Annotated in this window: 62 protein-coding genes and 3 tRNA genes (1 of these 65 cut by a window edge); 62 read left to right on the plus strand and 3 right to left on the minus strand. The window is 69.6% G+C overall.

Annotated elements, in window-relative coordinates; all coding sequences use genetic code 11:
* From D7147_RS31255 to truA, 58 genes are all read left to right on the plus strand, one after another.
* On the plus strand, nt 1–350 hold a 350-nt coding region (locus D7147_RS31255; protein ID WP_147437479.1), incomplete at its 5' end, for a GyrI-like domain-containing protein.
* Nucleotides 351–914: 564 nt separating this feature from the next.
* Entirely contained in the window at nt 915–1061 is a 147-nt protein-coding gene (locus D7147_RS32545; protein WP_158609411.1) for a hypothetical protein, read from the plus strand.
* 64 nt (nt 1062–1125) lie between these two features.
* Entirely contained in the window at nt 1126–3651 is a 2526-nt protein-coding gene (locus D7147_RS31260; protein ID WP_233563605.1) for a putative bifunctional diguanylate cyclase/phosphodiesterase, read from the plus strand.
* A 94-nt stretch (nt 3652–3745) separates the two neighbouring features.
* A tRNA-Thr gene (locus D7147_RS31265) sits at nt 3746–3818 on the plus strand.
* Between the two features lie 22 nt (nt 3819–3840).
* A tRNA-Met gene (locus tag D7147_RS31270) sits at nt 3841–3913 on the plus strand.
* Nucleotides 3914–4045: 132 nt separating this feature from the next.
* Nucleotides 4046–4213 carry a 50S ribosomal protein L33 gene (rpmG, locus tag D7147_RS31275; RefSeq protein WP_007073056.1) on the plus strand — a complete coding sequence of 56 codons (168 nt, stop codon included), beginning with the start codon at nt 4046–4048 and terminating at the stop codon, nt 4211–4213.
* 124 nt (nt 4214–4337) lie between these two features.
* The gene (locus D7147_RS31280) at nt 4338–4784 is read left to right on the plus strand and encodes a MaoC family dehydratase N-terminal domain-containing protein (RefSeq protein ID WP_120684219.1); all 447 of its coding nucleotides are present in this window, start codon (nt 4338–4340) and stop codon (nt 4782–4784) included.
* Nucleotide 4785: 1 nt separating this feature from the next.
* The gene (locus D7147_RS31285; protein WP_120684221.1) at nt 4786–5199 is read left to right on the plus strand and encodes a MaoC family dehydratase; all 414 of its coding nucleotides are present in this window, start codon (nt 4786–4788) and stop codon (nt 5197–5199) included.
* A gap of 130 nt (nt 5200–5329) precedes the next feature.
* Nucleotides 5330–5402: transfer RNA gene (locus D7147_RS31290), tRNA-Trp, on the plus strand.
* A gap of 211 nt (nt 5403–5613) precedes the next feature.
* Nucleotides 5614–6006: a preprotein translocase subunit SecE gene (gene secE, locus D7147_RS31295; protein WP_120684223.1), complete on the plus strand. Its 393-nt coding sequence runs from the start codon at nt 5614–5616 to the stop codon at nt 6004–6006.
* A 38-nt stretch (nt 6007–6044) separates the two neighbouring features.
* On the plus strand, nt 6045–6767 hold the full coding sequence (gene nusG / locus D7147_RS31300) for a transcription termination/antitermination protein NusG (RefSeq protein WP_120684225.1): 723 nt from the start codon (nt 6045–6047) through the stop codon (nt 6765–6767).
* Nucleotides 6768–6952: 185 nt separating this feature from the next.
* A complete protein-coding gene (gene rplK / locus D7147_RS31305) occupies nt 6953–7384 on the plus strand; it encodes a 50S ribosomal protein L11 (protein WP_120684227.1) in 432 nt (143 codons plus the stop codon).
* A gap of 79 nt (nt 7385–7463) precedes the next feature.
* A complete protein-coding gene (gene rplA, locus D7147_RS31310; protein WP_120684230.1) occupies nt 7464–8180 on the plus strand; it encodes a 50S ribosomal protein L1 in 717 nt (238 codons plus the stop codon).
* A gap of 79 nt (nt 8181–8259) precedes the next feature.
* Nucleotides 8260–9141 carry an ABC transporter ATP-binding protein gene (locus D7147_RS31315; protein ID WP_120684232.1) on the plus strand — a complete coding sequence of 294 codons (882 nt, stop codon included), beginning with the start codon at nt 8260–8262 and terminating at the stop codon, nt 9139–9141.
* On the plus strand, nt 9138–9827 hold the full coding sequence (locus D7147_RS31320; RefSeq protein WP_120684234.1) for a hypothetical protein: 690 nt from the start codon (nt 9138–9140) through the stop codon (nt 9825–9827). Before D7147_RS31315 ends, D7147_RS31320 begins: the two co-directional genes overlap by 4 nt.
* Nucleotides 9828–10186: 359 nt before the next feature.
* The gene (gene rplJ, locus D7147_RS31325; protein WP_120684236.1) at nt 10187–10732 is read left to right on the plus strand and encodes a 50S ribosomal protein L10; all 546 of its coding nucleotides are present in this window, start codon (nt 10187–10189) and stop codon (nt 10730–10732) included.
* A gap of 57 nt (nt 10733–10789) precedes the next feature.
* Nucleotides 10790–11179, plus strand: a complete 390-nt coding sequence (rplL, locus tag D7147_RS31330) for a 50S ribosomal protein L7/L12 (RefSeq protein ID WP_120684238.1) — start codon at nt 10790–10792, stop codon at nt 11177–11179.
* A gap of 571 nt (nt 11180–11750) precedes the next feature.
* On the plus strand, nt 11751–15182 hold the full coding sequence (gene rpoB, locus D7147_RS31335) for a DNA-directed RNA polymerase subunit beta (RefSeq protein ID WP_120684240.1): 3432 nt from the start codon (nt 11751–11753) through the stop codon (nt 15180–15182).
* Between the two features lie 90 nt (nt 15183–15272).
* Nucleotides 15273–19160, plus strand: a complete 3888-nt coding sequence (locus tag D7147_RS31340; RefSeq protein ID WP_120684242.1) for a DNA-directed RNA polymerase subunit beta' — start codon at nt 15273–15275, stop codon at nt 19158–19160.
* 93 nt (nt 19161–19253) lie between these two features.
* Nucleotides 19254–19622: a hypothetical protein gene (locus D7147_RS31345; RefSeq protein WP_120684244.1), complete on the plus strand. Its 369-nt coding sequence runs from the start codon at nt 19254–19256 to the stop codon at nt 19620–19622.
* A 761-nt stretch (nt 19623–20383) separates the two neighbouring features.
* A complete protein-coding gene (locus D7147_RS31350; RefSeq protein WP_120684246.1) occupies nt 20384–20764 on the plus strand; it encodes a hypothetical protein in 381 nt (126 codons plus the stop codon).
* Nucleotides 20765–21446: 682 nt separating this feature from the next.
* Nucleotides 21447–21821, plus strand: coding sequence for a 30S ribosomal protein S12 (gene rpsL / locus D7147_RS31355; protein WP_007465318.1), 375 nt, complete (start codon nt 21447–21449; stop codon nt 21819–21821).
* A 1-nt stretch (nt 21822) separates the two neighbouring features.
* The gene (rpsG, locus tag D7147_RS31360) at nt 21823–22293 is read left to right on the plus strand and encodes a 30S ribosomal protein S7 (RefSeq protein WP_120684248.1); all 471 of its coding nucleotides are present in this window, start codon (nt 21823–21825) and stop codon (nt 22291–22293) included.
* A 75-nt stretch (nt 22294–22368) separates the two neighbouring features.
* Nucleotides 22369–24465 (plus strand): elongation factor G, encoded by a 2097-nt coding sequence (gene fusA, locus D7147_RS31365; RefSeq protein ID WP_120684250.1) that lies wholly within the window; start codon nt 22369–22371, stop codon nt 24463–24465.
* Nucleotides 24466–24682: 217 nt separating this feature from the next.
* Entirely contained in the window at nt 24683–25876 is a 1194-nt protein-coding gene (gene tuf / locus D7147_RS31370; protein ID WP_120684252.1) for an elongation factor Tu, read from the plus strand.
* A gap of 347 nt (nt 25877–26223) precedes the next feature.
* Complete coding sequence (rpsJ, locus tag D7147_RS31375) at nt 26224–26532, plus strand: 30S ribosomal protein S10 (protein WP_007073037.1); 309 nt, start codon at nt 26224–26226, stop codon at nt 26530–26532.
* 11 nt (nt 26533–26543) lie between these two features.
* Nucleotides 26544–27209 (plus strand): 50S ribosomal protein L3, encoded by a 666-nt coding sequence (gene rplC, locus D7147_RS31380; protein ID WP_120684254.1) that lies wholly within the window; start codon nt 26544–26546, stop codon nt 27207–27209.
* Nucleotides 27206–27856, plus strand: coding sequence for a 50S ribosomal protein L4 (gene rplD / locus D7147_RS31385; protein WP_120684256.1), 651 nt, complete (start codon nt 27206–27208; stop codon nt 27854–27856). Before rplC ends, rplD begins: the two co-directional genes overlap by 4 nt.
* Nucleotides 27853–28155, plus strand: a complete 303-nt coding sequence (gene rplW, locus D7147_RS31390; protein WP_120684258.1) for a 50S ribosomal protein L23 — start codon at nt 27853–27855, stop codon at nt 28153–28155. Before rplD ends, rplW begins: the two co-directional genes overlap by 4 nt.
* Nucleotides 28156–28167: 12 nt before the next feature.
* Entirely contained in the window at nt 28168–29007 is an 840-nt protein-coding gene (gene rplB / locus D7147_RS31395) for a 50S ribosomal protein L2 (RefSeq protein WP_120684260.1), read from the plus strand.
* Nucleotides 29008–29022: 15 nt separating this feature from the next.
* Complete coding sequence (gene rpsS / locus D7147_RS31400; protein ID WP_120684262.1) at nt 29023–29304, plus strand: 30S ribosomal protein S19; 282 nt, start codon at nt 29023–29025, stop codon at nt 29302–29304.
* 40 nt (nt 29305–29344) lie between these two features.
* The gene (gene rplV / locus D7147_RS31405; protein WP_120684264.1) at nt 29345–29800 is read left to right on the plus strand and encodes a 50S ribosomal protein L22; all 456 of its coding nucleotides are present in this window, start codon (nt 29345–29347) and stop codon (nt 29798–29800) included.
* Nucleotides 29800–30657, plus strand: a complete 858-nt coding sequence (rpsC, locus tag D7147_RS31410) for a 30S ribosomal protein S3 (protein ID WP_120684266.1) — start codon at nt 29800–29802, stop codon at nt 30655–30657. Before rplV ends, rpsC begins: the two co-directional genes overlap by 1 nt.
* 3 nt (nt 30658–30660) lie before the next feature.
* On the plus strand, nt 30661–31086 hold the full coding sequence (gene rplP, locus D7147_RS31415; RefSeq protein ID WP_120684268.1) for a 50S ribosomal protein L16: 426 nt from the start codon (nt 30661–30663) through the stop codon (nt 31084–31086).
* The gene (gene rpmC, locus D7147_RS31420; RefSeq protein ID WP_012015118.1) at nt 31086–31322 is read left to right on the plus strand and encodes a 50S ribosomal protein L29; all 237 of its coding nucleotides are present in this window, start codon (nt 31086–31088) and stop codon (nt 31320–31322) included. Before rplP ends, rpmC begins: the two co-directional genes overlap by 1 nt.
* Nucleotides 31319–31597, plus strand: a complete 279-nt coding sequence (rpsQ, locus tag D7147_RS31425; RefSeq protein WP_120684270.1) for a 30S ribosomal protein S17 — start codon at nt 31319–31321, stop codon at nt 31595–31597. The genes rpmC and rpsQ overlap by 4 nt, the downstream gene beginning before the upstream one ends.
* Nucleotides 31598–31695: 98 nt before the next feature.
* Nucleotides 31696–32064 (plus strand): 50S ribosomal protein L14, encoded by a 369-nt coding sequence (gene rplN / locus D7147_RS31430; protein WP_020520472.1) that lies wholly within the window; start codon nt 31696–31698, stop codon nt 32062–32064.
* The gene (gene rplX / locus D7147_RS31435) at nt 32061–32381 is read left to right on the plus strand and encodes a 50S ribosomal protein L24 (protein ID WP_187398703.1); all 321 of its coding nucleotides are present in this window, start codon (nt 32061–32063) and stop codon (nt 32379–32381) included. The genes rplN and rplX overlap by 4 nt, the downstream gene beginning before the upstream one ends.
* The gene (gene rplE / locus D7147_RS31440) at nt 32381–32950 is read left to right on the plus strand and encodes a 50S ribosomal protein L5 (RefSeq protein WP_120684272.1); all 570 of its coding nucleotides are present in this window, start codon (nt 32381–32383) and stop codon (nt 32948–32950) included. The genes rplX and rplE overlap by 1 nt, the downstream gene beginning before the upstream one ends.
* Before the next feature lies 1 nt (nt 32951).
* Nucleotides 32952–33137, plus strand: coding sequence for a type Z 30S ribosomal protein S14 (locus D7147_RS31445; protein WP_007073023.1), 186 nt, complete (start codon nt 32952–32954; stop codon nt 33135–33137).
* Nucleotides 33138–33233: 96 nt separating this feature from the next.
* On the plus strand, nt 33234–33641 hold the full coding sequence (rpsH, locus tag D7147_RS31450; RefSeq protein ID WP_120684274.1) for a 30S ribosomal protein S8: 408 nt from the start codon (nt 33234–33236) through the stop codon (nt 33639–33641).
* Between the two features lie 16 nt (nt 33642–33657).
* Nucleotides 33658–34200, plus strand: a complete 543-nt coding sequence (gene rplF, locus D7147_RS31455; protein ID WP_120684276.1) for a 50S ribosomal protein L6 — start codon at nt 33658–33660, stop codon at nt 34198–34200.
* Nucleotides 34197–34586 (plus strand): 50S ribosomal protein L18, encoded by a 390-nt coding sequence (gene rplR, locus D7147_RS31460; protein ID WP_120684278.1) that lies wholly within the window; start codon nt 34197–34199, stop codon nt 34584–34586. The genes rplF and rplR overlap by 4 nt, the downstream gene beginning before the upstream one ends.
* Nucleotides 34587–34619: 33 nt before the next feature.
* The gene (rpsE, locus tag D7147_RS31465) at nt 34620–35234 is read left to right on the plus strand and encodes a 30S ribosomal protein S5 (RefSeq protein ID WP_120684280.1); all 615 of its coding nucleotides are present in this window, start codon (nt 34620–34622) and stop codon (nt 35232–35234) included.
* Entirely contained in the window at nt 35234–35416 is a 183-nt protein-coding gene (rpmD, locus tag D7147_RS31470; protein ID WP_120684282.1) for a 50S ribosomal protein L30, read from the plus strand. The genes rpsE and rpmD overlap by 1 nt, the downstream gene beginning before the upstream one ends.
* On the plus strand, nt 35416–35859 hold the full coding sequence (rplO, locus tag D7147_RS31475; protein ID WP_120684284.1) for a 50S ribosomal protein L15: 444 nt from the start codon (nt 35416–35418) through the stop codon (nt 35857–35859). Before rpmD ends, rplO begins: the two co-directional genes overlap by 1 nt.
* Nucleotides 35860–36092: 233 nt before the next feature.
* On the plus strand, nt 36093–37421 hold the full coding sequence (gene secY / locus D7147_RS31480) for a preprotein translocase subunit SecY (protein WP_120684286.1): 1329 nt from the start codon (nt 36093–36095) through the stop codon (nt 37419–37421).
* Nucleotides 37422–38075: an adenylate kinase gene (locus tag D7147_RS31485; RefSeq protein ID WP_120684288.1), complete on the plus strand. Its 654-nt coding sequence runs from the start codon at nt 37422–37424 to the stop codon at nt 38073–38075.
* Nucleotides 38076–38163: 88 nt separating this feature from the next.
* Nucleotides 38164–39015, plus strand: coding sequence for a type I methionyl aminopeptidase (map, locus tag D7147_RS31490; protein WP_120684289.1), 852 nt, complete (start codon nt 38164–38166; stop codon nt 39013–39015).
* Between the two features lie 173 nt (nt 39016–39188).
* Entirely contained in the window at nt 39189–39689 is a 501-nt protein-coding gene (locus tag D7147_RS31495) for a DUF1707 SHOCT-like domain-containing protein (RefSeq protein ID WP_120684341.1), read from the plus strand.
* 251 nt (nt 39690–39940) lie between these two features.
* Nucleotides 39941–40162: a translation initiation factor IF-1 gene (gene infA, locus D7147_RS31500; protein ID WP_007073013.1), complete on the plus strand. Its 222-nt coding sequence runs from the start codon at nt 39941–39943 to the stop codon at nt 40160–40162.
* A gap of 92 nt (nt 40163–40254) precedes the next feature.
* Nucleotides 40255–40368, plus strand: a complete 114-nt coding sequence (gene rpmJ / locus D7147_RS31505; RefSeq protein ID WP_043965539.1) for a 50S ribosomal protein L36 — start codon at nt 40255–40257, stop codon at nt 40366–40368.
* A gap of 260 nt (nt 40369–40628) precedes the next feature.
* Nucleotides 40629–41009, plus strand: coding sequence for a 30S ribosomal protein S13 (gene rpsM, locus D7147_RS31510; RefSeq protein ID WP_076466650.1), 381 nt, complete (start codon nt 40629–40631; stop codon nt 41007–41009).
* Between the two features lie 88 nt (nt 41010–41097).
* Nucleotides 41098–41505 carry a 30S ribosomal protein S11 gene (gene rpsK / locus D7147_RS31515; RefSeq protein WP_076466649.1) on the plus strand — a complete coding sequence of 136 codons (408 nt, stop codon included), beginning with the start codon at nt 41098–41100 and terminating at the stop codon, nt 41503–41505.
* A 13-nt stretch (nt 41506–41518) separates the two neighbouring features.
* Nucleotides 41519–42145, plus strand: a complete 627-nt coding sequence (rpsD, locus tag D7147_RS31520) for a 30S ribosomal protein S4 (RefSeq protein WP_120684291.1) — start codon at nt 41519–41521, stop codon at nt 42143–42145.
* Between the two features lie 98 nt (nt 42146–42243).
* Nucleotides 42244–43266, plus strand: a complete 1023-nt coding sequence (locus D7147_RS31525; protein WP_120684293.1) for a DNA-directed RNA polymerase subunit alpha — start codon at nt 42244–42246, stop codon at nt 43264–43266.
* 34 nt (nt 43267–43300) lie between these two features.
* Complete coding sequence (gene rplQ, locus D7147_RS31530) at nt 43301–43879, plus strand: 50S ribosomal protein L17 (RefSeq protein ID WP_120684295.1); 579 nt, start codon at nt 43301–43303, stop codon at nt 43877–43879.
* Between the two features lie 69 nt (nt 43880–43948).
* Complete coding sequence (gene truA / locus D7147_RS31535; RefSeq protein WP_120684297.1) at nt 43949–44779, plus strand: tRNA pseudouridine(38-40) synthase TruA; 831 nt, start codon at nt 43949–43951, stop codon at nt 44777–44779.
* Nucleotides 44780–44794: 15 nt separating this feature from the next.
* Here the strand turns inward: truA and D7147_RS31540 are convergent, their stop codons facing one another.
* Complete coding sequence (locus D7147_RS31540) at nt 44795–45922, minus strand: hypothetical protein (RefSeq protein ID WP_120684299.1); 1128 nt, start codon at nt 45920–45922, stop codon at nt 44795–44797.
* Nucleotides 45923–46105: 183 nt separating this feature from the next.
* Between D7147_RS31540 and D7147_RS31545 the strand changes: the two genes are divergently transcribed.
* From D7147_RS31545 to D7147_RS31560, 4 genes are all read left to right on the plus strand, one after another.
* Nucleotides 46106–46711, plus strand: a complete 606-nt coding sequence (locus D7147_RS31545) for a class I SAM-dependent methyltransferase (protein WP_120684301.1) — start codon at nt 46106–46108, stop codon at nt 46709–46711.
* A 41-nt stretch (nt 46712–46752) separates the two neighbouring features.
* Nucleotides 46753–48432, plus strand: a complete 1680-nt coding sequence (locus tag D7147_RS31550) for an ABC-F family ATP-binding cassette domain-containing protein (RefSeq protein WP_120684303.1) — start codon at nt 46753–46755, stop codon at nt 48430–48432.
* On the plus strand, nt 48429–49226 hold the full coding sequence (locus D7147_RS31555) for a nucleotidyltransferase domain-containing protein (protein WP_120684305.1): 798 nt from the start codon (nt 48429–48431) through the stop codon (nt 49224–49226). Before D7147_RS31550 ends, D7147_RS31555 begins: the two co-directional genes overlap by 4 nt.
* 69 nt (nt 49227–49295) lie before the next feature.
* On the plus strand, nt 49296–50240 hold the full coding sequence (locus D7147_RS31560) for an aldo/keto reductase (RefSeq protein WP_120684307.1): 945 nt from the start codon (nt 49296–49298) through the stop codon (nt 50238–50240).
* Between the two features lie 205 nt (nt 50241–50445).
* Here the strand turns inward: D7147_RS31560 and D7147_RS31565 are convergent, their stop codons facing one another.
* Both D7147_RS31565 and D7147_RS31570 read right to left on the minus strand, forming a co-directional pair.
* Nucleotides 50446–50985 (minus strand): hypothetical protein, encoded by a 540-nt coding sequence (locus D7147_RS31565; protein WP_120684309.1) that lies wholly within the window; start codon nt 50983–50985, stop codon nt 50446–50448.
* A gap of 70 nt (nt 50986–51055) precedes the next feature.
* Nucleotides 51056–56017: the 3' portion of a ThuA domain-containing protein gene (locus D7147_RS31570; protein ID WP_120684311.1), read on the minus strand. Its footprint extends 894 nt past the window's final position; only the last 4962 of its 5856 coding nucleotides appear in the window; its start codon lies off the right edge, out of view; it ends in the stop codon at nt 51056–51058.

A 56017-nucleotide genomic window follows, 5' to 3' on the forward strand; every position in this document is an offset into this window, starting at 1 on the left:
TCGGCGACACCGAGCCGGTTGGCCTGCTGCAGGTCTGCGACGACGTCGAACCTGACGCCGCCGAAGGCAGCGAGCTGACCTACCTGCACGGCGTCGCCCTCTCGGGGGACACCCCGGTTCCCGACGATCTCGACGCCATCGAGGTCCCGGCCGGCACGTGGGCGGTCTTCCGTACCGCCGGGCCCTATCCGCAGGCGCTGCAGAGCACCTGGGCCGCGACCGCCACCGAGTGGTTCCCCTCCAACCCGTGGCGGCTGCGGCCGGGCCCCTCGATCGTCGCGGTGCTCGACCGTGCGGCTGATTTCAGCACCGCGACCTGCGAGCTGTGGCTGCCTGTCGAACCGATCTGACGTACTGGCTGGTGTCGCCGCACACCCTCGCTGTCGTTTCCGTCACGGCACATGCGGCGCGGTCGACGCGTGGCTGTCCGGTGTCCGGCCCGCTGCCGAAGACGTCGCCGCGGGCGCGACCCCGGCAGCCGACGACGCGGACTTCCGCTACCGACCCCACAGCGTGTTGCGCCGTCGGGCGGCGGGAACAGTCGGGTCCGCGTCAGGCTATTGAAGCCCATGACAGCGACCGCTACCCTCGGTGACGAGCTGCCGCGCCGAGTGATCATGGCCGGAGACGTCGCCGCTCGCTCGCTGCCACTGTCCGGTCAGGGCAGTTCGACCCGCCGCCTGTTAATTCACTTAGACGAGATACGTGAAACTTGCGCTCTTGGTCTCTTCTTCGTCGCCGCGATCCGGTGTGCCCGGCGGTGATCTGCACAGACGTGCCATGTCGTCGGTCCGGACGTCTTCCATCGCGCGACGACCGGACGGGCCGAGCGTGCTGCCGCTTTCCAGTTCACCGGGCGCTGTGGCACCATCGTGGAAACCTTCACCGTGTCTGCCCACCCCACAGGAGCACAGATGTCCACTCGACGCCTGGGCCGCCTGCTCGGCTCCCTCATGCTGCTCGTCGGCTTGGTTGCCCTGCCGGCGCTCGCGATGGATTCTCAAATGCATTTGTCGGACTACAACTGGCAGATGCCGGTGGTGCACTCGCTCCTCCCGTGACGGTGAGTGAGGGCTGATCCGGCAGCGCCGACTCCGGCCAGCTGATTACGGCGAGGGGACGGCAGTGTTACGACAACCATCCCCTCGCCGTAGCACAGAGCACGCATGGCTGATCACCGGGCCACTCGCGCTCTGCGCTGCGGTCTTCTGCACGGCACTCGGTCTCACCGCGCGTCCGGCCATCGGTGCTTGGCCGGTGACGCTGCTGCTGACGGCGGCGATGGTGGCCGCGACGTTGCCCGTCATCAACATCGTCGTACGCCGGCAGGCGCTCGGCGTGACCCTCACCGAGATCCCGCTCGTCCTCGCGCTGCACCTGCTGCCGCCGCTCTCCGTGGTGCTGGCCTACACACTGGCCACACTCATCGTCCAGATCCGGCGCAAACTCGTCCCGGCGAAGTTCTGGTTCAACGTGGCGCTCGCCGCGGCCGCGACGTCGGTGGCCAACCTCGTGCTCGTGGCGCTGCCCGAGACCCAGGGTGTCGGCCCCGGAACGTGGGGCATCCTGCTCGCCGCGGTCGGCACCCACACGCTCGTCACCCTGGCCGCCGTGGTCGCCGTGATCTCGGTGGTTCAGGGCTGGCAGGCGGGGCTGGAACTGGCCCGCTCGGCCCCGCCGACGCTGATCACCGCGGCCATCAACCTCTCCATCGGCCTGCTCATCATCATCGCCTTCGTGACGACGCCCTGGGCGCTGCTGCTCTTCGGCGGGCTCGCCGCCGCGTTTCTGATGGTCTACCGGTCCTACGCACAGTTCCTCCGCCAGCACCGGACCTTGGCCGACATGTACCAACTGACCAAGGCGATCACCGAGAGTGGTCCCGACGGCACGCTGGTCGACACGCTGATCAGCCGGATCCGCAGCCTGATGCAGGCCGAGCACGCCACCCTCTGGATGCCCGCGCAGGGCCGCCACCCCGAGGTGCTGTTGTCCTCACAGGAGGGCAAGCCCGGTCTGCTCGACTCGGCGCCGACGCCGGCGCAGCTGCGGGACGTGGCGGTGGCCAGGAAGGGGACCATCGCCCTGGGCCGGCGTCTCGGCGGCGAGCCCGAACTGCGCGGGATGCTGACGAGGGACCGCGTCAAGGACGTCATCGTGATCCCGCTGCGCTCCGGAAAAGCCGTGATCGGCACCATCGAGGTGGTCAACCGGCTCGGCGACACCAACCACTTCGCGCCGGCCGACATCCCCGTCTTCGAGACGGTGGCGGCGCACGCCGCGGTGGCGTTGGAGAACTCCCGACTGGTCGACCGGCTGCGGCACGACGCGTACCACGACCTGCTCACCAAGCTGCCCAACCGCCGGCGCATCACCAGCGCCCTGGCCGAGTCGGTCAAGATCGGGGCACCCGACGAGGTGGTCGCGCTGCTCCTCTTCGACGTCGGCGGGCTGCGCCAGGTCAACGAGTCGCTGGGGCACGCGGCCGGCGACAAGGTGCTCGCCGAGGTCGCCGCTCGGCTCCGTGCGTCGGCGCCGTCGTCGGCTCTGGTCGGTCGGGCGGGCGGTGACGAGTTCCTGGTGACCATGCGGCTGGAGAGCGTCGAGGCGGCGGTGGAGCTGGCCGCCCGACTGCGTGAGCAGATCCGCGACGAGATGATCTTCGACACGCTCACCCTGGACGTGGACACCGCGGTCGGCGTCGCCGTGCACCCGGATCACGGCAGTGATGCGGCGACGCTGCTGCAACGGGTCGACCTGGCCGCCAACGCGGCGAAGGCGGTGCCGGGCAGTGTCCAGCTCTTCAACCCGGCGTTGGAGTCCCGGTCGCTGCGCCGGCTGGGCCTCGCCGGCGACCTGCGCCGCGCCCTGGACGACGGGAAGCTGGAGGTCTACTTCCAGCCCAAGGTCACGCTCCGGGATCGGCGCCTGGTCGGGGTCGAGTGCCTGGCCCGCTGGGACCATCCGACCCACGGCACGGTGGCCCCGGAGGACTTCGTCGCGGTGGCCGAGCACACCGGCCAGCTCAGCCGCCTCACCGAGCTCGTGCTCCACGAGGGGTTGCGGCGCAGCCGGGACTGGGCCCAGGCCGACCAGCCGCTCTCCGTGGCGGTCAACATCTCCCCACGCTCGCTCACCGACCAGCACTTCCCCGACCGGGTCAGGGAGCTGCTCGACGAGTACGGCGTACCCCCGCAGCGACTCACCCTGGAGATCACCGAAGCCGGGGTCCTCGACGGCACGGAACGACCGATCCCCACGCTCCGCCGGCTGCGCGAGATGGGCGTACGCCTCTCCGTGGACGACTTCGGCACGGGCGACTCCTCCCTGGCGCATCTGCGCCGGCTGCCGATCCACGAGGTGAAGGTCGACCGTTCCTTCGTGCAGGGCATGGCGACCGACCCGGGGGACCTGGCCATCGTCAACGCGGTGGTCACCCTCTCCCAGCAGTTCGGGCTGGCCGTGGTGGCCGAGGGGGTGGAGAGCGAGTTGACCTTGGAGCTGCTCCAGGACATCGGCTGTGAGATCGGGCAGGGCTTCCTCTTCAGTCGCCCGCTGCCGTACGAGCGCCTGGAGGCGTGGTTCGGTGCGCAGGTCGACCCGGAAACGATCTCCACTGGCGAGCTTCCGCGGCTGCGTGTCGTGCCCTGAACTGGGGAAACTCCGCCCCGGGGGATCCGATTTCCCGTGTAGGGCAGGGCCGTGTAGTCTTACCTCTGCGCGCCCCACGGGGAAGATCGCGCAGGCCCCCTTAGCTCAGTCGGCAGAGCGTCTCCATGGTAAGGAGAAGGTCTACGGTTCGATTCCGTAAGGGGGCTCTAGGGTCGCTGGACCCACCACGGCGGTGTAGCTCAGATGGCAGAGCAAGCGGCTCATAATCGCTGTGTCGCCGGTTCAAGTCCGGCCACCGCTACTCTCGTCCTCCGGGGATGATCCCGGCGGTCAGTGAGAGGGGCGCCGTAGGCGCCCACTTTGCATGTCCGCGTCATCAGCGCGTACGCTGATACGCCGTAGTTGTAACCCGTAGCGAGGAAGGCACTCCGCCGTGGCGAAGGCGACCGATGTCCGGCCGAAGATCACTTTGGCGTGTGTGGAGTGCAAGGAGCGCAACTACATCACGCGCAAGAACCGTCGTAACGACCCGGACCGCATCGAGCTGAAGAAGTTCTGCCCCCGGGACGGTCGGCACACGGTCCACCGCGAGACCCGCTGACCTACGGCCGGCACCGTCCGGCCCTTCGAAGCTCCATCCGATCGCCGATCTGACCGGCCGGTGCGGCATCCGCCGCCCCTGCCGCTCGGGTCGGCGATTGTGCTTTACGTGTAGGTTCGCGGGCATGTCCCTGGACCCGTCCTACGTCGGCCGGACGTACCCGCCGACCGCCCCCTATCAGGTGGGCCGAGAGAAGATCCGCGAGTTCGCCACGGCGATCGGCGCCACCGACCCGGCCCATCACGACCCCGACGCCGCCCGCGCGCTCGGCCACCCCGACGTGGTGGCGCCGCCCACCTTTCCCTTCGCGCTGACGATGGCCGCCACCCAGCAGATCGTCGAGGACCCGGCGGTGGGTGTCGACTACAGCCGGGTGGTGCACGGCGACCAGCGGTTCGCGTACACCCGGCCGGTGGTGGCCGGCGACGAGCTGGTCTGCGTCAGCACCATCGAGGACATCACCAACCGGGGCGGGCACGGCTTCCTGACCACCCGTACCGAGATCAGCACCGTCGCCGGCGAGCCGGTCGTCGCGGTCTGGTCCAAGCTCGTCGTACGCGGGGAGGCCTGACATGGAGCTGCCAGCCAGGACGTTCCGGATCACCCGCGCGGACCTGGTCCGCTACGCCGGTGCCTCGGGCGACTTCAACCCGATCCACTGGAGCGACCGGGTCGCCACCAAGGTGGGGCTGCCGGGCGTCATCGCGCACGGCATGTTCACCATGGCCCTGGTCGGTCGTGCGGTGACGGAGTGGGCCGGCTCGCCGGACGCGGTGGTCGACTACGGGGTCCGGTTCACCCGGCCGGTCGTGGTGCCCGACGACGACGAGGGGACCGAGATCGAGGTGACGGCGGTGGTACGCGAGGTCACCGAGGACGGCCTCACCCGGCTCGACGTCACGGCGACCTGCCACGGCGAGAAGGTGCTCTCGCAGGCCCGGGCGACCGTCCGGGCGAGTGTCGACCGGTCGGCCGGACGTCCCTGACCTGGGGCGCCGACGCGCTGTGGGCAGACCGGTTGGGAAAGTCGGCCGGCTACCCGTACACTGGTCCGCCGTGGGGCAAGTGACCCCTGCTCGACCTCTCGTAGGTCGGGTGGGGTGAGCGTTGCCGCACAGGGGTGTAGCTCAATTGGCAGAGCAGCGGTCTCCAAAACCGCAGGCTGCAGGTTCAAGTCCTGTCACCCCTGCGCCTCAGGCCTGACCGTTCCCGTGGGTCGCGCCGCCGTGAGAAGGCGGCGTCCGGCCCGTGGTGGTGGAATCGGCGGGGTGGTTCCGAGGCATCGGGCCACCGGTCGATCCGCCGGCCGCGGCCCGTCGCGGGACGGTTCGGCCCGGCCGGCGTGACCAACGCCGCGTACGCCGCCCGGCGTGCGAACCCGAGATCCCGCGGAGGGCGAAGTGGCCGAGAGCAAGCGGCGCGGCGAGGATGCCGGCGACGATCGTCTGAACGACGAGACCGTCGACGACGTTGCCGGCGACGACGCCACCGACGCGGACGAGCCGGTATCCCGCGGTGGCACCGCGACGCGGTCCCGCGCGAAGGCCGAGTCGGCCGACAGCCGGCCGAAGACCCGGACGGAGACCGACCGCGTGGGCCTGTTCGGCCGCATCGCCCGGTTCTTCCGCGAGGTCGTCGCCGAACTGCGTAAGGTCATCTGGCCGACCCGCAAGGAGTTGCTGACCTACACGGCCGTCGTTGTCACCTTCGTCGCGATTATGTTGACGATCGTGGGTGTGCTGGACTACGGCTTCGCCAAGGGCGTGCTGTGGGTCTTCGGTAACCCCAGCTGACCGGCTGTAACAGCCGATAGTGACGGAAGTGAGCGAGCGTGCCTGAGTACGACGAGACCGCCGGCCCTGCGGACGAGCAGTCCACGGTGGCGACGGCGGCGAACGACGAGTCGGTCGAGGCCGCCAGCGAGCCGGAAATCCCGACCATCGAGGCCCCGGCGGACGAGGAGTTCGACCCGGTCGCCGAGCTGCGCCAGAAGCTGCGCTACGCGCCGGGCGACTGGTACGTGGTGCACTCGTACGCCGGCTACGAGAACAAGGTCAAGACCAACCTCGAGACCCGGATCACCAGCCTCGACATGGAGGACTTCATCTACCAGGTCGAGGTGCCGACCCGGGAAGAGGTCGAGGTCAAGAACGGCAAGCGGTCCCAGGTCCAGGCGAAGGTCTTCCCGGGCTACATCCTCGTCCGGATGGAGCTGACCGCCGAGTCCTACTCCTGCGTGCGCAACACGCCCGGGGTGACCGGCTTCGTGGGGGCCACCGACCGGGCCGACCGGCCCGCGCCGCTCTCCCTCGACGAGGTGCTCAAGTGGCTGGCCCCGGCGGTCGAGACCGAGCAGAAGAAGGCGAAGCCCGAGATCAAGGTTCTCGACTTCGAGGTCGGCGACTCCGTCACCGTCACCGACGGCGCCTTCGCGTCGCTGCCGGCGACGATCAGTGAGATCAACGCCGACCAGCAGAAGCTCAAGGTGCTGGTGTCGATCTTCGGCCGGGAGACGCCGGTCGAGCTGAACTTCAACCAGGTCGCCAAGATCTGAGTCCGGTCGCCGGCGGTGGGGCAGCGTCTCGCCGCCGGCGCGGCCGTTCCCGCTCGACCTCGCCGGACGGGCGGGGTCCGGCCTGCGCTACCCTTGAACGTCGCTGCCTCGCGCCGCGCTGACCGTGCGCGCTCGCAGGGTGGTTGTCGGATGAGCACCAATCCAGTCAAGCCCCAGGAAGAGACATGCCTCCGAAGAAGAAGCTCGTCAAGACGTTCACGCTTCAGCTGCCGGCGGGCCAGGCCACCCCGGCGCCGCCGGTCGGCCCCGCGCTCGGTCAGCACGGCGTGAACATCATGGAGTTCTGCAAGTCCTACAACGCGCAGACCGAGTCCCAGCGGGGCGACATCGTCCCCGCCGAGATCAGCGTGTACGAGGACCGGTCCTTCACCTTCGTGCTGAAGACCCCGCCCGCCGCCCGGCTGCTGATCAAGGCCGCCGGTGTGCAGAAGGGCTCGGGCGTCCCGCACACGGAGAAGGTCGGCTCGGTCAGCCGCGCCCAGGTGCGCGAGATCGCCGAGCGGAAGATGGCCGACCTCAACGCCAACGACCTCGACCAGGCCGAGCGGATCATCGCCGGTACCGCCCGTTCCATGGGCATCACCGTCAACGACTGATCTCGCACAGCTCAACCCGTACGGATCGTGGGAGGGCGCGCGGAAGCGGCCCGCCAGAGACCACAGGAGTAACCAGAACATGCAGCGCAGCAAGAGCTACCGCAAGGCCGCCGAGGTCATCGACCGGTCCAAGCTCTACACCCCCGCCGAGGCCGTGAAGCTGGCCAAGGACACCACCAACGTCAAGTTCGACGCCACGGTCGAGGTCGCGATGCGCCTCGGCGTCGACCCCCGCAAGGCGGACCAGATGGTCCGCGGCACGGTCAACCTGCCGCACGGCACCGGTAAGACCGCCCGCGTGATCGTCTTCGCCGCCGGCGCGAAGGCCGAGGAGGCCGCTGCGGCCGGTGCCGACGAGGTGGGTACCGACGAGCTGGTCGCCCGGATCCAGGAGGGCTGGCTCGACTTCGACGCGGCCATCGCCACCCCGGACCAGATGGCCAAGATCGGCCGGATCGCGCGGATCCTGGGCCCGCGCGGTCTCATGCCGAACCCGAAGACCGGCACGGTGACGATGGACGTCACCAAGGCGGTGCAGGACATCAAGGGCGGCAAGATCACCTTCCGGGTGGACAAGCACTCGAACCTGCACCTGATCATCGGCAAGGCCTCCTTCAGCGAGGCGCAGCTCGTCGACAACTACGCGGCGGTGCTGGACGAGGTGCTGCGGGCCAAGCCGTCCGCCGCCAAGGGCAAGTACCTGAAGAAGGTCATCCTCACCACCACCATGGGCCCGGGCGTCCCGGTCGACCCGAACGTGGTGAAGAACCTCCAGGAGGGCTCGGCCGAGGCCTGAGTTCACCGACACCCGTACGGGGCGCCGCCACAGCTGTGGCGGCGCCCCGTCGCGTATCCGATGTGGCAGGCTCGGCGGCATGCGACTGGAGAACGTCTGGCTCCGGTACCACCGCCGCGGACCGTGGGTGCTGCGGGACGCGGCGATCGGCATCGCCCCCGGCGAGGCCGCGATCGTGCAGGGGCGCAACGGGGCCGGCAAGTCGACCCTCCTCCAGCTCGCGGCCGGCGTGCTACGGCCGACGCGGGGGCGGGTCGTCGAGCGGCCGACCGTGGTCGGCTGGGTTCCGGAGCGGTTCCCCGCCGATCAGCCGTTCGACGTCCACTACTACCTGGTCGCGATGGGCCGGATGGCCGGCCTGACGCCGGTCGAGGCGGGCCGCGCCGTGGATCACTGGACCGAACGCCTCGGCCTCGCCCGGTTCCGCCGGGTCCGGTTGCCCGAGCTGTCGAAGGGGACGGCCCAGAAGGTCGGCCTCGCCCAGGCCATGCTCCGCCCGCCGGGGCTGCTCGTACTCGACGAGCCCTGGGAAGGGCTGGACGCGTCCTCCCGTGAGCTCGTCCCGGAGTTGATCGACGAGGTGCTCGCCGACGGGGGTTCGGTGCTGGTCAGTGACCACCGCGGGGAGACCGTCCGGCTTCCCGGCGCGCGTCGCTGGACCGTCGCGGCGGGCGAGGTGGATGAGGTGGCCCCGACCGAGGGGCAGGCGTACGCGGTGGTCGAGATCGCGGTGCCCGCCGCGCAGGTGGCCGGCACCGTCACCCGGCTGCGCGCCGACGGGCACCGGGTGCTGGGCGTACACCTCGACCGGCTCGGCGCCACCGATGGTGCGGGGCGTGAGACGGCGGCCGCTGAGGGCCGGCCCGGAGACGCGCCGGTGCCGGATCCCGAGCCGCCGGACGTGGCGGTGTCCGGGTCGACGACCGCGTCCACGGCATCGGGCGGGCAGGTGGCTCGATGACCGCCCTGCTCCGGCTCCGGCTGGCCGGGTTCCTGCGTACCGGCCGGGCGGTGGCGCCGCTGCTCGCCGGTCTGGTGGCCCTCGGCATCCTCTACGGCGGCGGTCGGGCCCAGCCGGCGGAGGCGTACGGCGTCTCGGCGGTCGTCCTCTTCCCGGTGCTCGCCTGGCAGACCAAGCTGCTGCTCGACGTGGAGCCGGACGGGCAGCGCCGCCTCGCGCAGGTGGTGGCCGGGGTGCGGCGGGAGCGGTGGGCGGGGTTGCTCGCCGCCGGGCTGGCGGCGTTGGGCACGGTAGTCGTCGCGCTGGTCTTCCCCTGGCTGGTCGGCGGAGTCACCGCCGTGGTGGAGCCGGGTGGCCGGTCCGTGGCCGTCGGCATCGTGCTCGGGATCTGGGCGCACCTGCTGGCCGTCCCTCCGGCGGTGCTGCTCGGTGCGCTGGCCAGCCGCGCCTGTACGGGCAGCGCCGGGTACGGCGTCGCCGTGCTCGCGCTCGGCGGCGTCGGCGCGATCGTCCTCGGGCTGAGCGGCTCGGCGGTGCCCTGGCTGGTGCCGCCGATCATGGCCACCGCCCGGGCCACCACCGGCGCACTCACCGCACCGACCGCGGCGCTGCTCACCTGCTGGGCGGCGGCCTGGAGTGCGGTGGTGCTGGCCGGCTACCTGTGGTGGCGCCGGTCGCGGGCGTGAGGCGGGACTGATCCCGGCGGCCGTGTCGGTGCCGGCCCACCGGGCGTGAGCTGGCACACATGCGGGAGGCGATTTGCTGCTCGCGTCACGCGTCGCGTAACCTTGCTGCGAAGTACCACCCAGAGACCGCTGGTCACCGTGCCCCGGCACGGTCGAAGGTTCCGCGACGACGGGCGACCCGCGCAGGGCGGCAAGCGAAAATCGGCAGTGCAGCACGGTCCGCCGACTGTGCCCGCCTCCGCCGGACCTCGCCCCGTGCGCCCTGCGCCGGGGCTTTTCTCGTTGTCGCGCTTCCTGAGCTGCCGTCGTGAGCATCCGTTCCCGACGGCGACCAGCCTCGAGCACGAGAGAGGAGGGACATGGCGGACAAGCCGATCCGGGCCGACAAGGCCACGGCCGTCGCCGAGCTGACCGAGAGCTTCCGCAACGCGGGCGCCACGGTGCTCACCGAGTACCGCGGTCTGACGGTTTCCCAGCTCACCCAGCTGCGGCGCACGCTCGGCAAGGAGACCAGCTACACGGTCGCGAAGAACACGCTGGCCAAGCGTGCCGCGACCGAGGCCGGTATCTCCGGGCTCGACGAGCTGTTCACCGGTCCTACCGCGCTGACTTTCGTTTCGGGCGACGTCGTCGAGGCGGCGAAGGGGCTTCGCGAGTTCGCGAAGGCCAACCCGAAGCTCGTCATCAAGGGCGGTGTCTTCGAGGGCAAGGCCATTTCCGCGGCCGAGGTCACGAAGCTCGCCGACCTGGAGTCCCGCGAGGTGCTGCTGGCCAAGCTGGCCGGCGCGATGAAGGGCAACCTGAGCAAGGCCGCGGCCCTGTTCCAGGCCCCGCTGTCGAAGACCGCCCGCCTGGCGGCCGCACTGCAGGACAAGCGCGAGAAGGAGGGCGCCGAGGCGGCCTGAGGCCCCCCGGCGCACCTGGTTCAGTCTTAGACACACCAAATGGAAAGGACGCCAGACATGGCGAAGCTCAGCACCGACGAGCTGCTCGACGCGTTCAAGGAGATGACGCTGATCGAGCTCTCCGAGTTCGTGAAGCAGTTCGAGGAGACCTTCGAGGTCACCGCCGCCGCTCCGGTCGCGATTGCCCAGGGTGGCGGTGGCGGCGGTGCCGCTGCTGCCCCGGTCGAGGAGGAGAAGGACGAGTTCGACGTCATCCTCGACGCCGACGGTGGCAAGAAGATCCAGGTCATCAAGGTCGTGCGTGAGCTGACCGGCCTGGGCCTCAAGGAGGCCAAGGACCTGGTCGAGGCCGCGCCGAAGCCGGTCCTGGAGAAGGTCAACAAGGAGACCGCCGACAAGGCCAAGGCCAAGCTCGAGGGCGAGGGCGCCAAGGTCACCCTCAAGTGACCTGAGCACCACCTTGCGCGTCCGGTTCACGTGAGCCGGGGCACATCTCGCGCTACGACGGGCGGCGATCCGGCATCGGGTCGCCGCCCGCGGTGTTGGACCAGTGTCGGCAACGGGCGTGAGCAGGGCGTCCGTTCGTACGACGTGGTGCGGTGGTGGCGGACGGCGTGGCCGGGCCGGTGGGAAAGACGCGGCGAGCCGGAGACCGGCCCTTGACGCGGCCCCGGGCTGACAGGCACGCTGACACCAGCAAGACCTTCCGCGCTTGCGACGGCCACCAGGCGGGTATTGGAGCGGCGGCACCATCGGCCGCGACACCCGAGCGGCCCGACAGGAACATTGCGTTCCGAGCGGCCCGGTTGTCCCGGTTTCCGGGGCCCCGGAGCACGTTCCGCAATCTCCTGGCGGGGTGGGCTGGACAGCGGTTAGCCTCTCGGCTACACTGCTAGTTTGCGCTGCCTTCCGACTAGACCCCTGCTCGGAAATGTCCGTTTGCGGATATTTCTGGCGGGGTCATTGGAGTGCACGCGTACCAGCCGTTCTGCAGCACAGGTCCTCGGAAGGACGCATCTTGGCAGCTTCCCGCCCTGCGAAGACCAGTCGTACGTCGAGCGCTTTCGCTCCCCGCCGAGTTTCTTTCGGCAGGATCACCGAACACCTCGAGGTCCCCAACCTCCTCGCCATCCAGACCGAGTCCTTCGACTGGCTGGTTGGCAACGAGGCTTGGCAGGGCCGGTCGGCGGACGACCCGCACGCACGCTCGGGTCTCGCGGAGATCCTCGACGAGATCAGTCCCATTGAGGACTTCTCCGGCACCATGTCGCTCTCCTTCTCCGCTCCGCGCTTCGACGAGGTCAAGGCCTCGATCGAGGAGTGCAAGGAGAAGGACCTCACCTACTGCGCGCCGCTCTTCGTGACCGCGGAGTTCACCAACAACACCACTGGCGAGATCAAGAGCCAGACGGTGTTCATGGGTGACTTCCCGATGATGACGCCGAAGGGCACCTTCATCATCAACGGCACCGAGCGTGTCGTGGTGAGCCAGCTCGTCCGGTCCCCGGGCGTGTACTTCGACAAGCAGCCGGACAAGACCTCCGACCGCGACCTCTCCAGCGTCAAGGTCATCCCGAGCCGGGGTGCCTGGCTGGAGTTCGACATCGACAAGCGTGACACGGTCGGCGTCCGTATCGACCGTAAGCGCCGGCAGGCCGTCACGGTCTTGCTCAAGGCCATCGGATGGTCGAACGAGCAGATCCGTGAGCGGTTCGGCTGGTCCGAGCTGATGATGACCACGCTCGAGAAGGACCACATCGCCGGCCAGGACGAGGCGCTACTCGACATCTACCGGAAGCTGCGCCCTGGCGAGCCGCCGACCCGCGAGAACGCGCAGACCCTGCTCGACAACCTCTTCTTCAACCCGAAGCGGTACGACGTCGCCAAGGTCGGCCGGTACAAGTTCAACAAGAAGCTCGAAGTCGACGTGCCGATCACCACCGGCACGCTGACCGAGGACGACATCGTCGCCACCGTGGAGTACCTCTGCCGGCTGCACGCCGGTGAGGAGGGCTACGAGGCCGACGACATCGACCACTTCGGCAACCGGCGCCTGCGCACGGTCGGCGAGCTGATCCAGAACCAGGTCCGCGTCGGCCTCTCCCGCATGGAGCGGGTCGTCCGCGAGCGGATGACCACCCAGGACGTCGAGGCGATCACGCCGCAGACCCTGATCAACATCCGCCCGGTCGTGGCGGCGATCAAGGAGTTCTTCGGCACGTCGCAGCTGTCCCAGTTCATGGACCAGACCAACCCGCTGGCGGGCCTGACCCACCGGCGCCGGCTGAGCGCGCTCGGCCCGGGTGGTCTGTCCCGGGAGCGGGCCGGCTTCGAGGTCCGTGACGTGCACCCGTCCCACTACGGCCGGATGTGCCCGATCGAGACGCCGGAAGGCCCGAACATCGGTCTGATCGGCGCGCTCTCCACCTTCGCCCGGGTCAACCCGTTCGGCTTCATCGAGACGCCGTACCGGAAGGTCGTCGACGGTCGGGTCACCGACCAGGTCGACTACCTGACCGCGGACGAGGAGGACCGGTACGTCAAGGCGCAGGCCAACGCGCCGCTGAAGGCCGACGGTTCGTTCGCCGAGGACCGCGTCCTGGTCCGCCGTAAGGGCGGTGAGACCGAGGACGTCGCGCCGGGCGCCGTGGATTACATGGACGTCTCGCCGCGGCAGATGGTCTCGGTCGCGACGGCGATGATCCCGTTCCTCGAGCATGACGACGCCAACCGCGCGCTCATGGGCGCGAACATGCAGCGCCAGGCGGTGCCGCTGGTCAAGGCCGAGTCGCCGCTGGTCGGTACGGGCATGGAGTACCGGGCCGCCGTCGACGCCGGTGACGTGGTGGTCGCCGAGGTCGGTGGCGTGATCGAGGATCTCTGCGCCGACTACATCACCGTCCACCAGGACGACGGCCACCGCCGGACGTACCTGCTGCACAAGTTCCGCCGCTCCAACGCCGGCTCCTGTGTGAACCAGAAGCCGGTGGTCTTCGAGGGCGACCGCGTCGAGGCCGGCCAGGTCATCGCCGACGGTCCGTGCACCGACGAGGGCGAGATGGCGCTCGGGCGCAACCTGCTCGTGGCGTTCATGACCTGGGAGGGGCACAACTACGAGGACGCGATCATCCTGTCGCAGCGCCTCGTGCAGCAGGACGTGCTCACCTCGATCCACATCGAGGAGCACGAGGTCGACGCCCGGGATACCAAGCTCGGCCCGGAGGAGATCACCCGCGACATCCCGAACGTCAGCGAGGAGATGCTCGCGGACCTCGACGAGCGCGGCATCATCCGGATCGGCGCCGAGGTCGTCCCCGGCGACATCCTGGTCGGCAAGGTCACTCCGAAGGGTGAGACCGAGCTGACCCCGGAGGAGCGGCTGCTCCGCGCGATCTTCGGTGAGAAGGCGCGTGAGGTTCGGGACACCTCGCTGAAGGTGCCGCACGGTGAGACCGGCACGGTCATCGGCGTGCGTACCTTCTCCCGGGAGGACGGCGACGAGCTGCCCCCGGGCGTCAACGAGCTGGTCCGGGTCTACGTCGCCCAGAAGCGGAAGATCCAGGACGGCGACAAGCTCGCCGGCCGTCACGGCAACAAGGGCGTCATCTCCAAGATCCTTCCGGTCGAGGACATGCCGTTCCTCGAGGACGGCACCCCGGTCGACATCGTGCTCAACCCGCTCGGTGTGCCGAGCCGGATGAACATCGGCCAGGTGCTGGAGACGCACCTCGGCTGGGTGGCCAAGACCGGCTGGAAGGTCGAGGGCGAGGACGCGGAGTGGAAGCGTCAGCTCAAGGCGATCGGCGCTGACGAGTCCGAGGGGGACACCAATGTGGCCACCCCGGTCTTCGACGGTGCCCGCGAGGAGGAGATCTCCGGTCTGCTCGAGTCGACCCTGCCCAACCGGGACGGCAAGCAGCTGATCGGGCGCAGCGGCAAGGCGCGCCTCTTCGACGGCCGTTCCGGCGAGCCGATCCCGGACGCCATCGCGGTCGGCTACGTCTACATCCTGAAGCTCAACCACCTGGTCGACGACAAGATCCACGCTCGGTCGACCGGTCCGTACTCGATGATCACGCAGCAGCCGCTGGGTGGTAAGGCGCAGTTCGGTGGTCAGCGCTTCGGTGAGATGGAGTGCTGGGCGATGCAGGCGTACGGCGCCGCGTACGCCCTGCAGGAGCTGCTGACGATCAAGTCCGACGACGTTCTCGGCCGGGTGAAGGTCTACGAGGCCATCGTCAAGGGCGAGAACATCCCGGAGCCGGGCATCCCGGAGTCGTTCAAGGTGCTGCTCAAGGAGCTGCAGTCGCTCTGCCTCAACGTAGAGGTGCTCTCCAGCGACGGCGTGGCCCTCGAGATGCGCGAGACCGACGACGAGGTGTTCCGGGCCGCCGAGGAGCTGGGCATCGACCTGTCCCGGCGCGAGCCGAGCTCGGTCGAGGAAGTGTGACGTCGAGCCTCCGGGGGCGGGCGACCGCCGCCGGAGGCCCGGCCCCGATGAGCTGCTGGCGCAACAAGCGACGTGTGAGGGATATATAACGTGCTCGACGTCAACTTTTTCGACGAGTTGCGGATCGGCCTGGCGACCGCCGACGACATCCGTCAGTGGTCGCACGGCGAGGTGAAGAAGCCGGAGACGATCAACTACCGCACCCTGAAGCCGGAGAAGGACGGGCTCTTCTGCGAGAAGATCTTCGGTCCTCAGCGGGACTGGGAGTGCTACTGCGGTAAGTACAAGCGGGTCCGGTTCAAGGGCATCATCTGCGAGCGCTGCGGCGTCGAGGTGACCCGCTCCAAGGTCCGCCGTGAGCGGATGGGGCACATCGAGCTGGCCGCTCCGGTCACCCACATCTGGTACTTCAAGGGCGTGCCGAGCCGGCTGGGCTACCTGCTGGACCTCGCCCCCAAGGACCTCGAGAAGATCATCTACTTCGCCTCGTACGTCGTGACGAGCGTGGACACCGAGGCGCGGCACCGCGACCTCTCGACGATCGAGAACGAGATCCTCGCCGAGAAGCGGCAGTCCGAGAACAGCCGTGACTCGGAGATCGAGAAGCGGGCCGCCAAGCTCGAGGCCGACCTGGCCGAGCTGGAGGCCGAGGGTGCCAAGGCGGACGTCCGGCGCAAGGTCAAGGAGGGCGGAGAGCGCGAGATGCGCCAGATCCGCGACCGGGCCCAGCGCGAGATCGACCGCCTCGACGAGGTGCTCGACACCTTCCGCAAGCTCGAGCCGAAGCAGCTGGTCACCGACGAGCTGCTCTACCGCGAGCTGCGCGACCGGTTCGGCGAGTACTTCACCGGGTCCATGGGCGCCGAGGCGATCAAGGCCCTGGTGCAGAACATGGACCTGGACGCCGAGGCGGAGAACCTCCGCGAGACCATCCGTACCGGCAAGGGCCAGCGGAAGATCCGGGCGCTCAAGCGACTCAAGGTCGTCTCGGCGTTCCTGAACACCCGCAACTCGCCGCTCGGCATGGTGCTGGACTGCGTGCCGGTCATCCCGCCGGACTTGCGTCCGATGGTGCAGCTGGACGGTGGCCGCTTCGCGACCTCCGACCTGAACGACCTGTACCGCCGGGTCATCAACCGGAACAACCGCCTCAAGCGTCTGATCGACCTCGGCGCGCCCGAGATCATCGTCAACAACGAGAAGCGGATGCTCCAGGAGGCCGTCGACGCGCTGTTCGACAACGGCCGCCGTGGCCGGCCGGTCACCGGCCCGGGTAACCGCCCGCTGAAGTCGCTCTCGGACATGCTCAAGGGCAAGCAGGGCCGGTTCCGTCAGAACCTGCTGGGCAAGCGCGTCGACTACTCCGGCCGTTCGGTCATCGTGGTCGGCCCGAAGCTCAAGCTGCACCAGTGCGGTCTGCCCAAGCAGATGGCCCTGGAGCTCTTCAAGCCGTTCGTGATGAAGCGGCTGGTGGACCTCAACCACGCGCAGAACATCAAGTCCGCCAAGCGGATGGTCGAGCGGCAGCGGCCGGTCGTCTGGGACGTGCTGGAAGAGGTCATCGGCGAGCACCCGGTGCTGCTCAACCGGGCGCCCACCCTGCACCGACTGGGCATCCAGGCCTTCGAGCCGCAGCTGGTCGAGGGCAAGGCCATCCAGATCCACCCGCTGGTCTGCACCGCCTTCAACGCCGACTTCGACGGCGACCAGATGGCGGTCCACGTGCCGCTCTCCGCCGAGGCCCAGGCCGAGGCGCGGATCCTGATGCTGTCGTCGAACAACATCCTCAAGCCGGCCGACGGCAAGCCGGTCACCATGCCCACCCAGGACATGGTCATCGGCCTCTACCACCTCACCCACCTCACCACCGATGAGAAGGGTGCGGGCCGGGCGTTCAGCTCGGACGCCGAGGCGCGGATGGCGTACGACAACGGCGAGCTGCACCTGCAGGCTCCGGTGAAGATCCGGCTGCGGGGCATCGTCGGGGTCGACAACGGCGCCGGCGCCGAGCCGTGGGTCGCGCCGGAGGGTTGGTCCGAGGGCGAGACGGTGACCATCGAGACCACCCTCGGCCGGGTCCTGTTCAACGAGACGCTGCCCCCGGGCTACCGCTTCGTGAACTACGAGATCCGCAAGGGCCAGCTCTCCGCGATCGTCAACGACCTCGCCGAGCGCTTCCCGAAGGTGGCCCTCGCGGCGACCCTGGACGGGCTCAAGGAGGCCGGTTTCCACTGGGCCACCTGGTCCGGCGTGACGATCGGTATGGAGGACGTCATCGCTCCGCCGCGCAAGGCGGAGATCCTGGAGCGGTACGAGAAGGAAGCCGACCGGATCGACAAGCAGTACCAGCGTGGTCTGATGACCGCCGAGGAGCGTCGCGGCGAACTCATCGAGATCTGGACCAAGGCGACCAACGAGGTCGCCAAGGAGATGGACACCGCGCTGCCGCAGGAGAACCCGCTGTGGAAGATGATCAACTCGGGTGCCCGCGGTAACCTGCTCCAGCTCCGGCAGATCGCGGCGATCCGTGGTCTGGTGGCCAACCCGAAGGGTGAGATCATCCCGCGGCCCATCAAGGCGTCGTACCGGGAGGGTCTCTCCGTGCTGGAGTACTTCATCTCCACGCACGGTGCCCGTAAGGGTCTCGCCGACACCGCGCTGCGGACCGCCGACTCGGGTTACCTGACCCGTCGTCTGGTGGACGTGTCGCAGGACGTCATCATCCGCGAGGAGGACTGCGGCACCGACCGGGCCATCCCGATGCAGATCGGCGAGCGGCTCGACGGGAAGCTGGTCGTGCACACGCACGCCGAGACCAGCGTGCACGCCCGTACCCTCGCCGACGACATCAAGGGGCCGGACGGCACCGTCGTCGCCGAGCGGGGTCAGGACATCAACTCCATCGGGGTCGACAAGATCGTCGCGGCCGGGGTGGAGACCGTCCGGGTGCGCAGCGTGCTCACCTGCGAGTCGAAGCTCGGCGTCTGCGCAGCCTGCTACGGCCGTTCGCTGCCGACCGGTAAGTCGGTCGACATCGGCGAGGCAGTCGGCATCATCGCCGCGCAGTCCATCGGTGAGCCCGGTACGCAGCTGACGATGCGTACCTTCCACACCGGTGGTGTCGCGGGTGAGGACATCACCCAGGGTCTGCCGCGTGTCCAGGAGATCTTCGAGGCCCGCGTCCCGAAGGGTAAGGCGCCCATCGCCGACACCCCGGGCCGGATCCGGATCGAGGACGGCGAGCGTTCGCGGAAGATCATCGTGATCCCGGACGACGGCAGCGACGAGATCGTCTACGACAAGATCTCGAAGCGCGTGAAGCTGCGGGCCCACGACGGCGACCACGTCGAGGTCGGCGAGAAGCTCACCGAGGGCACCATCGACCCGCACGAGCTGCTGCGCATCCTCGGCCCGCGCGCGGTCCAGGTCCACCTGACTCAGGAGGTCCAGGAGGTCTACCGCTCGCAGGGTGTGCTCATCCACGACAAGCACATCGAGATCATCATCCGCCAGATGCTCAAGCGGGTGACGGTCATCGACTCCGGCTCGACCGAGTTCCTGCCGGGTGTGCTGGTCGACCGGGCGCTCTTCGAGTCGGAGAACCGCCGACTCGTCTCCGAGGGCGGCGAGCCCGCCGCGGGTCGCCCGGTGCTGATGGGTATCACCAAGGCCTCGCTGGCCACGGACTCCTGGCTGTCGGCGGCCTCCTTCCAGGAGACCACCCGGGTGCTGACGGACGCGGCGATCCACGCCCGCAGCGACTCGCTGATCGGCCTCAAGGAGAACGTGATCATCGGTAAGCTCATCCCGGCCGGTACAGGCATCAGCAAGTACCGCAACGTCCGGGTCGAGCCGACCGAGGAGGCGAAGGCCAAGGTCTACTCGATGACCGGCTACCCGGAGACCGACTACGGGTTCGGGCCGGCCAGCGGGCAGGCAGTGCCGCTGGACGACTTCGACTTCGGGTCGTACCGGTAACAGCACGTAGGACGAGGCCCCCGGCAGCTCTGCCGGGGGCCTCGTCGTGTCCGGACCGGTACGTGCGCCACGCCGGTTCGGCATGATGGGGGGATGACGACCGCACCCGGGCAGCTGCCCGTCGCGGAGCAAGCCCCGCGCCATCCGTCGGACCCCGATCCGGCCCGTGCCACGAAGACCCGGGCGGTGTTCGCGCTCGGTCTGATCGCCGCGTTGACCGGCCTCTTCATCGGGGGGATCGTGCCGGCCACGGTGGCGCTGCAACTCTCCCGGCAGGCACGCCGGGAGGCGTACGCCTCGGGTGGTTTCCTCACCGGCGCCAGGTGGCTGCGGCGGGGGGAGCAGTTGGCCTGGACCGGGCTGCTGCTCGCGGCGTTCGCTCTGGTGGCGCTGGCGGTGATCGCGGTGGTCCGGCTGGCCCAGGCGCCGTTCGGGTACGACTATCCGGCCAACGTCGACTGATCCGGGGGAGCGGCACCCGCTCGGGCGCGGTGGGCCCTGCCCCCGGCGGTAGCCTGGCTCCTGTCGGTCGCGTGAGCGACGGCGAAGTCGAGGAGGAGCACGTGACGGAACCGGCGCGCCCCCCGTCGGACGACGACGTGCGGCCGTCCGACCCACCGGACGGCCCCGACGCCTCCGGCCAGGCCGGATCCAGCCAGCCCTCCGCCGCGGCCGGCCCGTCGACCGGTGAGGGCTCCGGCTCGGAGGCGCCGCATGCGGGCCTGCCGCCGGAGACGCCGTCCGGGTTCACGGCTGCGCCGGAGCCCGGTCAGGACGCGCCGGCCGGACCCGGGGTCTCCGCCGCGGGCGCGCCGGATCCGGCTTCGGGGCAGCCGAGCCACGCCGGCTGGGGCGCGCCGTCCGGGCCGGGACACGGGGTTCGACCGGCGGCACCGGGCTGGGCCACGCATGCCGGGCCGCCCGGGTGGGGTACGTCCGCGCCGCCGACTCATGGGGTGCCGTCCGCGCCGCCCGGATATGGGGTGCCGTCCGCGCCGCCCGGCTGGGCTACGGGTGCGCCCGGCTGGGGCGCGCCCGTGTCGCCGGGCCCGGGATTCCCGCCCGGTCCGGGCGGGTGGGGCGCGCCGGCGTCGGCCGGGCCGGGACCGTGGGGTGGGTCGGGCGGGCCGAGCGGGGCTGCGCCGGGCGCGCCGAGCTGGGGTGCGCCGCCGGTTCCGCGGGTGCCACCGCCGACCGACGCCCGGCCCCTGGCTCCGACGAGGGTGGAGCCCGTGGCCGGCACGCCGTTCGGCGTCGTGCACCTGGAGGTACCGCCGGTCACCTCCGGTCTGGCGGTCGGCGCGCTGGTCGCCGGCGTCGTCTCGATCCTCGTGTCGATCCTGGTCATCTGCTTCGGCGTGACCGGAGGCAGCTGGACGGGGGTCTGGGCGGCCGGCGCCTTCACCGTCCTCGGCGTCCTCACCGGCGCGGGTGCGGCAGCCGCCGGGCTGCTCGCACTGCGGCAGATCCGCCGGCCGCTACCGCCACCCGCGGTCCGGTTCACCGGCCACGGGCTGGCCGTGGCCGGGATCAGCTGCGGCGGGGCCGGACTGGTGCTGAGCCTGATCGGCCTGGGGCTCGCTCTGCTGCTCTCGCTGGGCTGACCGTCGTCCGTCCCGCCGAGGCCGGCGGCGCAGTCGCGGCACCGGGTTGTCCGGTGACGCCGGCCCGCCCAGGGACGAACATCACCCGCACCGCCGGGTGACTCGCGTCACCGTCGGTGGTGTTCCCGGAGAGGGGAGAACGACCCGGCCGTGCCGGCCGCGGCACGCCCGGCGCCGGTGTCCGGATCGGGATGCCCGGTGACGGTGGGGCGGTGGCGGGCTCCCGGGGCTGGCGGGCCGTACGCCCGGGGGAGCGGTACACTTGACCCGTAGGTGCCCATCAGGGGTGCGCAGGCGGGACAGACCCCGACGGCCGCGGTGGCGTGGTTCGACGGACCACTCCGTTTTGACCTGGGCGGCTGTGGTAGGTACCCTTTCCCCTTGTGCCCGGGCCAGCCCGGGCAACTCGTGCGTGCGCTGGAGCCGGTTCTCCGGAGATCGAGCGACAGCACGACACAAGCCCAAGACCCGGCCTCGGGGCGACCCGCGTGCCGGTGACAGACCCCCGGTCGCGCGCGAGAGCCCGCGCCGGGACCGCGAACCGGGCGACACGCCCGACCGCGGGTGCTGGGGCCGCCTCAGGGTGGCCCTGGTTGGAAGGTAGGAGAGCCGTCCATCCGGCCGGCTAGACGAGCAGACGGCGCGGTCGCCTCGCAGCGGCCGAAGGGAGCGGAGAAACCCGGTGCCCACCATTCAGCAGCTGGTCCGAAAGGGCCGCCAGGCCAAGACGACCAAGACCAAGACCCCAGCGCTCAAGGGGTCTCCCCAGCGGCGCGGCGTGTGCACCCGCGTGTACACCACCACCCCCAAGAAGCCGAACTCGGCGCTGCGCAAGGTCGCTCGTGTCAAGCTCAGCAGCCAGATCGAGGTGACCGCCTACATCCCGGGCGTCGGTCACAACCTGCAGGAGCACTCGATCGTGCTCGTTCGCGGCGGTCGTGTGAAGGACCTCCCCGGCGTGCGTTACAAGATCGTTCGCGGCTCGCTGGACACCCAGGGCGTCCGCAACCGTAAGCAGGCGCGTAGCCGCTACGGCGCGAAGAAGGAGAAGAGCTGACATGCCGCGTAAGGGACCCGCTCCGCGGCGGCCGCTGGTCGCTGACCCGGTGTACAACTCGCCGCTGGTCACCCAGCTGGTGAACAAGATCCTGCTGCGCGGCAAGCGCCAGCTCGCCGAGCACATCGTGTACGCGGCCCTGGAGGGCTGCCGCGAGAAGTCCGGCACCGACCCCGTCGTGACGCTCAAGCGGGCGATGGACAACGTCAAGCCGACCCTCGAGGTCCGCAGCCGCCGTGTCGGTGGCGCGACCTACCAGGTTCCGGTCGAGGTGCGGCCGGCCCGCGCGACCACCCTCGGTCTGCGCTGGCTGGTCACCTACTCTCGCGCCCGCCGCGAGAAGACCATGATCGAGCGGCTGATGAACGAGCTGCTGGACGCGAGCAACGGCCTCGGTGCCGCCGTCAAGCGGCGCGAGGACACTCACAAGATGGCCGAGTCCAACAAGGCCTTCGCGCACTACCGCTGGTAACACCCGGGTTCCGGCGCCCACAAGGCGCCGGAACCACCGCCAGTTGTGTCGAGACGACGATAAGTAGGGATTGAAGTGGCCGCCGCAGACGCGCTCGCCAACGTACGCAATATCGGCATCATGGCGCACATCGATGCCGGTAAGACCACTACCACCGAGCGGATCCTGTTCTACACCGGTATCACGTACAAGATCGGTGAAGTCCACGAGGGCGCTGCCGTCATGGACTGGATGGAGCAGGAGCAGGAGCGCGGTATCACCATCACTTCCGCCGCCACCAAGTGCGAGTGGAAGGGCCACACGATCCAGATCATCGACACGCCCGGCCACGTCGACTTCACGGTCGAGGTGGAGCGGTCGCTGCGGGTGCTGGACGGTGCGGTCGCGGTGTTCGACGGCGTCGCCGGTGTGGAGCCGCAGACGGAGAACGTCTGGCGTCAGGCGGACAAGTACAACGTCCCCCGGATGTGCTTCGTCAACAAGCTCGACCGGACCGGTGCCGACTTCTTCCGCTGCGTGCAGATGATGATCGACCGGCTGAACGCCACCCCGCTGGTGCTCCAGATCCCGATCGGGACGGAGGCCGAGCACATCGGCGTCGTCGACCTGGTCGGCATGCGCGCCCTCACCTGGCGCGGGGAGACCCAGAAGGGTGAGGACTACGCGGTCGAGGAGATCCCGGCCGAGCTGGCCGACTCCGCGGCCGAGTGGCGCGAGAAGCTGATGGAGACCCTGGCCGACGTCGACGACGCGGTGATGGAGAAGTACCTGGAGGGCGAGGAGATCTCCGTCGAGGCGATCAAGGCCGCCATCCGGCGCGCCACCATCGCCGGCAAGGCCAACCCGGTGCTCTGCGGTTCCGCGTTCAAGAACAAGGGTGTCCAGCCGATGCTGGACGCGGTGGTCGACTACCTGCCGTCGCCGCTGGACGTTCCGGCAATCGAGGGCACCGCCACCGACGGCGAGACCCCGATGCAGCGCAAGCCGTCGAAGTCCGAGCCGTTCTCCGGCCTGGCCTTCAAGATCCAGACCGACAAGCACCTTGGCAAGCTGACCTACGTCCGGGTCTACTCCGGCGTGGTCGAGACCGGTACCCAGGTGATCAACTCCACCAAGGACCGCAAGGAGCGGATCGGCAAGATCTACCAGATGCACGCCAACAAGCGGGAAGAGCGCAGCTCGGCCCAGGCTGGCGACATCATCGCGGTACAGGGCCTGAAGCAGACCACCACCGGTGACACCCTCTCCGACCCGGCGAACCCGGTCATCCTGGAGTCGATGACCTTCCCGGAGCCGGTCATCGAGGTCGCCATCGAGCCGAAGACCAAGGCCGACCAGGAGAAGCTCAGCGTCGCCATCCAGCGGCTGGCCGAGGAGGACCCGACCTTCCGCGTCAAGCTGGACGAGGAGACCGGTCAGACGGTCATCTCCGGCATGGGCGAGCTGCACCTGGACATCCTGGTCGACCGGATGCGCCGCGAGTTCAACGTCGAGGCGAACATCGGTAAGCCGCAGGTGGCGTACCGCGAGACCATCCGCCGGACGGTGGAGAAGGTCGAGTACACCCACAAGAAGCAGACCGGTGGTTCCGGCCAGTACGCCCGCGTGATCGTGAGCGTCGAGCCGCTGCCGCTGGACAACGACTCGCCGACCTACGAGTTCGCCAACGCCGTCACCGGTGGCCGTATCCCGCGGGAGTTCATCCCGTCCGTGGACGCGGGCGCCCAGGACGCGATGCAGTACGGCATCCTCGCCGGCTTCCCGCTGGTGGGTGTCAAGCTGACGCTGCTGGACGGTCAGTACCACGAGGTCGACTCGTCGGAAATGGCATTCAAGATCGCCGGCTCGATGGTGATGAAGGAGGCGGCCCGCAAGGCCGACCCGGCACTGCTCGAGCCGATGATGGCTGTTGAGGTCACCACTCCCGAGGAGAACATGGGTGACGTCATCGGCGACCTCAACTCCCGCCGCGGCATCATCCAGGCGATGGAGGAGCGCAGTGGCGCCCGCATCGTCCGGGCCCTGGTGCCGTTGTCGGAGATGTTCGGCTACGTCGGCGACCTGCGGTCGAAGACCCAGGGCCGGGCTAGCTACAGCATGCAGTTCGACTCCTACGCCGAGGTTCCGACCAACGTGGCCAAGGAGATCATCGCCAAGGCGACGGGTGAGTGACGCTCACCTGAGCTGATGAACCGTCGGTGGTCGCGGGAGGATCCTTCCGCCCGCGACCACCACGGGTGAGCTGCGTGAAGACCGGGCCTGTAGGCTTCACCGCCGCAGAACCCACTAAAAGCTCTCCGGCCGCAAGGTCGGAAAGGCTGTCGACAGAGTCCTAAGCGCCGAACGGCGCGCCGGGCGTACGAACCAAACAGTCCACAGGAGGACACCAGTGGCGAAGGCGAAGTTCGAGCGGACTAAGCCGCACGTCAACATCGGCACCATTGGTCACATCGACCACGGTAAGACGACGCTGACGGCGGCCATCACGAAGGTCCTGCACGACCAGTACCCGGACCTGAACCCGTACACGCCGTTCGACGAGATCGACAAGGCGCCGGAGGAGAAGGCCCGCGGCATCACGATCTCGATCGCGCACGTCGAGTACCAGACCGAGGCGCGGCACTACGCGCACGTCGACTGCCCCGGTCACGCCGACTACATCAAGAACATGATCACCGGTGCCGCCCAGATGGACGGCGCGATCCTGGTGGTCGCGGCGACCGACGGCCCGATGCCGCAGACCCGCGAGCACGTGCTGCTGGCCCGTCAGGTCGGTGTGCCGTACATCGTCGTGGCGCTCAACAAGAGCGACATGGTCGACGACGAGGAGCTCCTGGAGCTCGTCGAGCTCGAGGTCCGCGAGCTGCTCTCCTCGCAGGAGTACCCGGGTGACGACCTGCCGGTCGTCCGGGTCTCGGCGCTGAAGGCCCTCGAGGGTGACCCGGAGTGGACCCAGCGTCTCCTGGACCTGATGACCGCGGTCGACACCGCGATCCCGCAGCCGGAGCGCGAGACCGAGAAGCCGTTCCTCATGCCGATCGAGGACGTCTTCACGATCACCGGTCGTGGCACCGTCGTCACCGGCCGCGCCGAGCGTGGCGTGCTCAAGCCGAACGAGGAGGTGGAGATCGTCGGTATTCGCGAGAAGTCGACGAAGACGGTCGTCACCGGCATCGAGATGTTCCGCAAGCTGCTCGACGAGGCCCGCGCGGGTGAGAACGTCGGTCTGCTGCTGCGTGGCATCAAGCGCGAGGACGTCGAGCGCGGCATGGTCGTCATCAAGCCGGGCACCACGACCCCGCACACCGAGTTCGAGGCGACCGTCTACATCCTCTCCAAGGAGGAGGGTGGCCGGCACACGCCGTTCTTCCAGAACTACCGTCCGCAGTTCTACTTCCGGACCACGGACGTGACCGGTGTCGTTACCCTCCCCGAGGGCACCGAGATGGTCATGCCGGGTGACAACACCTCGATGTCGGTGAAGCTGATCCAGCCCATCGCCATGGAGGAGAACCTCAAGTTCGCGATCCGCGAGGGTGGCCGCACCGTCGGCGCCGGGTTCGTCACCAAGATCATGAAGTGAACTAGGTAACCCCGATTAGACCGGCCGCAGGTCATGCGGCATACTAGTCAGGTTGCGTAACGGCAGTTCGCCGTCCGTGTTCGGCTGAGCCGAACCTCCGGATGGTGAGACAGTCGAGCGCGGGGTGGTTGGCGGCCCGTCCGCCAACCCCCCTCGCACGGCGTTCGAGTTGCGATATCGCGCTCGGCGTCTTGACCCACCGCGTGGTCGGACCGCTCCGGAGTCTGGGGCGGAGCCTGATCCGAGGGCGCGACACGCCCGACCGCGGGGGTCGGCGAAGTGGGCCTGTGCCGGCCGGTGCAGGCGCCCGCAACACAGCGGCATCGAGAGAAGGAACAGAAGCCACCATGGCGGGACAGAAGATCCGCATCCGGCTCAAGGCCTATGACCACGAGGTCGTCGACTCCTCGGCTCGGAAGATCGTCGAGACGGTGACGCGTACCGGGGCGCAGGTCGCGGGCCCGGTGCCGCTGCCCACGGAGATCAACCGTTTCTGCGTCATCCGCTCGCCGCACAAGTACAAGGACTCGCGCGAGCACTTTGAGATGCGTACGCACAAGCGGCTGATCGACATCATCGACCCGACCCCCAAGACGGTCGACTCGCTCATGCGCCTCGACCTGCCGGCTGGCGTCGACATCGAGATCAAGCTGTAGGGACCGGACAAATGGACAGGCAAGTTAAGGGGATCCTGGGCGCCAAGCTCGGCATGACCCAGGTCTGGGACAACAACCGCGTTGTTCCGGTGACCGTGGTCGAGGCCGGCCCGTGCGTCATCAGCCAGGTTCGTAGCGCCGAGAAGGACGGTTACTCCGCGGTCCAGCTCGCCTACGGCACGATCGACCCGCGCAAGGTGAAGAAGCCGATCACCGGCCACTACGCCAAGGCCGAGGTCGCGCCGCGCCGGCACATCGTCGAGCTGCGCACCAGCGACGCCGCCGACTACTCGCTCGGCCAGGAGGTCACGGTCGAGGAGTTCCCGGCGGGCGTCTCGATCGACGTCACCGGCCGCACCAAGGGCAAGGGTTACGCCGGCCCGATGAAGCGGCACGGCTTCCACGGTCTGCGCGCGAGCCACGGTGTCGAGCGCAAGCACCGCTCGCCCGGCTCGATCGGCGCCTGCGCCACCCCGGGTCGCGTCTTCAAGGGCACCCGGATGGCCGGCCGGATGGGTGGCGTGCGCTACACCGTCCAGAACCTGACCGTCCAGGCGGTCGACACCGAGAACAACCTGCTGCTGGTCCGCGGTGCCATCCCCGGTCCGAAGGGCGCGGTGGTTCTGGTCCGTACGGCGGCCAAGACCAAGGCGAAGAAGGGCGGTGTGGCCAAGTGAGCACCGTTGACGTCCTCAACGTCGAAGGCGCCAAGAGCGGCTCGGTCGAGCTGCCGGCCGACATCTTCGACGTGCAGGCCAACGTCGCGCTGATGCACCAGGTCGTGGTGGCACAGCTGGCGGCGGCCCGGCAGGGCACGCACAAGACCAAGACCCGCGGCGAGGTCGCCGGCGGCGGCAAGAAGCCCTACAAGCAGAAGGGCACCGGTCGTGCCCGCCAGGGCTCGATCCGCGCGCCGCAGTTCGCCGGCGGTGGCGTGGTGCACGGTCCCGTGCCGCGTGACTACAGCCAGCGCACCCCCAAGAAGATGAAGGCCGCCGCTCTGCGTGGCGCCCTCTCCGACCGGGCGCGCGCCGGCCAGGTGCACGTCGTCGAGGCGTTCGTCTCGGGCGAGAAGCCGTCGACCAAGGCTGCTCTGGTCACGCTGGCCAAGCTGACCGAGGCCCGGCGGGTCCTCGTCGTGCTGAGCAGCACCGACGAGCTGAACTGGGTGTCGCTGCGCAACGAGCCGCGGGTGCACCTGATCGAGGCCGGCCAGCTCAACACGTACGACGTGCTGGTGGCCGACGACGTGGTCTTCACCAAGGACGCGCTGGACGAGTTCCTGGGCGTTCCGGCCGAGACCACCGAGGAGGGTGGCAAGTGAGCACGATCGCCGACCCGCGCGACATCATCGTGGCGCCGGTCGTCTCGGAGAAGAGCTACAGCGAGCTGAACCGCAACTGGTACACCTTCGAGGTGCACCCGGACGCGAACAAGACCGAGATCAAGATCGCTATCCAGCAGATCTTCAACGTCCGCGTCCTGACGGTCAACACGCTCAACCGCGAGGGCAAGCGCAAGCGCACCCGTAACGGGTTCGGCAAGCGCAAGGACACCAAGCGGGCGATGGTGAAGCTGGCTGACGGTGACCGTATCGAGGCCTTCGGCGGCCCGGTCAGCTGAGGGGTGTAGACAATGGCTATCCGTAAGTACAAGCCGACGACGCCGGGCCGGCGTGGCTCCAGCGTCGCCGACTTCGCTGAGATCACCCGGTCGACGCCCGAGAAGTCGCTGCTGGCTCCGCTGCCGAAGAAGGGCGGTCGCAACGCCCACGGTCGGATCACCACGCGGCACCACGGTGGCGGCCACAAGCGGCAGTACCGTCTGATCGACTTCAAGCGGGTCGACAAGGACGGCGTGCCGGCGAAGGTCGCGCACATCGAGTACGACCCGAACCGCACCGCGCGCATCGCGCTGCTGCACTACGCCGACGGCGAGAAGCGTTACATCATCGCGCCGAAGGACCTGAAGCAGGGCGACGTCGTCGAGTCGGGTCCGAGCGCCGACATCAAGCCGGGCAACAACCTGCCGCTGCGCAACATCCCGGTCGGTACCACCGTCCACAACGTGGAGCTGCGTCCGGGCGGCGGCGCCAAGCTGGCCCGCTCGGCCGGCGTCGGCATCCAGCTGCTTGGCCGCGAGGGCGCGTACGCGACCCTGCGTATGCCCTCCGGTGAGATCCGGCGGGTCGACGTGCGCTGCCGGGCGAGCGTCGGCGAGATCGGCAACGCCGATCAGTCGAACATCAACTGGGGTAAGGCCGGCCGGATGCGGTGGAAGGGCAAGCGCCCGACCGTCCGTGGTGTCGCCATGAACCCGGTCGACCACCCGCACGGTGGTGGTGAGGGTAAGACCTCCGGTGGTCGCCACCCGGTCAACCCGCAGGGTAAGCCCGAGGGCCGCACCCGCCGTAAGGGCCAGCCGAGTGACCGGCTGATCGTCCGCCGTCGCTACGCCACCCGCAAGCGCGGCTAACAGGAGAGCTGACTTATGCCTCGCAGCCTGAAGAAGGGCCCGTTCGTAGACGACCACCTGCTCAAGAAGGTGGAGACGCAGAACGACAAGGGAACCAAGAACGTCATCAAGACCTGGTCGCGCCGCTCGATGATCATCCCGGACATGCTCGGGCACACGATCGCCGTGCACGACGGACGCAAGCACGTCCCGGTGTTCGTGACCGAGGCGATGGTCGGGCACAAGCTCGGCGAGTTCGCTTTGACCCGCACGTTCAAGGGTCACGAGAAGGACGATCGGAAGAGCCGTCGGCGCTGACGCCGCGGGCACACGGATAGAGGATCAAGGGGTTACAGCGATGCCAGGAAAGGGCGACGCTCCGGTGCTTCCGGGCGCGCGGGCGGTTGCGCGGCATGTGCGCATCTCGCCGATGAAGGCGCGCCGGGTGGTCAACCTCGTCCGCGGCCTGCCCGCGAAGGAGGCGCTCACGGTGCTGCAGTTCGCGCCGCAGGCTGCGAGTGAGCAGGTGTACAAGGTGCTCGCTAGCGCGATCGCCAACGCGGAGAACAACGAGCGGCTGGACCCCGACGCGCTGCTCGTCAGCGAGGCGTTCGTGGACGAGGGCCCGACGATGAAGCGGTTCCAGCCGCGGGCGCAGGGTCGGGCGTTCCGGATCCGCAAGCGCACCTGCCACATCACGGTGGCGGTCGAGGCCGTCGCGCCGGCCACGCCGCGTAAGGCCGCGAAGAAGACGGCTCCGGCGAAGAAGGCCGCGCCGGCCGAGACGCAGAGCAACACGGAGGGCGCGGAGTAATGGGTCAGAAGGTTCACCCGCACGGGTTCCGACTCGGTATCTCGACCGACTGGAAGTCCCGCTGGTTCGCGGACAAGCTCTACAAGGACTACGTCGGCGAGGACGTCAAGATCCGCCGGATGATGTCCCAGGGCCTCGAGCGCGCCGGGATCTCCAAGGTCGACATCGAGCGCACCCGGGACCGGGTCCGTGTCGACATCCACACCGCCCGGCCGGGCATCGTCATCGGCCGTAAGGGTGCGGAGGCCGACAAGATCCGGGGCCGGCTCGAGAAGCTGACCGGCAAGCAGGTCCAGCTGAACATCATCGAGGTGAAGAACCCCGAGTCGGACGCCCAGCTCGTCGCGCAGGGCGTGGCCGAGCAGCTGTCCAGCCGGGTCAGCTTCCGTCGGGCGATGCGCAAGGCCATGCAGTCGGCCATGAAGAACCCGGTCTGCAAGGGCATCCGGGTGCAGGTCTCGGGTCGCCTCGGCGGCGCCGAGATGAGCCGGACGGAGTTCTACCGCGAGGGCCGGGTTCCGCTGCACACGCTGCGGGCCAACATCGAGTACGGCTTCTTCGAGGCCCGTACCACGTTCGGCCGGATCGGTGTGAAGGTCTGGATCTACAAGGGCGACGCGGTCCCGGGCCGGGAGGCTCCGGCCGAGACCGGTCCGTCCCGTCCGCGCCGTGACCGTGGCGACCGGCCCGAGCGGCCGCGCCGTGGTCGGTCGGGTTCGTCCGGCACCACCGCCGGCGGTACCGAGGCCGGCCGGGCTGCCGCGACCACGCTCGCGCAGCAGGCCGAGACGCCGAGTGGTGACGCGGTGGATCCCGCCGCCGTCGCCGCCGCGGCAGAAACGCAGCAGGAGGGCTGACAGATGCTGATGCCGCGCAAGCCCCCGAAGGGCTTCCGCAAGCCGCACCACCCGGACCGCCACGGCGCGTCCAAGGGTGGTAACCGGGTGGTGTTCGGCGAGTTCGGGATCCAGGCTCTCGAGCCGGCGTACGTGACCAACCGGCAGATCGAGTCGGCGCGTATCGCGATGACCCGTCACATCAAGCGTGGCGGCAAGGTCTGGATCACGATCTTCCCGGACCAGGCGCTCACCAAGAAGCCGGCCGAAACCCGGATGGGTTCCGGTAAGGGTTCGACCGAGTGGTGGGTCTCCAACGTGAAGCCGGGGCGGATTCTCTTCGAGATGTCCTTCCCCAACGAGCAGATTGCGCGAGAGGCGATGCGTCGCGCGATCCACAAGCTCCCGATGAAGTGCCGCATTGTGACGCGCGAAGTGGGTGAGTCCTGATGGCAGCGGGCGTTAAGGCCGCCGAGCTGCGTGAGCTCTCCGAGGAGGAGCTGGTCACGAAGCTGCGGGAGGCCAAGGCGGAGCTGTTCAACCTCCGCGTGCAGGCCGCAACCGGTCAGCTGGACAACAACCGGCGGCTGCAGGTCATCCGTCGGGAGATCGCCCGGATCTACACGATCATGCGCGAGCGCGAGCTGGGGCTCTCGGCCGCGCCGACTGAGGTGACTGCAGGATGAGCGAGAACACCACCACCACCGAGACCCGGGGCCGCCGCAAGGTCCGCGAGGGTCTGGTGGTCAGCGACAAGATGGACAAGACCGTCGTCGTCGAGGTCGAGGACCGCGTCAAGCACGCGCTGTACGGCAAGATCATGCGTCGTACCAGCAAGCTGAAGGCGCACGACGAGCAGAACAGCGCCGGCATCGGCGACCGGGTCCTGATCATGGAGACCCGGCCGCTCTCCGCCACCAAGCGCTGGCGGCTCGTGGAGATCCTGGAAAAGGCCAAGTAGCGAAGGCTTCGAGCTCGCCCGACGTCGCGTCGGGCGCGGGTTCCGCCAGGCTCCGGCCGCTACGGCGGCCGGAGAACCGGCAGACATAGGAGATAGACGTGATTCAGCAGGAGTCGCGACTGCGCGTCGCCGACAACACGGGTGCCCGGGAGATCCTGTGCATCCGGGTTCTCGGTGGCTCCGGTCGGCGCTACGCGAGCATCGGCGACGTCATCGTGGCCACCGTCAAGGACGCGATCCCGGGTGCCGGTGTGAAGAAGGGCGACGTCGTCAAGGCGGTCGTCGTTCGCACCGTCAAGGAGAAGCGGCGTCCGGACGGGTCGTACATCCGCTTCGACGAGAACGCCGCCGTCATCATCAAGGATGGTGGCGACCCGCGCGGTACCCGTATCTTCGGCCCGGTCGGTCGGGAGCTGCGGGACAAGCGGTTCATGAAGATCATTTCCCTCGCGCCGGAGGTGTTGTGACCGTGAAGGTCAAGAAGGGCGACACGGTCGTCGTCATCGCCGGCAAGGACAAGGGTGCCAAGGGCAAGGTCATCGCGGCCTACCCGCGGCAGGACAAGGTCCTGGTCGAGGGCGTGAACCGGGTCAAGAAGCACACCCGCATCAGCACCACCCAGCGCGGCGCCAAGACCGGTGGCATCGTCACCCAGGAGGCCCCGATCAACGTCTCGAACGTGATGGTCGTGGACTCCGACGGCAAGCCGACCCGTGTCGGTTACCGGATCGACGACAACGGCCAGAAGGTCCGCATCGCGCGTAGCACCGGTAAGGACCTCTGATGACCACGGCTACCGAAACCAACACCACTCCGCGTCTGAAGGAGCGGTACCGCAGCGAGATCGTGGCCAAGCTGCGCGAGCAGTACGACTACGGCAACCCGATGCAGGTGCCGCGGCTGGTCAAGATCGTCGTCAACATGGGTGTCGGCGAGGCCGCCCGGGACGCCAAGCTGATCGACGGCGCCGTCCGCGACCTGGCCACCATCACCGGCCAGAAGCCGCAGGTGCGGCGGGCGACCAAGTCCATCGCGCAGTTCAAGCTCCGCGAGGGCATGCCGATCGGCGCGAAGGTGACCCTCCGCGGCGACCGGATGTGGGAGTTCCTGGACCGGCTGCTGTCGATCGCGCTGCCGCGTATCCGCGACTTCCGCGGTCTCGACGGCCGCAAGCTCGACGGGCACGGCAACTACACGTTCGGCCTGACCGAGCAGTCGGTGTTCCACGAGATCGACCAGGACAAGATCGATCGCCAGCGGGGCATGGACATCACGGTGGTCACCACCGCCACGACCGACGACGAGGGCCGGGCGCTGCTCAAGCTCCTGGGCTTCCCGTTCAAGGAGAACTGAGATGGCCAAGAAGGCGCTGATCCTCAAGGCGGCCGCGAAGCCGAAGTTCTCGGTTCGCGCGTACACCCGCTGCCAGCGGTGCGGGCGTCCGAAGGCGGTATACCGCAAGTTCGGTCTCTGCCGGGTGTGCATCCGGGAGATGGCCCACCGCGGTGAGCTGCCCGGCGTGTCCAAGGCTTCCTGGTAATAGCCCGGCGCGCTCCGCGCGTCAGCTGCACTGTCTCTTCGCCGTAGGCCTGCGGCCGATTCGCGGGAACCCCGGCGAGAAAGGTTGACGAAATCCATGACGATGACCGACCCGATCGCAGACATGCTCACGCGTCTGCGTAACGCCAACCAGGCGTACCACGACCGGGTGACGATGCCTTACTCCAAGATCAAGGCGAACATCGCCGAGGTCCTGAAGGCCGAGGGCTACATCGCCACCTGGTCGGTCGAGGAGCCCGAGGAGGGCGCCGTCGGCAAGCGACTGGCCGTCGAGCTGAAGTACGGCCAGAACCGGGAGCGGAGCCTGGCCGGGATCAAGCGGGTGTCCAAGCCCGGACTGCGGGTGTACGCCAAGTCGGGCGAGCTTCCTCGGGTGCTCGGCGGACTGGGCGTGGCGATCATTTCGACGTCCCAGGGGCTGCTCACTGACCGGCAGGCCCGCAAGCGGAGCGTTGGCGGGGAAGTCCTCGCCTTCGTCTGGTAACGGGAGACAGGTAGAAATGTCGCGTATTGGACGTAAGTCGATCCCGGTGCCGTCCGGCGTCGACGTCACGATCGACGGGCAGACCGTCAAGGTCAAGGGCCCGAAGGGCGAGCTGGCGCACACCCTCGCCGAGCCGATCCGCGCCGAGCGGAGCGAGGACGGTCAGCTGTCCGTCAACCGCCCGGACGACGAGCGCAAGTCGAAGGAACTGCACGGCCTCAGCCGTACCCTGGTCGCCAACATGATCGTCGGCGTCACCGAGGGCTACCGGAAGAGCCTGGAGATCAACGGCACCGGTTACCGGGTGACGGCCAAGGGCAAGGACCTGGAGTTCGCGCTCGGCTTCTCGCACCCGGTCGTGGTGACCGCGCCGGACGGAATCACCTTCACGGTGGAGCGTCCGACGCTGTTCCACATCGCCGGCATCGACAAGCAGCAGGTCGGCGAGATCGCCGCCAACATCCGGAAGATCCGCCCGCCGGAGCCCTACAAGGGCAAGGGCATCAAGTACCAGGGCGAGGTCATCCGCCGCAAGGCCGGAAAGGCAGGTAAGAAGTGAGCGCCACGCTGCTCAAGCGCCGCCGCGGCGTCGCCGCCAAGCGCGCCGTCGGGCGTGCGCGTCGGCACTTCCGGGTCCGCAAGAACGTCAGTGGTACGGCCGAGCGTCCGCGCCTGGTCGTCACCCGTTCGCTGCGGCACATCGTCGCCCAGGTCGTCGACGACAACAAGGGTCACACCCTGGCGTCGGCGTCGACGATGGACGCCTCGCTGCGCGGTGCCGAGGGCGACAAGAGCGCCCTCGCCGGCAAGGTGGGCGCCCTGCTCGCCGAGCGGGCCAAGGCCGCCGGCGTTTCCAAGGTCGTCTTCGACCGCGGCGGCAGCCGGTACGCGGGGCGGGTCGCCGCGCTTGCCGATGCCGCCCGCGAAGCCGGGCTCGACTTCTAGTAACCCCGTCACGAGAGAGAAGGAAGGCTGCTGATGCCAGGTCAACAGCGCCGTGGCGGCGGGTCCGGTGGCAACGAGGGTGGTCGCCGCGACAACCGCCGTGAGGGCGGCCGCGGAAACGCGCCCGTCGAGAAGACCCCGCACCTTGAGCGGGTCGTCGCGATCAACCGCGTCGCCAAGGTCGTGAAGGGTGGTCGTCGCTTCAGCTTCACCGCCCTGGTGATCGTGGGCGACGGCGACGGCACGGTCGGCGTGGGCTACGGAAAGGCCAAGGAGGTGCCCGCGGCGATCGCCAAGGGTGTCGAGGAGGCCAAGAAGCACTTCTTCAAGGTGCCGCGGATCGGCCAGTCGATCCCGCACCCGGTGCAGGGTGAGGACGCGGCCGGCGTCGTGCTGCTCAAGCCGGCCTCGGCCGGTACCGGTGTCATCGCCGGTGGGCCGGTGCGTGCCGTGCTGGAGTGCGCGGGCATCCACGACGTGCTCTCCAAGAGCCTCGGCTCGTCCAACCCGATCAACATCGTGCACGCCACCGTGGCGGCCCTGAAGGCGCTTGAGTCGCCGGAGGCTGTCGCCAGCCGTCGTGGCCTGCCGGTGGAGGACGTCGCGCCGGCCGCCATGCTTGCTGCGCGGGCGGGGGTGGCTTCCTGATGGCACGGCTTAAGGTCACCCAGGTCCGATCCGAGATCGGGACCAAGCAGAACCAGCGGCACTCGCTGCGCTCGCTCGGTCTCAAGCGGATCAACGACGTGGTGGTCAAGGAGGACCGGCCCGAGATCCGCGGCATGATCTTCACTGTGAGCCACCTCGTGAAGGTCGAGGAGGTCGAGTAATGACGATCAAGGTCCACCACCTGCGCCCGGCGCCGGGGGCCAAGACCGCGAAGACCCGTGTGGGTCGCGGTGAGGGCTCCAAGGGCAAGACCGCCGGCCGCGGTACCAAGGGTTCTAAGGCCCGTAAGAACATCTCGGCGGCGTTCGAGGGTGGGCAGATGCCCATCCACATGCGCCTGCCGAAGCTGAAGGGCTTCAAGAACAAGTTCAAGGTGACGTTCCAGGTGGTCAACCTGGAGCGGCTCGCCGAGCTCTTCCCGAACGGCGGCCAGGTCGGCCCGCAGGAGCTGGTCGACGCCGGCGCCGTCCGCAAGGGGCAGCCGGTGAAGGTTCTCGGTACCGGGGACCTCGGTGGAGTGAACCTTCAGGTGTCGGCGCACGCGTTCAGCGCGTCGGCCAAGGAGAAGATCGCCGCCGCCGGTGGCTCGGTCACCGAGCTGTAAGGCATGTGACCCATGGCGCCCGTCCAGTTGTGACCAACTGGCGGGCGCCATGGTCTACCTGGGACGTGTGCGCCCAGTAATATCGGATTCGGTTTATGTAGCCGGGCACATCTGCCCGGAGCGGGATTGGACTGTTAGAGTCCCTTCCCAGCCATGGATATCGGGCACTCGCCCGGCACCCACCCCGAACCGCCAGGGACAACCGGCGGCCCGCCTCGCGCAGGAGGAAGAAGTTGCTGTCCGCCTTTCTCAGTGCGTTCCGTACGCCTGACCTGCGCAAGAAGCTGCTGTTCACAGTCGGCATCATCGCGATCTACCGGCTCGGCGCCACCCTGCCCAGCCCAGGCGTCTCGTACGGCAACGTGCAGAAGTGCCTCGACTCGATCCAGGGTGACACGACCGGCGTGCTGAACCTGCTCAACCTGTTCTCGGGCGGGGCGCTGCTGCAGCTGTCAGTCTTCGCGCTGGGCATCATGCCCTACATCACCGCGTCGATCATCCTTCAGCTGCTGACCGTGGTGATCCCACGGCTCGAGCAGCTGCGTAAGGAGGGCCAGGCCGGCCAGGCGAAGATCACCCAGTACACCCGTTACCTGACCCTCGGCCTCGGTGTCCTCCAGGCCTCGGCGTTCGTGGCGCTGGCCCGCTCCGGGCAGCTCTTCCAGAACCGCTGCGACCAGTTCCCGATCATCCCCGAGGGTCTCGGCATTCCGGACTGGCTGACGCTGAGCGTCCTGGTCATGACGATGACCGCCGGCACCGGTGTGGTCATGTGGCTCGGTGAGCTGATCACCGACCGCGGCGTCGGTAACGGCATGTCCGTGCTGATCTTCACCTCGATCGCCGCCCGTCTGCCCAGCGAGGGCTGGCAGATCAAGAACTCGCAGGGCTGGTGGAAGTTCTTCCTCGTCATCGCCCTGGTCCTGGTCGTCATCACCGCCGTCACCTTCATCGAGCAGGCGCAGCGCCGGATCCCGGTGCAGTACGCCAAGCGCATGATCGGCCGGCGGATGTACGGCGGCACCTCGACCTACATCCCGCTGAAGGTCAACCAGGCGGGTGTCATCCCGGTCATCTTCGGCTCGTCGCTGCTCTACCTGCCGCAGCTCGCCCTGCAGTTCTTCGACCAGACGAACCCGGGCAAGACTCAGGCGTGGATCCAGAACAACCTGGTGGCGCCCGACAGCCCGATCTACATCGCGGTCTACTTCCTGCTGATCATCTTCTTCACGTACTTCTACGTCTCGATCACGTTCAACCCGACCGAGGTCGCGGACAACATGAAGAAGTACGGCGGGTTCGTGCCGGGCATCCGCCCGGGCAAGCCGACGGCCGACTACCTGGACTTCATCCTCAGCCGGATCACCCTTCCGGGCGCGCTCTACCTGGGCATCGTCTCGATCCTGCCGAACTTCTTCTTCATCTGGCTCGACAACCAGCAGTACCAGAACTTCCCGTTCGGTGGTACCGCTGTGCTGATCATGGTCGGCGTCGGTCTGGAGACCGTGAAGCAGATCGAGAGCCAACTGATGCAGCGGAACTACGAAGGGTTCCTGCGGTAGATGAGACTCGTCTTGGTTGGCCCGCCGGGCGCGGGTAAGGGCACACAGGCCGAGTTCATCGCCGCCCATCTCGCGGTGCCGAAGATCTCGACCGGCGACATCTTCCGGTCGAACGTGTCCCAGGGCACCCCGTTGGGCGTCGAGGCGAAGCGGTACATGGACGCCGGCGAGCTGGTACCGGACGAGGTCACCATCAACATGGTCCGGGACCGGCTCGCCGAGCCGGACGCCAGCGAGGGCTTCCTGCTCGACGGGTTCCCGCGTACGACCCCGCAGGCGGCCGCGCTGGACAAGCTCCTCGCCGACCTGGGTACCGCCCTGGACGTGGTGCTCGAACTGGTCGTCGACGACGACGAGGTGATCCGGCGGCTCTCCGGCCGCCGGACCTGCCGGGGCTGCGGCAAGATCTGGCACGTCGAGTTCGACGCCACCACCCGCGAGGGCATCTGCGACCGGTGCGGCGCCGAGCTGTTCCAGCGGGACGACGACAAGCCGGAGACCATCGCCACCCGGCTGCGGGAGTACGCAGACAAGACCGCGCCGTTGGTCGACTACTACGGCGCCCAGGGCAAGCTGGTCGGGATCGACGCCACGGGCCCGGTGGAGGACGTCACCGTCCGTGCCATCGACGCCCTCCGGTCCTACGGCGGCTGAGGTTCGCCGGCTCGCCGGTGGATAGAGTGCGAACAGCGGGGTACGTCCGGCGTACCCCGCTGTCTCGGCAACGAAAGGTAATCGCTCCATGCGTCGTCCCCAGCTGGACATCCAGCTGAAGACCCCCGAGCAGATCGTGAAGATGCGGGCCGCCGGTCTGGTGGTCGCCGAAGCGCTGCGGCGGATGAGGGAGGCGGTCGCTCCCGGGGTCAGCACGGCCGACCTGGACGCCATCGCCGAGTCGACGATCCGCGACGCGGGCGCCGTCCCGTCGTTCAAGGGCTACCACGGCTTCCCGGCCTCGATCTGCTCCTCCGTCAACGAGCAGGTGGTGCACGCCATCCCGGCGTCCGGCCAGCTGCTCCGCGACGGCGATCTGATCTCCATCGACTGCGGTGCGGTGCTCGACGGCTGGCACGGCGACTCGGCGATCACCGTGGGAGTCGGCGACGTCGACCCGGCGCTGCTCAAGATGGCGGCGGTGGCCGAGGACGCGATGTGGGCCGGGATCGCCGCCGCGGCCCGCGGGGCGGCGAACGGCCGGGGACGGCTCACCGACATCTCGGCGGCGGTGGAGAAGGCGGTGCGCCGCGGTGGGCGGTACGGCATCGTCGACGGCTACGGCGGCCACGGCATCGGCACCGAGATGCACCAGGATCCGCACGTGCTCAACCACGGGCGGCCGGGCAAGGGGCCGCGGCTGGTGGCCGGCATGGCGCTGGCGATCGAACCGATGATCACCATGGGTTCGCCCCGTACGGCCGAGCTGTCGGACGGCTGGACCGTGGTGACCCGGGACGGGTCGATGGCGGCGCACGTCGAGCACACCATGGCCCTGCTGCCCGACGGGGTGTGGGTGCTGACCGCTGAGGACGGCGGCCGGGCCCGGCTGGGCGATCTGGTCACGGCTCGCCAGCCCGCCGACTCACCGACCGCCTGACCCCGCTCGTCGGCTCCGTACGCCGGGACCCGGCGGCTCCGACCCGTGGTGACGATCAAGCCGGCCGCGGCGGCCTCGCCACAGCGATTGGGACGCCTGCGGCGGCAAGCTCGTGGGTCTCGTCTGATTGGCGTATGCGTGGCATGCTCGCGGGCGTGGAGGGGCGCAACGAGATGCGGGCCGCCGATTCCGATCGCCAGGCGGTTGCCGATCGGCTGCGGGTGGCGTTGGACGAGGGCCGGCTGGATCTGCATGAGTACGACGAGCGCCTCCAGCGGGCCTACGGGGCTCGGACCTACGGGGAACTGGACGTGTTGCTGACCGATCTCCCGGCGGTCACACCTCGGGCGGAGGCGCAGTTGTCGGTGCCCACCGCCGCGCCGGTGATGGCCGGGACGCCGCCGGTCGACCGTGCGCCGACCGGACGCTGGCTGCTCCAGGTCTGGATGCCGTACCTCCAGGTGGTGCCGGTCACCGTAGGGGTCTGGGTGATTTCGTCCCTGTCGTCCGGTGAACTCCTCTACTTCTGGCCCGGCTGGGTAGCCGGCCCCTGGGGCATGCTCCTGCTGCTCCGAACGGTCGGCGGCCTGAACGCCGGAGAGCCGCAGCGGTGGATGGAGAAGCGGGAACGCCGGCGCGAGCGCAAGCGAGCGAAGCGGGACCGCCGCCGCTAGTCGGCCCGTACCGGCCCGGCCCACGGGCCCGGCTTTCCTCCATAGGCGGAACCCGCTGGTGGTCGGTTTGGCGGCGGCGCGCAGGCGGGCGTACACTGACTGATCGGCGCACAGCGTCCACTCCGGCATGCCCATCAGCGCTTCGATGGGTGCTGGAGCCGCGGCTGGCGCGGGCTACCTGATTTTGATCAGTTTCCCGTGTAAGACGTTGTGGGCCGTCCGGAGCAACCGACGTCAGGACAGCGGAGGACATGCCGAAAAAAGACGGAGCCATCGAGATCGAAGGTCGGGTCATCGAGCCCCTGCCGAACGCCATGTTCCGCGTGGAGCTCGCGAACGGCCACAAGGTGCTGGCTCACATCAGCGGCAAGATGCGGCAGCACTACATCCGCATCCTGCCGGAGGATCGGGTCGTCGTCGAACTCTCGCCGTACGACCTGACCCGCGGGCGCATCGTCTACCGCTACAAGTAGTCCTGACGACGGCCGGGACATCTCCGTGTCCGTCTTCGACGTCCGAGGCCGCGCGTGGCGCGTCACCGGGCCTGATGGGAAGTAAGGCAACCGTGAAGGTCAAGCCGAGCGTCAAGAGGATCTGCAACAAGTGCCGGGTGATCCGCCGGCACGGCCGGGTCATGGTCATCTGCAGCGACCCGCGCCACAAGCAGCGCCAGGGCTGAGTTCCTCGGCCGGCCACGACGATGGCCGGTGAGGATCGCCCCGGACGCAGATCCGACAGCACACAGCACATGCTCGTCCCAGCCGCGAGCGGTACGTCCAAGACGTACTTCCTCGTGGCTGACCCCCGGTCGGAGGCCGGGGCCCGCTCGGGCAGCGGCCGTCATCCGGTCGCCGGCGTCAACCGCCGGGGACAGGTGAGGGTCGGAGCGGGGTGGGGCGGGCCAGACCTCCGCCAACATCACGAGGAGTACGCCCGCACATGGCACGTCTAGTCGGCGTCGACCTCCCCCGCGAGAAGCGGATGGAGATCGCGCTCACCTACATCTTCGGCGTGGGCCGCACCCGCGCCCTGGAGACGCTCGCCGCCACCGGCATCTCGCCGGACAAGCGCGCTCGGGACCTCACGGACGAGGAGCTGGTCCAGCTCCGGAACCACATCGAGGGCAACTACAAGGTTGAAGGCGACCTGCGCCGTGAGGTCGCCGCTGACATCCGCCGCAAGGTCGAGATCGGCAGCTACGCGGGTATCCGGCACCGCCGGGGCCTGCCCGTGCGTGGCCAGCGGACCAAGACCAACGCGCGGACCCGGAAGGGCCCGAAGCGGACCGTGGCCGGCAAGAAGAAGCCCGGCAAGAAGTAAGACGTAGACCGGAATACGGGTCTGGGTCCGCCGAGCTAGGCCAGGCCGCAACCTGTATCGGGAAGTCAACTAGGAGCGCAGAAGACTTATGCCACCGAAGGCTCGTGCCGGAGCCGCAGTCAAGAAGGTCCGGCGCAAGGAACGCAAGAACGTCGCCCACGGGCAGGCGCACATCAAGAGCACCTTCAACAACACCATCGTGTCCATCACGGACCCGACCGGTGCGGTCATCTCCTGGGCCTCTGCGGGCCAGGTGGGTTTCAAGGGCTCCCGCAAGTCGACCCCGTTCGCCGCGCAGCTGGCTGCCGAGGCCGCCGCGCGTCGGGCGATGGACCACGGCATGCGCAAGGTCGACGTGTTCGTCAAGGGCCCCGGCTCCGGCCGGGAGACCGCCATCCGTTCGCTGCAGGCCGTCGGGCTGGAGGTCGGACAGATCTCCGACGTCACCCCGCAGCCGCACAACGGATGCCGTCCGCCGAAGCGTCGTCGGGTCTGAGAGGTAGAGAGAGATGGCTCGTTACACCGGTGCTGACTGCCGCCGTTGCCGGCGGGAGAAGATGAAGCTGTTCCTCAAGGGCAGCAAGTGCGATGGCCCGAAGTGCCCGTTCGAGTCCCGGCCGTTCCCGCCCGGGCAGCACGGCCGCGGCCGCACGAAGGAGACGGAGTACCTGCTCCAGCTCCGTGAGAAGCAGAAGGCCCGTCGGGTCTACGGCGTGCTCGAGAAGCAGTTCCGCGGCTACTACGAAGAGGCCGTGGGCAAGCAGGCGAAGACCGGTGAGGTCCTCCTGCAGATCCTCGAGTCGCGGCTGGACAACGTGGTCTACCGGGCCGGCTACGCCAAGTCCCGCGACATGGCCCGCCAGCTCGTCAAGCACGGCCACTTCACGGTGAACGGCAAGAAGGTCGACATCCCGTCGTTCCGCGTGAAGGAGCACGACATCATCGAGGTTCGGGTGAAGAGCAAGGAGCTCACCCCGTTCATCGTGGCGCAGGCCGAGGCCGGCTCGAAGTCGGTTCCGGCCTGGCTGGAGGCGATCCCCAGCCAGATGAAGATCCTCGTGCACTCCCTCCCGGCCCGTCAGGTGATCGACACCCAGGTCCAGGAGCAGCTGATCGTCGAGCTCTACTCCAAGTAAGGGCTCGTTGCGGTGGCCCGCCCCGATCGGGGCGGGCCACCGGAACACTTTGTGTCGTGGGCGTCAAATAGCGGGCGTCCCGGAAGAGAAGAGAAGAAATGCTCATCAGCCAGCGACCGTCTCTCTCCGAAGAGTCGATCAACGAGACCCGCTCCCGGTTCACCATCGAGCCGCTCGAGCCGGGCTTCGGCTACACCCTGGGCAACTCGCTGCGGCGTACGCTGCTGTCGTCGATCCCGGGCGCGGCGGTGACGTCGATCAAGATCGACGGCGTGCTGCACGAGTTCACCACGATCCCCGGTGTCAAGGAGGACGTGGTCGAGCTCGTCATGAACATCAAGGAGCTCTGCGTGAGCTCCGAGCACGACGAGCCGGTCAGCATGTACCTGCGCAAGCAGGGCCCGGGCGACGTGACGGCGGGCGACATCCAGCCGCCGGCCGGCGTCTCGGTGCACAACCCGGACCTGAAGCTCGCCACCCTGAACGGCAAGGGCCGGCTCGACATGGAGCTGACCGTCGAGCGGGGCCGGGGTTACGTCACGGCGGCGCAGAACAAGCAGGCGGGTGCCGAGATCGGCCGGATCCCGGTCGACTCGATCTACTCGCCGGTGCTGAAGGTCACCTACCGCGTCGAGGCGACCCGTGTCGAGCAGCGGACCGACTTCGACCGGCTGATCATCGACGTCGAGACCAAGCCGTCGATGGGCCCGCGTACGGCGCTGGCCTCCGCGGGTTCCACGCTCGTGGAGCTCTTCGGGCTGGCCCGGGAGCTGGACGAGACGGCCGAGGGCATCGACATCGGCCCGTCGCCGCAGGACGCCCAGCTGGCTGCGGATCTGGCCCTGCCGATCGAGGAGCTGGACCTCACCGTCCGCTCCTACAACTGCCTCAAGCGCGAGGGCATCAACACCGTTGGTGAGCTCATCGGGCGTACCGAGGCCGACCTCCTCGACATCCGGAACTTCGGCCAGAAGTCGATCGACGAGGTCAAGATGAAGCTCGCCGGGATGGGTCTGGGGCTGAAGGACTCGGCTCCGAACTTCGACCCGGCGCACGTCGTGGACGCCTTCGGCGAGGCCGACTACGACACCGACGACTACCGCGAGACCGAGCAGCTCTAGTCCGCGCTGCCGCCACATCTGAGGAGCACCGAGAATGCCCACGCCCACCAAGGGTCCCCGCCTCGGCGGCAGCCCCGCGCACGAGCGGCTGATGCTGGCCAACCTGGCCACCGCGCTGTTCCAGCACGGCAAGATCCAGACCACCGAGACGAAGGCCCGGCGGCTGCGCCCGCTGGCCGAGCAGCTCATCACCAAGGCCAAGCGCGGTGACCTGGCCTCGCGGCGGCGGGTGCTGGGTGTCGTCAAGGACAAGGACGTGGTCTACGCCCTGTTCGACCAGATCGCGCCTCGGTACGCCAACCGCAACGGTGGCTACACCCGGATCGTGAAGACCGGGCCGCGCAAGGGTGACGCCGCGCCGATGGCGATCATCGAGCTGGTCGAGGAGCTGCAGGTCGCCGAGCCGAAGGCGAACAAGAAGACCGCTGCCCGCAAGGCTGCTCAGCAGGACAAGGTCGAGGCGCTCGCGCCCGAGGAGGAGTCGCCGCGCTCCGAGTCGGCCGACCAGGACTCCGAGGCGCCGGTCTCGGCGTCCGGCGACACCGCCGAGTCCCGCGAGGACAGCGACCTCGCCATCGAGGAGAACAGCGTTAACAACGAGAACAAGGCCTGATCCAGGGCTTTGGTCGGGCCCGGCACCCCTGGTGGGTGTCGGGCCCGTCTCGTGAAGGGAGGTACGAGGGTGGACGGGCGCACCCGGCTACGGCTGGACGTGTCGTACGACGGGACCGACTTCTCCGGCTGGGCCGTGCAGCCCGACCGGCGTACGGTCGCGGGCGTACTGGGTGAGGCGCTCGATCTCCTGCTCGGCGCGGGTATCGCGACCGGGCTGACCGTTGCGGGGCGTACCGACGCCGGCGTGCACGCGACCGGTCAGGTGTGCCATGTGGACCTGCCGTCCGACGTCTGGCGGGAGCGGGAGCCCACCCTGCTGCGCCGGCTGGCCCGACTGCTTCCCGGCGATGTGCGGGTGCGGGCGGTCACCGAGGTGCCGGCCGAGTTCGACGCCCGCTTCTCGGCCACCTTCCGGCGCTACGAGTACCGGGTCACCGACGCGCCGTACGGCGCCGAGCCGCTGCACCGTCACCTGACCCTGGCCTGGCCGCGACCGCTCGACCTGGCCGCGCTCAACGCCGCGTCGGCCGGGTTGGTGGGGGAGCACGACTTCGCCGCGTACTGCCGTCGCAAGGAGAACGCCACCACGCTGCGCGAGGTGACCCGGCTGGACTGGCGGCGGGAACCGGACGGTCTCCTGGTCGCCACCGTGCAGGCCGACGCGTTCTGCCAGGCGATGGTCCGCAGCCTGGTCGGCGCCATGCTCGTCGCCGGGGACGGCCGACGCCCGGCGGAGTGGCCGGCGAGCCTGCTCTCGCACCGCGAGCGCTCCAGCCACGTGACGGTGGCGCCCGCGCACGGGCTGACCCTGGTGGCCGTCGGCTATCCGGAGGACCCGGCCGGGTATGCCCAGCGTGCGGAGCTCACCCGCCGGCTGCGGGTCCCCGCCGAGGCCTGAGGCCCGATCGTCGGGTCAGTTGCCCGACGACTCGTCGTTCTCCCCCGATTCGTCGTCGCTCGGCGACTCGTCGACGCTGTCCTGGGTGCCGGTCGTCGCGGACGGGCCGGCCGTGGGCTGGCTCGCGGTGCCGCCGTCGGCGCGCCGCTGTAGTACGCCCTGGTTGAGGTGCAGCTCGATCATGTCGTAGAGGACCTCGCGGACCTTCTCGTCACCGGACTTGATCGCTGCGCCGTCGCTGCGGGCGACCACGGCGTACGCCAGGTAGTGGCCGCGGACCTGCCAGCCGACGCGGGCCGGGGCGGTCGCGATCGCCTCGGCCTCCTCGCCGGCCGCCATGCCGCGGAACCGGCCCTGCCGCTCGTCGAGCAGCTGCCGGATCCGGTCGCGGGCCCGCTCGGCGCTGGCCCGGTCGGTGAGGTTGAACAGGCCGGTGGTGACGAGGTGGTCGCCGTCGGGAGTGCGGAGCGTGCCGCGTACGACCTGGTCGCAGCCGAGCCGGACCAGCAGGTCGGCGATCTCGTCGGTGGCGGCGACCGCGCAGCTGCCGCTGGACTGTGTCTTCAGCACGTCGTACGTCGTCCGGCCGTCGTCGAGCACGAGCTTCTTGCCGGCGAAGACCTCCTTGGCGGTCAGCGGGGCCTGGTCGGCGTCCCGCGAGTCGAGGTTCTCCTCCCCGGTCGGGTCGGCGGACGGGTTGGCGCCGGCCTGATAGCTCGGCGTCACGTCCGGCGTCGGGGTGCGGTCGGCGAGCAGGGCGGCCGCGCCGAGTCCGCAGAGCGCCAGCAGTACGAGGACGGCCGCGCCGCCGACCACCACCTGCCAGAGCCGGCCGCCGCCGGCCCGGGGGACGGGCACCGGTGCGGGCGGCTCCGGTGCCACCTGCTCGCGGACCTGTTCCGCTCGCGGCGGTTCGGGAGGCTCGGCTTGTGCCAGTGTCGGTGGCGCGGGATCCTCGGCCCACGACGGCTGCGGCTCGGGCGCGGGCAGCGCCATCCGGGTCGTCCGGGGCAGCGACGGGGTCGGGAAGCGGGACGGGGAGGGCCCGGCCGGCGGAGGCGGACCGGCGCCGAGCATGGATTCGGACCCGCGCTCCGGGTCGTCCACGAAAGCGTCCTCATCGAACTCGTACCGATACACCATGTCGCCAAGGGTAAGAGCAATTGTCCCTTTAGGTGGGAATTACGGAAAATGCGGCGCGCTGTTGCTCGGTCACCTTTCCAACGCCGAACCGGCACCGTTCGTAACGCCGAACGCGCCCCGCCCGACCTGCCCGCTCGGAGGCCGTCGCGGAGCCGCCCCCGGGCCGGTGCGAGAATTGCCGGCGTGACCGGCGACCACTACTTCACCGCGGAACCCACGACCGCCGCGCGCCCTCGCGAGGTCGAGTTCACCGTGGCCGGCCGCGACTTCACGCTCGCGTCGGCCGGCGGGGTCTTCTCCGCCGACCGGCTCGACGCCGGCACCGCCGTACTGCTGCGCAAGGCCGAGCTGCCCACCGCCGACAGCACCGGTGACCTGCTCGACCTGGGCTGCGGGTTCGGGCCGATCAGCTGCGTGCTGGCCGACAACGCGCCGGCGGCGACCGTGTGGGCCGTCGACGTCAACGAGCGGGCGCGGGAACTCACCGCCGCGAACGCCGAGCGGGTCGGCGCGGCGGACCGGGTGCGGGTGCGCGCCCCGGACGACGTACCGGCCGACCTGCGCTTCACCCAGCTCTGGTCCAACCCGCCGATCCGGATCGGCAAGGACGAACTGCACGAGCTGCTGCGACGCTGGCTGCCCCGGCTCGCCCCCGACGGGGTCGCCTGGCTGGTCGTCGCCCGCCACCTCGGCGGCGACTCGCTGCACCGCTGGCTCGTCGACGAGGGCTGGCAGGTCGAGCGGCACGCCAGCCAGAAGGGCTTCCGCGTCCTGCGCGTCGGCCGATAATTGGATGTACCGCGCCCGGCGGGTTACGGCAGGATCCCGGCGTGGGTTACGTGGACGTGGCTGCGGTCGGGCACATCCTGCCCGACGGCCGGGAACTCTTCACCGACGTCTCCTTCCGGGTCGGTGAGGGCGCGAAGGTGGCGCTCGTCGGGCCGAACGGTGCGGGCAAGACGACGCTGCTCCGGATGGTCGCCGGCGACCTGCCGACGCCGACCGGCGCCATCGCGCGTACCGGCGGGCTCGGCGTCATGCGGCAGTTCATCGGCATGATCGGGGACGAGTCGACCCTCGCCGACCTGGCGCTCTCCCTCGCCCCGCCCGCACTGCGCGCGGCCGGCCGCCGGCTCGCCGACACCGAGGCGGCCATGCGGGAGGCCGAGGTGCGCGGCAAGTACAGCACCGCGGCGGGCAAGGCGCAGCTGGCGTACGCGGACGCGCTCGCGGCCTGGGGCGAGGCCGGCGGATACGACGCCGAGGTGCTCTTCGACACGGTCGCCACCATCGTGCTCGACCTGCCCTGGGACGCGTCCCGGGAACGCCCGGTCCGGACCCTCTCCGGCGGACAGCAGAAACGCTTCGCGCTGGAGCTGCTCCTGCGCGGGCCGGACGAGGTGCTGCTCCTCGACGAGCCGGACAACTTCCTCGACGTGCCGGGCAAGCGGTGGCTGGAGGGACGGCTGCGCGAGTCGGCGAAGTCGGTGCTCTATGTCTCGCACGACCGGGAACTGCTGGCACGTACGGCCGACCGGGTGGTCGCCGTGGAGGGCGGCGGCGCCTGGGTGCACCCGGGCGGCTTCGCGAGCTGGCACGAGGCGCGTGTGGCCCGGCACGCCCGCCTGGACGAGCTGCGCCGACGCTGGGACGAGGAGCACCAGAAGCTGCGCGAGCTGGTGCTGATGTACAAGCAGAAGGCCGCGTACAACGACGGGTTGGCCTCGCGCTACCAGGCGGCGCAGACCCGGCTGCGCAAGTTCGAGGAGGCCGGCCCGCCGCCCGTACCGCCGAAGGACCAGGACATCCGGATGCGGCTGACCGGCGGGCGCACCGCCAAGCGCGCGCTCATCTGCGAGCAGCTGGAGCTCGACGGCCTCACCTACCCGTTCGACCTGGAGATCTGGTACGGCGACCGGGTGGCGGTGCTCGGCGCGAACGGCACCGGCAAGTCGCACTTCCTGCGGTTGCTGGCCCGCGGCGGCACCGACCCGGACCCGGCGAACGGCCCGGTGGACGCCGGGCTCACGCTCGCGCCGGTGGCGCACGACGGGGTGGCCCGGCTCGGCGCGCGCGTCCGGCCCGGGCACTTCTCGCAGACGCACGACCGGCCGGAGCTGATGGCGAAGACCCTCGTCGAGATCCTCTGGCGGGGCGACGAGCACCGGGCCGGGATGGATCGGCACGCGGCCATGGCGTCGCTGTCCCGGTACGAGCTGGCAGCGCAGGGCGACCAGCGGTTCGGCACGCTCTCCGGCGGGCAACAGGCGCGGTTCCTCGTGCTGTTGCTGGAGCTGTCCGGGGCGACGCTGCTCCTGCTCGACGAGCCGACCGACAACCTCGACCTGGCCAGCGCCGAGGCGCTGGAGGCCGGCTTGAACGCGTTCGACGGAACGGTGCTCGCGGTGACGCACGACCGCTGGTTCACCCGTACCTTCGACCGGTTCGTGCTGTTCGGCGGTGACGGCGAGGTGGTGGAGACACCCGAGCCGGTGTGGGACGTGGCGTGAACGTGGTCGAACTGGCCGGTCGGCTCTGCGCCGTCCGGGGCGTGGTGGCCGTCGCGCTGGGCGGCAGCCGGGCCCGTGGCGAGCACCGGCCGGACTCGGACTGGGACCTGGGCCTCTACTACCGGGGCGAGCTGGACGTACCGGCGCTGGAGGCGGTCGCCGCGTCGATCGCCGACGCGGCGGTCGAGCTGACGACGCCGGGTGGTTGGGGGCCGTGGGTGGACGGCGGCGGCTGGCTGCGAGTGGAGGGGTCGGCCGTCGACTGGATCTACCGCGACCTGGACCGGGTCCGCCGGATCTGGGCGGACTGCCGGACCGGCCGGTACGAGGTGGGCGTACAGGCCGGGCATCCGCTCGGCTTCTACTCCCACGCGTACGCGGGCGAGGTGGCGCTGTGCCGGGTGCTCGCGGACCCGACCGGCGAGCTGACGGCGCTCAAGGAGGAGACCGCGGCGTACCCGCCGGCGTTGGCCGAGGCGCTGGTGCGGGCCGGTTGGGAGGCCGAGTTCCTGCTCGCGGGCGCCGCGAAGGTCGTCCCGGCCGGCGACAGCGGCTACGTGGCCGGTTGCCTGTTCCGCATGGTCGGAGTGCTCGTGCAGGTGCTGCACGCCCGGGCCGGGCGGTGGCTGGTGAACGAGAAGGGCAGCATCGCCTCGGCCGGGCGGCTGCCCGGTGCGCCGCCGGACTTCGCGGCCAGGGCGCAGGCGCTGCTCGCCGGGGTCGGGCGTTCCCCGGCGGAGCTGGCCGAGACGCTGGCCGCCGCCGAGCGGCTCCGCGCCGAGGTGCTCGGCTGAGTCGGGGAACAACCCGGGTGGCGCCGCCGCGCCCCGGACGGCAGGCATAGAGTCGATCTCGTGACTGAGATGACCTACCGCCGGCTGGGCGACTCCGGGCTCGTGGTGTCCGTCGTCGGTATCGGCGGCAACAACTTCGGCCGCAACATCGGCCTCGACGGCACGCGGGCCGTGGTGGACGCCGCGCTGGACGCCGGGATCAACTTCTTCGACACCGCCGACATCTACGGCGAGCCGCAGGGCGGCTCCGAGGAGGTGCTCGGGCAGGCCCTGAAGGGCCGTCGGGACGACGTGGTGGTGGCCACCAAGTTCGGCATGAACATGAACGGCCTGAACGGCCCCGACCACGGCGCGCGCGGCGCCCGGCGCTACATCGCCCGGGCCGTCGAGGCGTCGCTGCGCCGCCTCGACACCGACTACATCGACCTGTACCAGATGCACGAGCCGGACCCGGGCACCCCGATCGACGAGACCCTCGCCGCGCTGGACGACCTGGTCCGCGCCGGGAAGGTGCGTTACCTGGGCAACTCGAACTTCACCGGCTGGCAGATCGCGGACGCCGACTGGGTGGCCTCCTCCAACGGCCGATCCCGTTTCATCAGCGCGCAGAACCACTACAGCCTGGTGGAGCGGTCGGTCGAGACCGAGGTGGTCCCGGCCTGCGAGCGCTTCGGGCTGGGGCTGCTGCCGTTCTTCCCGCTCGCCAACGGCCTGCTCACCGGCAAGTACCGGCGGGGCGAGGCGCCCCCCGCGGGCAGCCGGCTCTCCGGCGGTGGCCGGTACGCCGCCCGGTTCGCCGCGGCGAACTGGGACCTCATCGAGGCGATCGGCCGGTACGCGGACGAGCGGGGCCTCAGCATGCTCCAGGTGGCCATCGGCGGGCTGGCCGCCCAGCCGGCGGTGACCTCGGTGATCGCCGGGGCGACCACGCCCGAGCAGGTGCGCGCCAACGCCGCGGCCGGTTCCTGGCAGCCGACCGACGAGGACCTGGAAGCCCTGCGCGAGATCCTGTGATCACCGCCGCTGCCGCCGGCGGCCGGCTCGGGCCGAGGCGCCCGGGTGTGGCTCGACCGTGAGTTGGTATCGGCGGCAAAACTTCGGCCTCGAAGATCCGGAAAGGCCTGATACCTCAGCGGCATATTGATGCCGCTGAGGTATCAGGCTGACCGGGGTTGGCGACTGTCGCCGAAGCCGTCCCGGCGACCTCGCGCCGTGCGGCTCACTCGTCCGAGCGGCGGCGGGTGAGCAGCATCGGCACCGCCACCGCCAGGGCGGCGATCACCAGGACGGCCAACCCGACCGGCCACCACCAGGCACCGCCCGCCCCCGCCGTGGCCGAGGCGTCGGCCGCGGGTGCGGTCGCCGCGGCCGGCACCGCCGGAGCGGGCGACTGGGCGGGCCGGGCCTGCACCTCGGCGCTGACCTCGCTCTCGTCCGGGGCCGGGGCGGCGACCGTCACCCGCCAGCGACCGGGGGAGAGCAGCGGACCGCTGCTGTAGAAGCCCTGCCCCTCCGGCGCCGGCGCGAGCTGCACCGGGCCGACCCGCTGCCCGTCCGGACCGGTGCCGGTGAGGGTCAACAGCACCGGCTTCTCCAGCCGGTGCCCGTCGGTATGGACGGCCTGCACGGTCACCCCGCCCGCCCCGTCGCCGGCCACCGTCAGCTTGAGCTTGCCGTGCGCGGCGGCCGGAGTGGCGGAGAGCAGGGTCAGCGCCACGCCGATGAACAGGGCGACGAACACCTTGCGGAGATTCGGCACGGACTCTCCTCACAACCGATGAGGGAGGCCCCTCCCCGACGCCGCTGCGCCGGGGAGGGGCCTCGTCGGATCAGAGCCGGCGGCCCGGGGCGAGCCGGGTGGCGTCGCCACCCAGCCGGCCCGCGCCGGCGACCGGATCGCCGTCGTTGGCCTTCACCCCGGCCTTGCTGGCCGCGCCGCCGAGCCGGACGATCATGGCGTCGGCGTCCCGGACCAGCACGTCCCGGATCTCCGCCTCGGCCACCAGCGTGGCGTCGGCGGCGAGCCCGCGGAAGGCGGTCAGCTGCTTGATCGCCTTGTTGTCGTTGCCGGCCGCCTCGGCCTTGCGGGCGGCGTCGAGCTTCTCCGTCAGCTGCTTGTGCGCCTTCGCCGAGAGCCGACTGGTCGCCTTGAACCGGTCCAGCAGGTTCTGCATGTCCCGGAACGAGGTGGTGACGAAGAACCGGACCTCCGAAGTGGTCTCGTTCCCCGCCTTGTCGGTCGCGGTGACGGTCAGCTCGTGCAGGCCGAGCGGGAGCTCGTACATGGCCTGCAACGTACCGCTCGCGTACGGCCGGCCGTCCAGCTCGCCGGCCACGCTCGCGATGCCCGAGGTCGGGTCGACCGCCTGCCAGGACACCCGGACGTCCTGGCTGTCGCCGTAGAGCTGACCGTCGGCGAGCCCGGAGACCAGCAGCGTCGGCTTGGTGCCGTCGATGCGCAGCACCGCCGACTTGAGCGTCTCCGCGTTGCCGGCGCTGTCGGCCGACCGGAAGAGCAGCTCGTGTTCGCCGTCCCCGGTCACCTCGATCGGCTCCGAGTACGGCGTCCACGCGCCACCGTCGAGCGACCACTCGACAGTCTTCACACCGGATCCGGCGTCGGTCGAGGTCAGCACCACCGGAATGGTCCCGTCGTGCCAACCCTCGTCGTTCGCCGGGGCGAACGTCGCCGAGGTCACCGGCGCCGTGGCGTCGATCTTCACGGCGGCGGTCTTCGTCGCCTCCACGTTGCCCGCCTTGTCGGTCGAGCGGAACCGCAGTTCGTGCTCGCCGTCCCCGCTCACCGGGACCGGCCCGGTGTACGCCGTCCAGGACTGCGCCCCGTCCAGCTGGTACTCGGTGCCGGCCAGCCCGCTGCCGCCGCTCTCGTCGGTGGCGGCCAGGGTGACCGTCACCGGCCCGGTGTGCCACCCCTCGACGGGGGTGCCCGTGACGGTCGCCGCCGTCACCGGAGCCGTCTCGTCCGCGACCTCGGTGGTGAGGCGGAAGTAGTCGAACACGGCGGTCTTCGAGGCGGTCTGGTTGGCCCCGAGGGTGAAGAGACCCACCTTCGGGGTGGCCCCGACCGCGCTGTTGGTCAACGCGGTCAACGCCGTCCAGGTCGCCCCGTCGGCCGAGTACGACGCGGTGAAGGTGTCACCGCTGCGGGCCAGCCGCAGGTGCCACACCGATCCGGTCAGGTTCGCCGCCTCGGGCTGCGGGTTCTGCACCGTCCCGCCGATCTCGCTGCGGAACTCGATCCGCCGCGTCACCGGCTGGCCGGGCTGGTTGTCCGCGATGTAGTCGAACTTCAGGTAGTTGTCGTCGTCGACGTGCACCATCAGTCCGGCCTGCTGGTACTGCTCGTTCAGCTGGCTGCCGTCGACCTTCGTCTCCAGGGTCCAGTCGCCGGCCGGCGCGGTCTGCAGGATGAAGTTCGCCGGCCCGGTGTTGCCGGTGCCGTAGATGTCACCGTTGGGCACGTCGACCCGCAGCGCGCCACCGGTGACCCGGTAGCCCGTCGCGTCCTCCCGCAGGATCGCGTCCCACCGGCACTTGTCCAGCGTGTCACCGGTGAACTCGTCCGACGGGTCGACCGGGCCGGCCGGCTCGTCCGGCGAGACCTGGAACCAGTCGAACGCCGCCTCCACCACCGGAGCGTCCGTGCCGCCGTTGAGGGCGAACAGGCCGATCCGAGGGTTGGTGATGCCGGCGAGCGCGGCGGACCGGCCGACCGGGGTGAAGGTCTGTCCGTCGGCCGAGACGGCTGCGGTCAGGTTCGTCCCGTCGCTGTTGAGCCGCAGGTAGAGCGTGTCGCCGGCCGGGGCGGCGACGCTGTCGGCCGCCTCGTTGCGCGGTGCGCCGGCGGTCTCCCGGATGAACTCCACCCGCCGGCTGCCCGAGTAGAGCAGGTCCAGCTTGGCGTAGTTGTCGTCGTCGCCGTAGACCAGCAGGCCGGCCTGCTGCCAGTTGGTCGTCACCGGCAGGGTGAACCGGGTGGTCGCCTGCCACGGACCGGACGGCGCCGGCTGGAGCACCAGGTTCGTCGCGTCGTTGCGTGCCCCGTAGAGGTCACCCACCGCGGTGGGCAGCCGCAGCGCGCCGTTGGAGACCGAGTAGAGCTGGTTCTCCCGGACCACGCTCCAGCGCGCCTTGTCGAGGGCGGCGCCGGTGAAGTCGTCCGAGCGCGCCCCGAAGCAGGACGTGTTCGGCGCCTCGACCCGCACCGGCACGGTCGCGTACGCCTTGGCGCCCCTGCTGTCGGTCACCGTGAGGGTCGCGGTGAAGGCGCCCGCGGCCGTGTAGGTGTGGCTCGCGTCCAGGGTGTCCGCCGTACCGCCGTCACCGAAGTCCCAGGCGTACGTCAGCGGCGTGTCCCCCTCGGCGTCGGTGGCCGTGCCGTCGAAGGCGACGGCGAGCGGGGCGGTGCCGGTGGTCGGGGTGGCGGTGGCGGTGACCACCGGTGGCCCGTTCTCGGTGACCCCGCGACCGATGAAGTCCATCCAGTTGACGTTCATCAGCGAGCCGGCGCCGCCGGACGGATCCTTGGCGACGAAGAAGAGCGTGCCCGTGCCCGGGCCGGTCACCGGCGCGGTCACGTCCGTGTACGTCTGCCAGTCGCCGGTGCCGGGCACGGTGGCCTGCGCCACCAGCGGCCCGTCGACCGCGCCGGAGCGGACGTCGATCCGCCCGCCGTTGACGTCCGAGGCGACCCGGAACCGGATCGACGTGATGTTGGTCAGGTTTGCCGGGGAGACCGACCACCAGTCGCCGTCCTCGATGAACCCGATGTTCTGGCCACCACCGGCGGTGTCGCTGGTGGTCTCGCGCTGCACGCCCGGGTCCCCGCCGCCGGTGCTGCCCGGCGCCCGGCCGGTGGCGGTGAAGTACTCGGCCTGCTTCCGCTTCGGCTGGAGCTGCTCGATGGCCCGGCCGGTGAGCGGGCCGGCGCCCGAGCCGCCACCGAGGTCGGTGTAGGTCGCCTCGAAGACGGCGAAGACGTTCGCCTCCGCGCCGTGCCCGGAGGCCAGCGACGTCTGGACCAGCCCGGTGCAGCCGGTGTGCTGCTCCAGCGGGTGGGCGTGCTCGTCGTGGCCGAGCAGCACCTGGAGCTGGACCCGGTCGCACTCGATCTCGCCGTCCTCCGGGTCGGTCACCTGCACCGTGTAGCGGACCTGGTCACCCCAGTCGAAGAAGCCCCCGTCCGGCGGGAACTCGATCTTCACGGTCGGGGCGGTGTTGCCCACGGTGACCGGCACGTTGGCCACCGCGGTACGCCCCTTCGGGTTGGTGACCGTGAGCTGCGCCGTGTACGACCCGGCCTCGGCGTACGTGTGCGTCGGGTTCGCCTCGGTGCTGGTCTGCCCGTCGCCGAAGGCCCACGCGTAGCTGAGCGTGCCGCCGTCGGGGTCGCGGGAACCGGCGCTGGAGAAGGCGACGGTCAGCGGCGCCGGCCCGGAGGTCGGCTCGCCGCTCGCCACCGCGATCGGGGCCCGGTCACCGGCGACGTAGTCGATCCGGTAGACGCCGGAGTTGTCGTTGTTGCCGCCGAAGCCGCTGCCCCACTCGATGAGGTAGAGCGCGCCGTCCGGGCCGAACTCGAAGTCCATCGGCCGGATCAGGCTCATGCCGGTGAGCAGCTGGTTGATGTCCACCAGCGACTTGCCGTCGGCGGTCACCTGCATCGTGTACATCTTCGACTGGTTCCACTCGCCGAAGAGCGCCTTGCCGTCGTAGTACGCCGGCCACTTCCGGTCCGAGCTCAGCTCGGCGTCGTACCGGTAGACCGGGCCGCCCATCGGCGCGCCGCCGCCTCCGATCTCGGGGAAGAGCGGGTTGCCGCTGTAGTCGTAGTCGACGGTGGCCGGGACGGCCGGCGGCAGGTTGGTGAGGCCGGTGTTGTTCGGCGAGTTGTTCACCGGCGCCGCGCAGTCGAACTTCGGCCCGCTCGGGCCGGCGGGGAACTGGTAGTCGTTGTAGGCGTAGTTCGCCCCGGTGCAGTACGGCCATCCGTAGTTGCCCGCGGTGCCGACGATGTTCCACTCGACCGTGCCCTCCGGGCCGCGGTTCGGGTTGGCGGAACCGGCGTCCGGCCCGTAGTCGCCGACGTACAGGGTGTCGGTGCCCGGGTCGACGCCGATCCGGAACGGGTTGCGGAAGCCCATCGCGAAGATCTCCGGACGGGTCCGCTCGGTGCCCGGCGCGAACAGGTTGCCGCTCGGGACGGTGTACGTCCCGTCGTCCTCCGGGTGGATCCGCAGCACCTTGCCGCGCAGGTCGTTGGTGTTGCCCGAGGTGCGCTGCGCGTCGTAGTCCTGGCGACCCGGCCGCTCGTCGATCGGGTTGAACGCGTCGGACTCGAACGGGTTGGTGTTGTCACCGGTGGCCAGGTACAGGTTGCCGGCCCCGTCGAAGGCCATGCTCCCGCCGGCGTGGCAGCAGGTGTTGCGCTGCGTGTCGACCCGGAGCACCTGCTTCTCGCTGGCCAGGTCGATGGTGTCGCCGGTCACCGTGAACCGGGACAGCAGGTTGCGCGCCACCCCGTCGTTCGGGGCGTAGTAGAGGTACACCCAGTTGTTGGTGGCGAAGTCCGGGTCGAGGCGGATGCCGATCAGCCCGTCCTCGTTGCCGGTGAAGACGTCCAGGTCGACGGCGGTGACCGTGTTGCCGGTGTCCGGCTTGACGATCTGCACCCGGCCGTCGCGCTCGACGTAGAAGACCCGGCCGTCCGGGGCGACGTCCAGCTCCATCGGGTTGCTGGTGTTGCTGTCCAGCGTGACCTTCTCGAAGCT

It is taken from the genome of Micromonospora musae (assembly GCF_003626545.1).
GTDB classification, from domain to species: domain Bacteria; phylum Actinomycetota; class Actinomycetes; order Mycobacteriales; family Micromonosporaceae; genus Micromonospora; species Micromonospora musae.

What these genes read in the sequence shown, in the direction of transcription:
- D7147_RS32545 (WP_158609411.1), top strand. Translation starts at nt 915, where the DNA reads ATGTCCACTCGACGCCTGGGCCGCCTGCTCGGCTCCCTCATGCTGCTC.
- D7147_RS31280 (WP_120684219.1), top strand. Translation starts at nt 4,338, where the DNA reads ATGTCCCTGGACCCGTCCTACGTCGGCCGGACGTACCCGCCGACCGCC.
- D7147_RS31285 (WP_120684221.1), top strand. Translation starts at nt 4,786, where the DNA reads ATGGAGCTGCCAGCCAGGACGTTCCGGATCACCCGCGCGGACCTGGTC.
- rplK (WP_120684227.1), top strand. Translation starts at nt 6,953, where the DNA reads ATGCCTCCGAAGAAGAAGCTCGTCAAGACGTTCACGCTTCAGCTGCCG.
- rplA (WP_120684230.1), top strand. Translation starts at nt 7,464, where the DNA reads ATGCAGCGCAGCAAGAGCTACCGCAAGGCCGCCGAGGTCATCGACCGG.
- D7147_RS31315 (WP_120684232.1), top strand. Translation starts at nt 8,260, where the DNA reads ATGCGACTGGAGAACGTCTGGCTCCGGTACCACCGCCGCGGACCGTGG.
- D7147_RS31320 (WP_120684234.1), top strand. Translation starts at nt 9,138, where the DNA reads ATGACCGCCCTGCTCCGGCTCCGGCTGGCCGGGTTCCTGCGTACCGGC.
- rplJ (WP_120684236.1), top strand. Translation starts at nt 10,187, where the DNA reads ATGGCGGACAAGCCGATCCGGGCCGACAAGGCCACGGCCGTCGCCGAG.
- rplL (WP_120684238.1), top strand. Translation starts at nt 10,790, where the DNA reads ATGGCGAAGCTCAGCACCGACGAGCTGCTCGACGCGTTCAAGGAGATG.
- D7147_RS31345 (WP_120684244.1), top strand. Translation starts at nt 19,254, where the DNA reads ATGACGACCGCACCCGGGCAGCTGCCCGTCGCGGAGCAAGCCCCGCGC.
- rpsG (WP_120684248.1), top strand. Translation starts at nt 21,823, where the DNA reads ATGCCGCGTAAGGGACCCGCTCCGCGGCGGCCGCTGGTCGCTGACCCG.
- rpsJ (WP_007073037.1), top strand. Translation starts at nt 26,224, where the DNA reads ATGGCGGGACAGAAGATCCGCATCCGGCTCAAGGCCTATGACCACGAG.
- rplC (WP_120684254.1), top strand. Translation starts at nt 26,544, where the DNA reads ATGGACAGGCAAGTTAAGGGGATCCTGGGCGCCAAGCTCGGCATGACC.
- rplB (WP_120684260.1), top strand. Translation starts at nt 28,168, where the DNA reads ATGGCTATCCGTAAGTACAAGCCGACGACGCCGGGCCGGCGTGGCTCC.
- rpsS (WP_120684262.1), top strand. Translation starts at nt 29,023, where the DNA reads ATGCCTCGCAGCCTGAAGAAGGGCCCGTTCGTAGACGACCACCTGCTC.
- rplV (WP_120684264.1), top strand. Translation starts at nt 29,345, where the DNA reads ATGCCAGGAAAGGGCGACGCTCCGGTGCTTCCGGGCGCGCGGGCGGTT.
- rpsC (WP_120684266.1), top strand. Translation starts at nt 29,800, where the DNA reads ATGGGTCAGAAGGTTCACCCGCACGGGTTCCGACTCGGTATCTCGACC.
- rplP (WP_120684268.1), top strand. Translation starts at nt 30,661, where the DNA reads ATGCTGATGCCGCGCAAGCCCCCGAAGGGCTTCCGCAAGCCGCACCAC.
- rpmC (WP_012015118.1), top strand. Translation starts at nt 31,086, where the DNA reads ATGGCAGCGGGCGTTAAGGCCGCCGAGCTGCGTGAGCTCTCCGAGGAG.
- rpsQ (WP_120684270.1), top strand. Translation starts at nt 31,319, where the DNA reads ATGAGCGAGAACACCACCACCACCGAGACCCGGGGCCGCCGCAAGGTC.
- rplE (WP_120684272.1), top strand. Translation starts at nt 32,381, where the DNA reads ATGACCACGGCTACCGAAACCAACACCACTCCGCGTCTGAAGGAGCGG.
- D7147_RS31445 (WP_007073023.1), top strand. Translation starts at nt 32,952, where the DNA reads ATGGCCAAGAAGGCGCTGATCCTCAAGGCGGCCGCGAAGCCGAAGTTC.
- rpsH (WP_120684274.1), top strand. Translation starts at nt 33,234, where the DNA reads ATGACGATGACCGACCCGATCGCAGACATGCTCACGCGTCTGCGTAAC.
- rplF (WP_120684276.1), top strand. Translation starts at nt 33,658, where the DNA reads ATGTCGCGTATTGGACGTAAGTCGATCCCGGTGCCGTCCGGCGTCGAC.
- rpsE (WP_120684280.1), top strand. Translation starts at nt 34,620, where the DNA reads ATGCCAGGTCAACAGCGCCGTGGCGGCGGGTCCGGTGGCAACGAGGGT.
- rpmD (WP_120684282.1), top strand. Translation starts at nt 35,234, where the DNA reads ATGGCACGGCTTAAGGTCACCCAGGTCCGATCCGAGATCGGGACCAAG.
- rplO (WP_120684284.1), top strand. Translation starts at nt 35,416, where the DNA reads ATGACGATCAAGGTCCACCACCTGCGCCCGGCGCCGGGGGCCAAGACC.
- D7147_RS31485 (WP_120684288.1), top strand. Translation starts at nt 37,422, where the DNA reads ATGAGACTCGTCTTGGTTGGCCCGCCGGGCGCGGGTAAGGGCACACAG.
- map (WP_120684289.1), top strand. Translation starts at nt 38,164, where the DNA reads ATGCGTCGTCCCCAGCTGGACATCCAGCTGAAGACCCCCGAGCAGATC.
- D7147_RS31495 (WP_120684341.1), top strand. Translation starts at nt 39,189, where the DNA reads ATGCGGGCCGCCGATTCCGATCGCCAGGCGGTTGCCGATCGGCTGCGG.
- infA (WP_007073013.1), top strand. Translation starts at nt 39,941, where the DNA reads ATGCCGAAAAAAGACGGAGCCATCGAGATCGAAGGTCGGGTCATCGAG.
- rpsM (WP_076466650.1), top strand. Translation starts at nt 40,629, where the DNA reads ATGGCACGTCTAGTCGGCGTCGACCTCCCCCGCGAGAAGCGGATGGAG.
- rpsK (WP_076466649.1), top strand. Translation starts at nt 41,098, where the DNA reads ATGCCACCGAAGGCTCGTGCCGGAGCCGCAGTCAAGAAGGTCCGGCGC.
- rpsD (WP_120684291.1), top strand. Translation starts at nt 41,519, where the DNA reads ATGGCTCGTTACACCGGTGCTGACTGCCGCCGTTGCCGGCGGGAGAAG.
- D7147_RS31525 (WP_120684293.1), top strand. Translation starts at nt 42,244, where the DNA reads ATGCTCATCAGCCAGCGACCGTCTCTCTCCGAAGAGTCGATCAACGAG.
- rplQ (WP_120684295.1), top strand. Translation starts at nt 43,301, where the DNA reads ATGCCCACGCCCACCAAGGGTCCCCGCCTCGGCGGCAGCCCCGCGCAC.
- D7147_RS31540 (WP_120684299.1), bottom strand. Translation starts at nt 45,922, where the DNA reads ATGGTGTATCGGTACGAGTTCGATGAGGACGCTTTCGTGGACGACCCG.
- D7147_RS31560 (WP_120684307.1), top strand. Translation starts at nt 49,296, where the DNA reads ATGACCTACCGCCGGCTGGGCGACTCCGGGCTCGTGGTGTCCGTCGTC.